Raw genomic sequence first — 56,376 nt, forward strand, 5'->3', positions numbered from 1 at the left:
CGGGCCATCTTCAACGCCGCGACGGACGCAGGCACCAGCCAATTGATCAGCAGCCTCGCCACCTCGAACCTGGCGCTGACCTATCTGGATGTGAACGGCGCGGTGGTGGCGAACCCCGCCGACACGGTCAGCGCCAACGGCTTTCGCGCTATCCGTTACGTCCAGTTGAGCGTGGAGAACTTTGTTTTCAATCTGTTCATTCCTGGGTTTGGCGTGCCCATTACCTTGCCCACATTCAGGGCGACCTTGCCACGCGAAAGCCTTGGGCGTCATTCCGATTCCGGGGAGATCACACCATGCTGAATACCAGGGAAACTCCACTGTCGACCGTCACCGGCAAAGCCGGGCTGCGGTTACTGATCAGCAGCCGTGACGCTTCGTCCCTGCGCGACTTGCAATGCGTCTGCCAGCGCATGCCTTGCCTGGAAGTGAGCACGCGCCTGGTGAGCAACGGCCATGTCGATCCGCTCTATGGCCTGGAGCGAATGCCCGATCTGCTGTTGTTGCGGGTCAGTCACTTGTGGCGCGAAGAGCTGGCGGCGTTGCTGCAGCGGCCTGCCCATGAGCGTCCACCGATGCTGGTGTGCGGTCTGATGGGCGAGCAGGAAGGCATGCGGCTGGCAATGCAGGCCGGTGCCCGGGACGTGCTGCCCGAGCCTTTCGCCGAGACGGAACTGGTGGCCGCCCTGAATCGTCTGGTTGCGGAGGTCCGCGTCGGCCACGGCGCCGAAGGCAAGCTGGTCGCCGTGATCGGCGCCAAGGGTGGTTCCGGTGCAACGCTGGTGGCCTGCAACCTGGCCCAGCAACTCAGCGCCCAGGCAGGTACCACTCTGCTGCTGGATATGGACCTGCAATTTGGCAGCGTGACCCACTATCTGGATGTGGCCCAGTCCCATAGCCATCTGCAAGTGCTGCAACAGGTCGAGGACCTGGACAGTATCGCCCTGCGGGGTTTTTGCAGCCACTTCAGTCCGACCTTGCACGTGCTGGGTGGCCGTAGCGGCGAGTTGTGCCTGCCACAGGACGCCCAGCCGGAACAACTCGACGCCTTGTTGCAATTGGCCCGTGCCAGCTATGACTGGGTGGTAGTGGACCTGCCGCGTCAGATCGACCACCTCACCGGCTCTGTGCTGGAGCAGGTCGACCGGGTCTACGTGGTGGTTCAACAAAGCGTCAGCCATCTGCGCGATGCCAGCGCCCTGGTGCGGATTCTTCGCGAGGACCTGGGCGTGCGCGGGGACCAGTTGCAGGTGGTGGTCAACCGCTATGACAAGGCGGCTGCGGTCAGCCTCAAGGATGTCGCAGAAGCCCTGCGGTGCACCAACCTGTCGAAATTACCCAATGACTTCAACCTGGTCAGCCAGAGTCAGAACACTGGCGTGCCGTTGGGGCTGCATGCGCCGAGGGCGGCCATCACCGTTGCCCTGCGCGATTTGACCGAAGACCTGGTCGGTCACCAGATGGCCGCAGACAAAGGCCTGCTCAAACGTGCCTTCAACCGTTTTTTCGGGGGATGACCCATGATCAGCGACTTCCGCAACCGCTTGCGTAAACAGTCCGGTAAACCCGCCATTGAACTGGCTGGCGACAGCCTGCCGGATCCGACAGAGCAATTGATGGCCTGGGAGCATGCCATCCCCGACGTGCTCTACGAAACCCGTAGTCAGGTCACCCCGGTGGAAGCCCAATGGCGGGAAAAAATCTACCAGCAACTGCTCAAGGTCATGGACCTGTCCTTGCTCGACTCCCTCGAGCAGGCCGAAGCGGCGAGGCAGATACGCGATATCTGCCAGCGTTTGCTCGATGAGCATTCGGCGCCGGTAAGCTCCGCCAGCCGTCAGTTGATCATCAAGCAGATCACCGACGAAGTGCTCGGGCTGGGGCCTTTGGAGCCGTTGCTGGCCGACCATAGCGTGTCCGACATCCTGGTCAACGGTTTCGCCTCGGTCTATGTCGAACGCTTCGGCAAGCTGCAAAGAACCGACGTGCGCTTTCGCGACGACCAGCATCTGCTGAACATCATTGACCGCATCGTCTCCAGCCTGGGCCGGCGTATCGACGAGTCGTCCCCCCTGGTGGACGCCCGGCTCAAGGACGGCTCGCGGGTCAACGCAATCATCCCGCCACTGGCCATCGACGGTCCGAGCATGTCGATCCGTCGCTTTGCCGTGGACCTGCTCAACACCGACAGCCTGATCCAGGTGGGCACCATGACCCCGGCCATTGCCTTGTTGCTCAAGGCGATTGTCCGTGGGCGTTTGAACGTGCTGATTTCCGGCGGCACCGGCAGTGGCAAGACCACCATGCTCAACGTGCTGTCCAGTTTCATCCCTCACAACGAACGCATCGTTACCATCGAGGACTCGGCCGAACTGCAATTGCAGCAACCTCACGTGGTGCGCCTGGAAACCCGTCCTTCGAACATTGAGGGGCGCGGCGAGGTCAGCCAGCGGGAACTGGTGCGCAACAGCCTGCGGATGCGTCCGGACCGCATTGTCATCGGCGAGGTGCGCGGCGCCGAAGCGCTGGACATGCTCACCGCCATGAACACCGGCCACGATGGCTCGCTGACCACAATCCACGCCAATACCGCGCGCGATGCCTTGGGACGAATCGAGAACATGGTGTCGATGACCGGCGCGACTTTTCCGATCAAAGCCATGCGTCAACAAATTGCCTCTGCCATCGATGTGGTGATCCAGCTGGAGCGTCAAGAAGACGGCAAACGTCGTGTGGTGAGCATGCAAGAGATCAACGGCATGGAAGGGGAGATCATCACCATGACCGAAATTTTCTCTTTCACGCGCCAAGGCATCGGGGAAAACGGCGAGGTGCTGGGGGATTATCGGCCCAGCGGCATGATCCCGGCCTTTCGCGACGTGTTGGCCAGGCGCGGCATCGAGTTGCCGCTGACCCTGTTCCGCCCTGAGTGGATGGAGGCTCGGACGTCATGAACAACATCCCCAGTGAGTTCATCCTGATTTTTCTCGCCATGGTGTTCATCGCCGTCTTCCTCCTGTCCCAGGGCGTGGTGGTGCCGGTGTTCGGCGAGGCCGGCAAAATGCGCAAGCGCATCCGTGGGCGCCTGCATGTGCTGGAGAAAGCCAACCATCTGCCCAACATGCAGACCGTGTTGCGGCAGAAGTACCTGACGCGCTTGTCGCCCCTGGAAGCCCGGCTTGAACAATTACCGTTCATGGCCAACCTGACCCAGTTGATCGAGCAGGCCGGCCACGAATACCGGGCCTACCGGGTAATGGCGCTCGGCCTGGCCCTGGGCGTAGCGGCCGGTGCCGTGGTGTTGATGTTCTGGCCGGTGTGGTGGATGGCGCTGCTGGCGGCCTTTGCGGTGACCTGGCTGCCGGTGCTGAAGATCATGCGTGATCGTAGCAAGCGCTTCGCCGCCTTCGAGGAAGGCTTGCCGGATGCGCTGGACGCCATGTGCCGGGCCTTGCGCGCCGGGCACCCGTTCAACGAAACCCTGCGCCTGGTTGCCGAGGAGCACAGGGGGCCGGTCGCCCAGGAGTTCGGCATGACCTTCGCCGACATCAACTATGGCAACGATGTGCGCCGGGCCATGCTCGGGCTGTTGGAGCGCATGCCGAGCATGACGGTGATGATGCTGGTGACCTCCATACTTATCCACCGCGAAACCGGCGGCAATCTGACCGAAGTGCTGGAGCGCCTGAGCCGCTTGATCCGCGGGCGCTTCCGCTTCCAGCGCAAGATCCGGACCTTGTCGGCGGAAGGGCGCATGTCGGCCTGGGTGCTGGTGGCGATCCCTTTCGTGCTGGCGATCGCCATTGTGCTCACCAGCCCCAGCTACATGCCGGTGCTGATCAACGACCCTATAGGCCACAAGCTGATCATGTTCGCGTTCGGCGCCATGTTGCTGGGGATTCTCTGGATCCGAAAAATCATCCGGATCCAGGTTTAAGCGCCCTTGCGGCGAGAGGTATCAGTCATGGATTTTCTGCTCGGGTTGTTCAGTCGGTTTACGGGAAACGAGGAGGCGGCACGGCTGTTGTTCATCGCCGTGATCGGTCTCAGTACGGTACTGGCGGTCGTCGCCATGATCTTGCTGATGCTCGGCCTGCAGGACCCGGTGCAACGGCGTCTGGCGCTGATCAAGCGGGGATATTCCGGCAGCACGCAAGGGCAGGAGGCGCCAGGTAACCTGCAACTCTTGCTGGAGCGGGTCGGCCAGCGGTTCGCAGCGACTGACCCGGCCCAGGCCAGCGCCACCCTGACCCTGCTCACACACGCCGGCTACCGTTCCGCATCGGCGGTGCAGATGTACTGGGCCGTGCGCCTGATGCTGCCGTTGCTGCTGCTTGGCGTTACGTTACTGCTGCTGCCGCTGATCAAGGTGTCCTTGATTGTCGGTTTGCTGGTGGCGACCTTGATGGCGGGTATCGGATGGTTGCTGCCGGCGCTGTACGTCGGCAAGCGCAAGCAGGCGCGACAAGCGCGGCTGCGGGCGGCATTTCCCGATGCGCTGGACCTGATGGTGGTGTGCGTCGAGTCAGGCCTGGCCCTGCCCACCACCATAGAACGGGTGGCCGAAGAGATGTCGGTCAGCCAGGTTGAGCTGGCCGAAGAGCTGGCCCTGGTGAACGCGCAGATCCGCGCGGGTATCACCAGCACCGACGCTCTCAAGCAACTGGCCCTGCGCACCGGCCTGGATGATATCCAGGGCCTGGTCAGCCTGTTGGCCCAGAGCATCCGCTTCGGCACCAGCGTGGCCGATACCCTGCGTATCTACGCCGATGAGTTTCGTGATCGGCGCACCCAGGCGGCCGAGGAGATGGGGGCCAAAATCGGCACCAAACTGATCTTTCCGCTGATCTTCTGCCTCTGGCCAAGCTTCTTCCTGGTCGCCATCGGCCCCGCCATGATTGGCGTGTTCAGGGCCTTTGGAAATATGTAGAGGGACATACGGTCCCGGTTGTACAAGCCTGTGGCGAGGGAGCCTGCTCCCGCTCGAGCAGCGCTGCAGCCCCGGTTTGCGGCTGCTGCGCAGCCCAGCGGGAGCAAGCTCCCTCGCCACTCAGTCAGGCACACAAGGGTTATGATCGTTCCCACGCTCTGCGTGGGAATGCATCCCGTGACGCTCTGCGTCACCTTCCAGAAGCGGAACGCGGAGCGTCCCTGGCGACATTCCCACGCAGAAGCGTGGGAACGATCGAAGTCCATACCCAACCGAACTCCAACGCCCGTGGCGAGAGGGTTGATCCCCGTTGGGCCGCTTAGCGGTCCTGAAACCGGGGATTGGCGTCTCACCCATTGGCCGGACCCGCGCAAGACTCAGTTCGCATGGGCGGTTGTTTCCTGAAGGGCTGCGCAGTCCCGCGGGGATAGGGCCCCGCGCCACAAACAGGCGCGTTCAGCTTTATGCAAGGCAGAGCAAAAGATCGCAGCCTTCGAAAAGGCCTACACCGGATCGGATGTAGGCATTGTCGAAGGCTGCGATCTTTTGTTTTCCACTGTGTTTCAGTTGCTGCTGGTGATTTCCCCACCCGAGTCCTGTTCGAAGAATTCCGGGATCGGGTAATTGAAGCTATTGAGCCAGCGCTGCATGGCCAATTCCCGTTCGGTGGCCGAGGCGGTTTGCAGGTGGGTTGAGGCCACCACCCCGCGAATCTGCAGCTGCATCCAGCTCTCCGTGCCCTGTTGCGCAGCCGAAGAGGGGCCGGGTTCAATGGCCCAGGCGGTGGCGGACAGGCAAGTCATGCACACGATCAACAGTTGTCTGGTTTTCATCTCTTGGACTCCTCGTAAGGCGCTACTTGACCGCATCGGATGAGGCGTCGGCCACATCGCTCAAGCGGTTCGCGGGGGATATCGCCCCGGCAGGGGCCGAGCCTCTGATTTTTTCCGCCCGGGCTTGAGCATCTGCCACTTGTTTGGGGTTCAGATTGGCCATGTTTGCCAGTTCGGCTGCCTGCTTCCAGTTGTCCTGGTAAATCAGCAGCGTCACCATGTTGAAGGCGGCCAGCGAGTCTGACTGTCTGAGCTCCATGGCGGTCATGAACTCGAAGCGGGCTTCAGGGATTCGTCGCTGATTGAGATAGACAACTCCCAGGTCATTGCGGATTTTTCCTTCGGTGGGGGACATTTTCACAGCGCGCTCAAGGTGTTCGGTGGCGCCAGCATGATCATGCCTGGCGGCAGCCAACTGGCCGAGGCCGTGCTCGCCATCAGCGGCCAGGCAAGTGCCGAGCAGGCTCTGGTACAACGGCTCTGCCTCGTTACGTCCCATCAGGCGCAGCACTCGCGCCTTGCGCAGGCGGACCTGGACCAGATCCTCCGGCAGACCTTCGAGGTTCGCCAGGCTGGCATACAAACGTCCGTCATTGGCCATGTCATCGGCCAGGTTCAGCGCCAGTTCCTGATCGGAGCCTGGCTTGATGCAACTGGTCGGACGTGAAGCCACGCCGTTGGTGGCGCAGCCGACCAGCAGCACCGTTGCGGCTATCGCGATCACAGCTTTCATTGAATGTCCCCTCGTATCAGGTTGAACACGTGGACGCTTGCACCTCAGGCCCCGGCTCATTGGGACAGCCCGTTACGGTTGTCGAACTCGCCGTTTTCAAGGAAGTACATGCGGTAGAAGTTCGGGTCGTAATTGCGCAGCTGTTCGCCCGGCAACGTCGGCAGTTGTGCGTCGGCGGCCAACGGTTGGACCAAGTGCGGCGTGACGATCATCAGCAGCTCGCGTTCTTCGCGATTGATGGAGTTATCGCGAAAGAACGCACCGAGAATCGGAACATCGCCCAACCCCGGTAATTTGTTCACCTGAGAGGCATTACGCGTGCTGATCAGGCCGCTGATGACAAAGCTTTCGCCATCGGCCAGGGCAATACTGGTATCGGTACGGCGTACGGTGAGCGCCGGAACCAGCGTGCCAGCGATGTTCACCGCGTTGGTGAAATCCAGTTCACTGACTTCCGGTGCCACCTTGAGCATGATGCGGTTGGTTCCGACGACGGTGGGCGTCAAGGTCAGACGGATACCGAATTCCTTGTACTCGATGGACACGTTGTCGCTGCCGGCACTGGGCACCGGGATCGGCACTTCGCCGCCGGCCAGGAAGCTCGCGCTCTGCCCGCTCAGGGCCACCAGGCTCGGCCGCGCCAGGGTGTAGGCAAAGCCACTGCCTTCCAGCGCATTGATCATCAGCAGGGTTTGTCCGGTGGCAAAGGACAGGTTGAACATGTCGTTGTTGACCGGCAATGAAGGCCGCACCACGCCACCGATGGTGGGCAGGGTTCTCGGCGCGCCGAACAGGAAGTTGCCACGGCTGCCGAAAATAGAGGTTGAAGCTTCCTTGAGCTTGGTCCGACTGACTTCGACGAAACGGATGTCAGTCTGCACCTGGGCAAGCAGCATGGGGTCTTCGGAGGGTACGCTCGCGGCGCTGGTCAGTGCCGAGGTGGCTCTGCCTTTGACGAAGATCATGCTCTGGCGGGGGATTTTTGAGCAGGCCGTCCAGACCATCAGGCTGGTGGCCCCGGGCGCCAGGCCCGTAAGGATGAAGGCATCGCTGCCGCTGGGTTGCACGTCGGCAATTTTCGGGTCGCCCACTGCCAGCTTCGTTACGGGGGCCAGGATACGCAATTCGTTCTGAAGCCCTTGGCCAACCTCGAAGGTCGCCGGCAAATTGTCCAACTGAGCACAATTTGCCGTTGCGGCCTGGGCCGCTTCCAGGCCAAGGCCCATCCAGAACAGACCATGGATCAAGTGCTTTAAAGCGGGCGGGGTACGATAGCTCATGAAGTGATCCTCGACAGAGAGGCCGTCCCTAGGCTTAACAAATGCCTCGGATCACTTAAGGGGCCCGGGCTGCCCCTTGTATTGCACCAGACCATTGAGCGGCGGTGGTGAGCGCCTCGTCGCTACAAGCGAGCGAGCGCATCCCACCGGCCTGACTGAATGGCAGGCAGCTTTCGAAAAAACTGTATGAGCCCCGCGATACCGGGGTGACGAGCAGGGTGACCGGTGTTGATCGGGTCGCCCTAGGGGTGATTTATTCACCGCCGTGCCCGCTTCTTTTTGAAGGTAGTTCATGCATGGCAAAGCGCCACGCCATAAACAAAAAAAACGACTAAAAAGTGACGGGAGGGAAATTCCCGGCAAAGTCGCCGTCAATAATTTGTCTTCTGTGCGATTTCGGGACGTATTTACAGCGAAAGGATCAACCGCCCGGCAAACAGAATCAGGATGACGCCCATGGTCCGTTCGAACCAATGACCCATGCGCATGAACACTTCCCGTACCCGGGCGCTGGAAAAAAACAACGCGACGACGACAAACCACAGGGCATTCACCAGGCACATCCAGACCCCGTACAACGCCTGGATCTGCAGCGGTGTGGTGGTGCTGATCAGGGTGGTGAAGATGGCCAGGAAAAACAGCGTGGCTTTCGGGTTGGTGGCGTTGGTCAGAAACCCCGTGACAAACGCTTTGAATGGCGTTTGCCGAGCAGCGTTTTGAGCGATGGGGTGTTCACCTTCAAGCGTGGATTTGGGTCTGCTGCGCAGCAGGCTGACGCCCAGGTAAAGAATGTAGGCACCGCCCACCACCTTGGCGACCATCAGCAACCAGGGGAAGGTGTGCATCAGCGCACCCACCCCGAGCAAGGTGTAGATCACATGCACCGAGATACCGGCGCCTATGCCCAACGCTGTGCAGATCCCGATCCAGCGGCCAAAACGGACGCTTTGGCGGATCGTCACGGCGAAATCAGGGCCGGGTGCGACCACCGCAAGAAAATGAACGGTGGCCAGGGCCAGGAATTCGCCAAGGTAGCTCGATAGCATTTCAACTCCGAACGGTCAGGGGCGAGGCATCGCGGCGCTAACCGATTAAAAAGAGAAAAGGCTCAGGTGCGGATATTCCATACCCGCATCGGAATGTGTGCGGGATTATAAGTTGTGTGTAAATTGATGATAATCCGTTCAAATTTCACAGGGCTTTTGCTCCATGAGCACAAATCAATCACTGGCTTTGCTCGCCGAAATGGCCATTTTCGTCAAGGTCGTGGAGACCGGCAGTTTCTCCGAAGCGGCCAGGCAATCAGGCGTGTCACCGTCGGCTGTCAGCCGAAGCATCTCGCGTCTGGAAAAAGCCTTGGCGACCCGATTGCTGCAACGCACCACCCGCAAGCTGCGCTTGAGCGATGGCGGGGAAGAAGTGTTCAAGCGTTGTCGGGAAATGGTCGCCGCCGCCCGATCGGTGATGGAAATCAGTGGCCAGTTCGCCCATGAAGCCGAGGGGCGGATCCGGGTCAGCGTGCCCAAGGCGGTGGGGCGCTTTGTCATTCATCCCCACATAGCCGAGTTCTTGCGTCGTTACCCCAAGGTCGATGTGGAGTTACTGCTGGAGGATCGACAGGTCGATCTGATCGACGATCACGTTGACCTGGCGCTGCGGATCACCGACCAGCCGCCGGTCGGGCTGGTGGGACGTCAGTTGTTGACCATTGACCACCTGCTCTGCGCCACGCCGCGCTACCTGGCCGAGCACGGCATCCCCGAGCATCCCCACGACCTGCTGGAGCACAGCTGCATCTACCTGGGAGAAACCCCACACGACGCTCGCTGGAAATTCAGGAAAGGCACCAGGTCCGTCCACGTGGGCGTGCGTGGACGTTATGCCGCCAATCATACGGGCGTGCGGCTGGAGGCTGTCTTGCAGCACATTGGCATCGGCAGCTTGCCGTACTTCACCGCCCATCATGCGCTGGAGCAAGGCTTGATCGTGCAGGTGCTGGCGGATTGGACGTTCCTGGCCTCTTACCAGGGTGGTTTGTGGCTGCTGCATTCGCCCACCCGTTACCTGCCGCCGAAGTTGCGGGTGTTCATTGATTATCTGGTGGAGTGCCTGGAGAAGGAGCCCACTTTGAACAAGGCGGGCCACAAAAAAGGCCCGCCGGATTAACCGTGCGGGCCTTTGCATGACTGATCGCAATCAGTGCTTGCTGTCCTGATCCGACATCGCCAGCAATTGCTTTTCCTGGTTCCAGTCGAAGGGTTCGTCATTTTGCTCGGCTTCGAAACGACGTTCTTCCAGAGCCTGGTACAAGGCGATTTCTTCATCGGGCATGTAATGCAGGCAGTCACCGGCGAAGTACCACAGCAGGTCACGAGGCACCAGGTGGGCGATCTGTGGATAACGGACGATGACCTGGCACATCAGGTCCTGGCCCAGGTACTGGCTTTCGATCGGATCAACGGGCAACTGCGCGCGCAATTCGTCGAAGCGCTCCAGAAACAGGGCATGGCTTTCTTCGGGAACCTGGTCTGCCTCACCCACGGCGACCAGGATGCTGCGCAAGTGGTCAAGCAAGACAAGGTGATCGGCAACGACGTTGGACACGAGATAAGTCCTCAAGAGCAAAACGGGCGCAGGAGTATAAAGCGCTTGCGCCCGTTTTTACATGGCACAGAGCACAGGGTCGACAGGATCAGCGGACCTTGTCCTCGGCGAGCGTGAGTTCCTCCTTGTCGAAATCATCCACGTCGATCACTTTACGTCGGGCCGCTTCGGCCTCGCGCAGGGTCTGGGCTTCGCCGGCCTGTAGCACGCCGGCTTCAAGGGCTGCGTCGATGACCTGTTCGCCTGGAGCGGGGTTGAGCTGACCCTGTTTGAGCGCGCCGTGCAGTTTCTTGTGCAGCGGGTGGGCGGCAGCCAGCAGGTCGCAAGCATGCTGCAGCGCACCCACCGGATCGTCGACCGATTGCGGGCGATAGCAACCCAGCAGCAACTCCTCGAGGGTCGGGTCGCCCTTGACCCGGCCGATCACTGCAGCCACTTCAGCGTCCAGCCTGTCGCTCGGACCTTTGTGGCGACGACCGAAGGGGAATACCAGCACGCGTAACAGGCCACCCAGCACCCGGTTCGGGAAGTTGTCCAGCAGTTCGTCCAGGGCCCGCTCCGCCTGGCCCAGGCTTTCTTCCATGGCCCAGGTGAACAGCGGTTCCATATGGTCCGGCGAGTCCAGGTCGTGGTAGCGCTTGAGCGCGGCGGAGGCGAGGTAGAGGTTGCTCAATACATCCCCAAGGCGCGCCGACAAGCGTTCGCGACGTTTGAGTTCACCGCCCAGCAGCATCATGCTCAGGTCCGCCAGCAGGGCGAATGCCGCCGCCTGCCGGTTGAGGGCGCGGAAATAACCCTGGCTCAAGGCGTTGCCGGGGGCTCTTTCGAAACGCCCCAGGCCCAGGTTCAGCACCAGGGTGCTGGCGGCGTTGCTGATGGCAAAACCGATGTGTTTGAGTAGCAACCCGTCGAATTCGATCAGCGCCTGGTCTTTGTCTTCACGCGTGGCCAAGGCCATTTCCTTGAGCACGAACGGATGGCAGCGAATCGCACCCTGGCCGAAGATCATCAGGTTACGTGACAGGATATTCGCGCCTTCGACCGTGATGAAGATCGGTGCACCTTGCCAACTACGCCCCAGGTAGTTGTTGGGCCCCATGATGATGCCCTTGCCGCCGTGTACGTCCATGGCGTGGCTGATGCATTCGCGACCGCGCTCGGTCAGGTGGTATTTGAGGATGGCCGACAGCACCGAAGGTTTTTCTCCCAGGTCCACCGCGTTGGCGGTCAGCATACGGGCGGCGTCCATCATCCAGGCGTTGCCACCGATACGGGCCATGGCCTCCTGAATACCTTCAAAGGCCGACAATGGCACGTTGAACTGCTCGCGTACCTGGGTGTACTGGCCGGTCACCAGGCTGGTGAACTTCGCCGCCCCGGTGCCCACAGCCGGCAGGGAAATCGACCGACCGACCGACAGGCAGTTCATCAGCATCATCCAGCCCTTGCCGAGCATGGGCTGGCCGCCGATGAGAAAGTCCAGCGGGATGAACACGTCCTTGCCCCAGTTCGGTCCGTTCATGAAAGCGGCGCCAAGGGGCAGGTGACGACGGCCGATATTGACGCCAGGAGTGTCGGTGGGAATCAGGGCGAGGCTGATGCCCAGGTCTTCTTCATCCCCCAGCAGGTGATCGGGGTCATAGGCCTTGAAGGCCAGGCCGAGGAGGGTGGCCACCGGTCCCAAGGTGATGTAGCGCTTTTCCCAGTTCAGGCGCAGGCCCAGGGTTTCCTGACCTTCCCATTCGCCCTTGCAGATGATGCCGGTGTCGGGCATCGCCCCGGCGTCGGAGCCCGCCAGCGGCCCGGTCAGGGCGAAGCAGGGGATGTCGTCGCCGCGGGCCAACCGTGGCAGGTAGTGGTTGCGTTGTTCGTCGGTACCGTAGTGCAGCAGCAATTCGGCTGGGCCGAGGGAGTTGGGGACCATCACGGTGGAAGCCAGATCGCCGCTACGGGTGGCCAGTTTCATCGCCACCTGGGAGTGGGCATAGGCGGAGAAGCCCTTGCCTCCATATTCCTTGGGAATGATCAGCGCGAAAAAGCCGTGCTCCTTGATGTGTGCCCAGGCGGCGGGTGGCAGGTCCATGGCCTGACCGATCTGCCAGTCGCTGACCATGGCGCAGAGTTCTTCGGTGGGGCCGTCGAGGAAAGCCTGTTCCTCCTCGGTCAGTTGCACCTTGGGATAGGCCAGCAGCGTGTCCCAGTCCGGCCGGCCACTGAACAGTTCACCGTCCCACCACACCGTACCGGCGTCGATGGCGTCGCGCTCGGTTTCTGACATGGGGGGCAGGGTCTTCTGGAACCAGTTGAACATCGGCGCGCTGAAATACTTGCGGCGCAGGTCCGGCAGCAGCAGTGGAGCCGCGACGGCGGCGAGCGCGATCCAGAAGATCAGCATCAGCCAACCGGGAGCGGGGCTGAACAGGCTCATGGCCAGCAGGTAGGCTGCGATGATGCCCAGCGCGGGCAGCGGGGCGGTACGCCGATGCGCCAGCCAGGCTTTCCCGACAACCAGAACCAGTATCCACAACAACAGCATATGTAATCCTCCGTGAACCAGGGCAAAACCGACCCTCAGAGCTTAGACGGCATCTGCAAAACCGGCGGTCGGCGCGATGTGATTGATTTCGTGGGAAACCCTGGATGCATTGCGCCAGTCTGGTTGGCAACATCCGTGGGAAATCGTTCGTTAACAAAGTGAGAAAGCGCCATTGTTTGGCGTAAACGCCGTTATTACCGAGGGTGGGCTTTGGATAGACTCGAAGCAAGCCCTATAGGCGCTGCCGAAGGTGCGGGCCGCGTTCGGACGATCTCTTGATCTGTCTATCTTTCTCTCAGGGCTCGATGGTCCGGGAAAGATCGCCGCCTCGTTGCACTCGGCAGCTCCTACGGACGCAGGCGTTTTCCGTGAGGTCCTGACCATGCAGCAATACCTGAACCCCAGCCGCTTCATCGACAGCGATCACCCTGCGGTCATCGAGTTCGCCGAAACTCATCGCGGCACTAATCGCGACCCGCAAGCACAAGCAATCAGCCTGTATTACGCGGTGCGCGAGGCCGTGCGCTACAACCCCTATACCTTCAGCCGCGATCCGCAGACCCTGCGTGGCAGTTACGCACTGGCCTGCGGTGAAAGCTATTGTGTGCCCAAGGCGACCTTGCTGGCCGCTTGCGCCCGCCATTGTGGTATCCCGGCGCGCATCGGCCTGGCGGATGTGCGTAATCACTTGTCCACTGCACGCCTGCTGGAGTTGCTCAAGAGTGACGTGTTCGCCATGCACGGTTATACCGAGTTCTATCTGAACGAGCGCTGGGTCAAGGCCACGCCGGCCTTCAATCAAGGCTTGTGTGAGTTGTTCGATGTGGCACCCCTGGAATTCGATGGCCGCGAGGACAGCGTTTTCCACCCGTTCAATCGACAGGGCGCCAAGCTGATGGAGTACGTCACCGACCACGGCCAATTCGCCGATGTGCCCGAAGCGTTCTTCTTCGAGCACCTGGAAAAATGCTACCCGCACCTGTTCGGCGAGCAACTGCCGCCCCTGCTTGGCGACATGCAGGGCGATTTGAGTCGCGGCTGATCCGGCGTATGCTGCTGCGGCATTTATCCATCGGAGCAAGCCGTGATGCTGAAGATCTGGGGTCGGAAAAACTCATCGAATGTGCGCAAGGCGCTGTGGTGCGCCGAGGAGCTGGGGCTGGCCTACGAGGCCATCGACGCAGGGGGTGCGTTCGGCGTGGTGGACACGCCCGAGTATCGCGCCAAGAACCCCAACGGCCGTGTCCCGATGATCGAAGATGACGGTTTCGTGCTCTGGGAGTCCAACACCATCGTGCGTTATCTGGCGTCTCGCCATGCTCCGGGTTCTGCCTGGTATCCGGCAGATCCCCAGGCTCGCGCCAGGGCTGAAAAATGGATGGACTGGACCACCTCCTCGTTTGCCGATCCGTTTCGCACCGTGTTCTGGGGCGTCTTGCGCACTCCCGCCGAGCAGCAGGACTGGGCGGCCATCCATGCGGCGATCAAGGTCTGCGATGGTTTGTTGGCGATGGCGGACCAGACGTTGAGCGAGCAACCCTACCTCTCCGGGGATGAAATCGGCATGGGCGATATTCCCTTGGGCAGTTTCATTTATGCCTGGTTCGAGATGCCCATCGAGCGGGCTGCGCTGCCTCATCTACAGGCCTGGTACGCCCGGCTGCAGCAGCGTCCGGCGTATCGCAAGGCGGTCATGACCGCGTTGACTTAATACTTACTATCGACACGCTTGACTGTACTTGTGCGGCGACGCCACGCACCATTGCCTTCGTGCGCCGTGGTTGTATTGCTCGCCGTGCGCCCTTATCTAATTGTTTCTTCCCCTTCTTGGTGCGTAATCCGATATGAGTTCCGCTCTGTCCATCCGGCAGCTAACCAAAACCTACGGCAACGGTTTCCAGGCCTTGAGTGGTATCGATCTGGACGTCGCCGAAGGTGATTTTTTCGCCTTGCTCGGCCCCAATGGAGCCGGCAAATCCACCACCATCGGCATTCTTTCAACCCTGGTGAACAAAACCAGCGGTACGGTGAATATCTTCGGTCATGATCTGGACCGTGAGCCCGCCGCTCTCAAGCGCTGCATCGGCGTGGTGCCCCAGGAGTTCAATTTCAACCAGTTCGAAAAGACCTTCGACATCGTCGTGACCCAGGCGGGTTACTACGGTATCCCGCCGAAGATCGCCAATGAGCGCGCCGAGAAATATCTGACTCAACTGGGTTTGTGGGACAAGCGTGATGTGCCGTCCCGTTCATTGTCCGGCGGCATGAAGCGGCGCCTGATGATTGCCCGTGCCCTGGTCCATGAGCCGCGCCTGCTGATTCTCGACGAGCCGACCGCGGGCGTCGACATCGAGTTGCGTCGGTCGATGTGGACCTTTCTGACCGAGCTGAACCAGAAAGGCATCACCATCATCCTCACCACCCATTACCTGGAAGAGGCCGAGCAGCTGTGCCGCAACATCGGCATCATCGACCACGGCACCATCGTCGAGAACACCAGCATGCGACAGTTGCTCAGCCAACTGCATGTGGAGACGTTCCTGCTGGACCTGAAGAACGATCTGAAGGCCGCGCCGCAACTGATCGGCTATCCGGCCCGGCTGGTGGACCACCACACGCTGGAAGTCCAGGTGGATAAAACCGTCGGTATTACCGGCTTGTTCTCCCAACTGGCGCTGCAAAACATTGAAGTGCAGAGCCTGCGCAACAAAACCAATCGCCTCGAGGAGTTGTTCGTGTCTCTGGTGGAGAAAAATCTGGCGAAGGTGGCTGTATGAGTTCCGAACTGCGACCCAACCTCATCGCCCTCAATACCATCGTTTATCGCGAAGTCCGACGCTTCATGCGGATCTGGCCGCAGACCCTGCTGCCGCCGGCCATCACCATGGTTTTGTACTTCGTGATTTTCGGCAACCTGATCGGTCGGCAGATCGGCGACATGGGGGGCTTCACGTACATGGACTACATCGTACCGGGGCTGATCATGATGTCGGTGATCACCAACTCCTACGGTAACGTGGTCTCGAGTTTCTTCGGCAGCAAATTCCAGCGCTCGATCGAGGAACTGATGGTCTCGCCGGTTTCGCCCCATACGATCCTGATCGGCTACACCCTGGGCGGTGTATTGCGCGGGTTGGCGGTGGGCTTGATCGTGACCTTGCTGTCACTGTTCTTCACCGATCTGCAAGTGCACCATTTGGGCGTGACGATATTGGTGGTGGTGTTCACCGCCACGATCTTTTCGCTGCTGGGGTTCATCAATGCCGTGTTTGCGCGCAACTTCGATGACATTTCCATCATCCCGACGTTCGTGCTCACGCCACTGACTTACCTGGGCGGAGTGTTCTACTCGATTTCCCTGCTGCCACCGTTCTGGCAGACCGTGTCCCTGGCCAACCCGGTGCTGCACATGGTCAACGCGTTCCGCTACGGCATCCTTGGGGTGTCGGACATCCGGATCAGCGTCGCGATCACCTTCATGCTGGTGGCAACCGTGGTGCTCTATGTGGGATGTGCACGGCTGTTGGTCAGTGGGCGAGGGATGCGTACTTAGAACTCGGCAGGCGTGCTGACTGGTATACCGCTATCGCGAGCAGGCTCGCTCTTACATCGAAATGCAAAAGGCCTCCATTCACTGGAGGCCTTTTTGCATTTCACATCCGGCTTTTCTTGCGCCGTTTCCATTGCCGCGCCACCCACCAGCGCCAATAGATCATGGTCATGAAATAGGCGAGGGCGCCGAGCACCAGACCCGTCACCACCGACCCCAGCAAAAACGGCTGCCACAAGGTAGACAACTGGGTGGTGATCCATTCCCAGGTCAGTTCATCCGGTAACGTGCGGGCAGGCACATCCATCAACCAGGCCCCGGTCTGGTAGGTGCAGAAAAACACGGCGGGCATGGTGATGGGGTTGGTCAGCCAGACCAGGCTCACCGCAATCGGTATGTTGCCGCGTACGGTGATGGCCAGTGCCGCGGCCAGCAGCATCTGCAAAGGAATCGGCAAAAAGGCAGCGAACAGACCAACGGCCATGGCGCGTGCCACGGAGTGTCGGTTGAGGTGCCAAAGGTTGGGGTCGTGCAGCAAGGAACCGAGAAAACGTAAGGACTTATGTTCCCGAATACTCGCTGGGTCAGGCATGTAACGTTTGAAAAGGCGCCGGGGCATAAGGCTTCTCGGTCGGTTCAAAGCGGTGAGGCCGCAAGTATGTCCGCATTCTACGGCTGACTGATTCAGACTTTGTGACAATTGTTAACGCGCACCGTGCCGTAGACCGACTATGCCTGAAGAGAAGACTCTCAAGGACAGGCTTATGCGCACAGGGATGGTCGCGCTTGCACTCGGGCTGCTGACCCCGGTTTTTTGCCCGGCGCTGCCGCCGCTGTGGCTGATTGCGGTCATGCTTGTGCTGGCGCTGATGGTTTTGCCGTTTCGAACTCATCCGCTGGGTTTTTTCCTGATCGGGCTGGCTTGGGCGTGTCTGTCGGCGCAACTGGCCCTGGACGATCGGTTGCCCGCCGCGCTGGATGGAGAAACCCGCTGGGTCGAAGGGCGCGTCGTCGGTTTACCGCAATATAACGAAGGTGTGGTGCGCTTTGAACTGGCCGATGCCCATTCCCGCCGCACACGGCTGCCGTCGTCGATGCGCCTGGCCTGGTTCGGTGGACCGCCTGTGAGCAGCGGCGAACGTTGGCGATTGGCGGTAAAGCTCAAACGCCCCACCGGGCTACTGAACCCCAATGGCTTCGATTACCAGGCCTGGCTGTTGAGCCGCGGCATCGGCGCGACTGGCACGGTCAAGGACGGTCATCTCCGGCAACCTGCCCAAGGTGCCTGGCGCGACGGCGTGCGTCAGGCGCTGGCGCAAGTCGACGCCCAGGGCCGCTCCGGGGCGCTGGCGGCATTGGTCCTGGGGGACGGAGCTGGGCTGAGTCGTGATGACTGGCAGGTACTGCAAGACACCGGTACGGTCCATCTGCTGGTGATCTCCGGGCAGCACATCGGCCTGCTTGCCGCACTGGTGTACCTGCTGGTGGCAGGTGCGGCGCGCTATGGCATGTGGCCGGTGCGTCTGCCGTGGCTACCTTGGGCCTGCGCTCTGGCCTTTATCGCAGCCTTGGGTTACGGCTTGCTCGCCGGCTTCGAGGTGCCGGTGCGGCGCGCTTGCGCGATGATCGGCCTGGTGCTGCTGTGGCGTTTGCGTTACCGGCATCCGGACCCCTGGTGGGCGTGGCTGCTGGCTTTCAATGGGGTGCTGGTGTTCGATCCATTGGCCAGCCTGCGGCCAGGGTTCTGGCTGTCGTTCGCCGCGGTGGCGATCCTGATGTTTACTTTCGGCGCACGCTTGGGGCCCTGGCGCTGGTGGCAAACCTGGACCCGTGCCCAATGGCTGGTGGCAGTCGGACTGTGCCCGATCCTGTTGATATTGGGTTTGCCGATCAGCCTCAGCGGGCCTCTGGTGAACCTGGTGGCGGTGCCTTGGGTCAGCCTACTGGTGTTGCCGCCGGCGCTGCTCGGTACGGCGTTGTTGCCGATGCCGTTCGTGGGTGAAGGGCTGCTTTGGATCGCCGGCGGGTTGCTCGATCTGCTCTTCAAGGGGCTGGCGCTGGTGGCCGGGCGAATACCCGCATGGGTGCCTGCGGCTATCCCCCTGTGGGTGTGGTGCATGGCCGCTCTGGGGGCTTTGTTACTGTTGCTGCCCAAAGGCGTGCCACTGCGGGTACTGGGATGGCCCATGGTGCTGCTGGTGGTTTTCCCTCCGAGGGAGGATGTGCCTCCGGGGCAGGCCGAAATCTGGCAACTGGACGTGGGTCAAGGGTTGGCGGTGCTGGTACGCACCCGTCATCATGCCTTGCTTTACGACGCGGGGCCGCGCTTTGGCGAGGCCGACGCGGGTGAGCGCGTGGTGCTGCCGACCCTGCGCAAGCTGGGCGTCGCCGGGTTGGACCTGATGCTGCTCAGCCATGCCGACGCCGATCACGCCGGCGGCGCCCAAGCGGTGCGCAATGGCTTGCCAACGGTCCGGGTGGTCAGTGGCGACCCCGCCGCGTTGCCTGCCGCTTTGCAGGCAGAGGCGTGCGACAGTGGCGCGCGCTGGGAGTGGGACGGGGTCAGGTTCGAGCTGTGGCAATGGTCATCTGCCCTTGAAAGCAACCAGAGATCCTGCGTTCTGCTGGTCGAGGCTGGCGATGAGCGGTTGTTGCTCACCGGAGACATCGATAGCCATGCCGAGCGCGCGTTGCTCGACGGGCCCCTGGCCGTGCCGGTCCAGTGGCTGGCGGCGCCCCATCACGGTAGCCGCAGTTCATCGTCGATGTTGCTGTTGTCACGGCTCAAACCCCATTCGGTGTTGATCTCCCGAGGGCAGGGCAATGCATTCGGCCATCCTCATCCGCGAGTGCTGGCTCGTTATCGCCGCTTGGGCATGGCGATCTACGACAGTGCCGAACAGGGTGCCATTCGTCTGCAACTGGGGGCCTTCGAAGCTCCGCGCCTTCAGGCCGGCCAACGGCGCTACTGGCGCGACCCGCCATCTGCGGGACCATGGCCGTAACCTTGACCCGGGTCATCCTCGACGACGGTGTTATCGGCGGGGCGGGCCTGCAAGGCGAGTCTGTATGATAAAGTGGCGCACTTTTTCGAGGGGGCTGTCACTGTGTGGGAATTGGTCAAATCCGGCGGCTGGATGATGTTGCCGATCATTCTGAGTTCCATCGTGGCGCTGGGAATCGTTGCCGAACGCCTGTGGACCCTGCGGGCCAGCCGCGTGACCCCGGAGCATTTGCTCGGGCAGGTCTGGGTCTGGATCAAGGACAAGAAACTGAACAAGGACCGGCTCAAGGAGCTGCGGGCCAGTTCACCGCTGGGTGAAATCCTCGCCGCGGGGCTGGCAAATTCCAAGCATGGTCGCGAGATCATGAAGGAATGCATCGAAGAAGCCGCCGCCCGGGTCATCCATGAGCTGGAGCGCTACATCAATGCCCTGGGCACAATTGCCGCCATGGCCCCGTTGCTGGGCCTGTTGGGCACGGTGCTGGGCATGATCGATATTTTCAGTTCGTTCACCGGCGCCGGCATGACCGCCAATGCCTCGGTGCTGGCAGGGGGGATTTCCAAGGCCTTGATCACCACGGCCGCCGGGTTGATGGTGGGGATTCCTTCGGTGTTTTTCCATCGCTTCCTGCAACGGCGCATCGATGAGTTGGTGGTGGGCATGGAGCAGGAGGCCATCAAGTTGGTCGAGGTGGTGCAAGGCGACCGTGACGTGGACCTGGCCGAGGGCAAGAAGTGAAATTCCGCCGCAAACCACGGGAAACCGTCGAGATCAACCTTGCGTCGCTGATTGACGTGGTGTTCATCCTGCTGCTGTTTTTCGTCGTGACCACCACCTTCACCCGGGAAACCCAGCTCAAGGTGGAACTGCCGGAAGCGGTCAGCGGCTCGCCTGCCGAAGACCAGCAACTCAAGAACCTGGAAGTCACGATCAGTGCCGAAGGGACGTTTTCGGTGAACAATCAGTTGCTGCCCAAGAGCGACCTGGCGAGTCTGATCGATGCGCTGCAGAAGGAGTCCGGCGGCGACACCAGTTTGCCGCTGTCCATCAGCGCCGACGGCAAGACCCCACATCAATCCGTCATCACCGCCATGGACGCGGCCGGCAAGCTCGGCTTCAGCCATCTGCGCATGACCACCGTCGAGGCGGCGCCGGCACCCTGATGGCCATGTCTGATCGATTGCTCGCCGCCTGGTACGAAGGTCACCCGGCCCTGACGCTGTTGCGACCACTGGAGTGGTTGTACCGTCGGGTGGTGATGGGCAAACGCGAGCGTTTTCTGGCGGGCGAAGGTGAGATTTACCAACCGCCCGTGCCGCTGGTGGTCGTGGGGAACATCACGGTTGGCGGCACCGGCAAGACCCCATTGATCCTGTGGATGATTGAGCATTGCCAGCGCCGTGGCCTGCGGGTCGGCGTGGTGAGCCGGGGTTATGGCGCCAAACCACCCCATTTGCCCTGGCGAGTCGAAGCCGGGCAGGGCGCCGACATCGCCGGTGATGAGCCACTGCTGATTGTCCAGCGCAGCGGCGTGCCATTGATGATCGATCCGGATCGCAGCCGGGCGGTCCAGGCGCTGCTGGAGACTCAACCGCTGGACCTGATCCTGTCCGACGACGGCATGCAACATTACCGCCTGGCTCGGGATCTTGAACTGGTGCTGATCGACAACGCCCGCGGCCTGGGCAATCGACGTTGTCTGCCTGCCGGTCCGCTGCGTGAACCCGTGGAGCGTCTGCAATCGGTCGATGCCGTGCTATTCAACGGCGCCAGCGCCGACCGCGAAGACGGCTTTGCCTTCGAGCTGCGACCCACAGCTCTGGTGAACCTGGCCAGCGGCGAACGGCGTCCACTGGACCATTTCCCGCCCGGCCAGGCCCTGCATGCCGTGGCCGGGATCGGCAATCCCCGGCGTTTCTTCAACACCCTCGAAACGCTACACTGGCGACCTATACCGCACGGGTTTGTCGACCACGCCCAATACAGCGCCCAGGCATTGAATTTCACGCCATCGTTGCCGGTGGTCATGACGGAAAAGGACGCGGTCAAATGCCGTGCCTTCGCCGAGCCCCACTGGTGGTACCTGGCGGTGGATGCCGCGCCGTCGCCAGCCTTCGCGGACTGGTTCGATACCCAGTTGATGCGCCTGTTGCCGGATCGGCTTTTGCCTTAAACCATTTATCCAGGGAAATGTTCATGGACACCAAACTGCTCGACATTCTGGCCTGCCCGGTCTGCAAAGGCCCCCTCAAGCTCAGCGCCGACAAAACCGAGCTGATCAGCAAAGGCGCCGGCCTGGCCTATCCGATTCGCGATGGCATTCCGGTGATGCTCGAAAGCGAGGCCCGTACCCTGACCACCGACGAGCGCCTGGATAAATGACCGCAGCCTTTACCGTTGTCATTCCGTCGCGCTTTGCCTCAACGCGCCTGCCCGGCAAACCGTTGCTGTTGATCGCCGGCAAGCCGATGATCCAGCACGTATGGGAGCAGGCCTGCAAAAGCAGCGCCCAGCGCGTGGTAGTGGCGACCGACGATGCGCGCATCGTGGAGGCCTGCAAGGGCTTTGGCGCCGAAGTGGTACTGACTCGCGAGGATCACAACTCCGGAACCGATCGTCTGGCGGAAGTCGCCGCCAAGCTGGGCCTGGAACCCGACGCCATCGTGGTCAATGTGCAGGGCGATGAACCGTTGATCCCGTCCAGTGTGATCGATCAGGTTGCTAACAATCTGGCAGCCCATCCCGAAGCGCGCATGGCCACCCTGGCCGAGCCGATCGAGGATCTGCAAACCCTGTTCAACCCCAATGTGGTCAAGGTCGTCAGCGATCTCAATGGCCTGGCGTTGACCTTCAGCCGCGCCACCTTGCCCTGGGCCCGTGATGCATTCGCGCAAAGTCGGGACGTCATGCCTGACGGCGTGCCGTACCGCCGCCACATCGGCATCTACGCTTACCGCGCCGGTTTCCTCCAGGATTTCGTCGCCTGGGGCCCGTGCTGGCTGGAAAACACCGAATCCCTGGAGCAACTGCGTGCCCTGTGGCACGGCGTGCGAATCCATGTCGCCGATGCGCTGATTGCTCCGCCGACCGGCGTCGACACCGTGGAAGACCTCGAGCGCGTTCGTCGCCTGCTGGAGGCCTGATGCGGGTTCTGTTTGTCTGCCTCGGCAACATCTGCCGATCACCCACCGCCGAAGGCATCCTGCGGCACAAGCTGCGCGAGGCCGGGCTGGCCGAGCAGGTGGAAGTCGCCTCCGCCGGCACCGGTGACTGGCACGTCGGCAAGGCCCCGGACAAGCGCAGCCAGGCTGCGGCCCTACGACGCGGCTATGACCTGTCGGCCCAGCGTGCCCGCCAGGTCAGCCGGGCCGATTTCGCCACTTATGACCTGATCCTGGCGATGGACGGCAGCAACCTGCGCAATCTGAAAGCCCTGCAACCGAGCAATGGCAGGGCCGAACTGGATCTGTTCCTGCGCCGCTACGAGGCTGAACTCGATGACGTGCCGGACCCGTACTACGACGGCGAACAGGGTTTCGAGCAAGTGCTGGACCTGATCGAGCGTGCCACGGACCGCCTGGTGATCGAATTGAAGGGGCGGCTATGACCTTGCAGGTGCGGGCCGGCGTCAGCCTCAAGCCGTTCAACAGCTTTGGCGTGGACGTCACCGCCCGGTTATTCGCCGAAGCCCACAGCGACGCCGATGTCCGCCAGGCGCTGGCCTATGCCAGCGCCAATGACGTGCCGTTGCTGGTGATCGGTGGCGGCAGCAACCTGCTGCTGACCGGTGATATCGACGCGCTGGTGTTGCGCATGGCCAGCCAAGGGATTCGTCTGCTCAGCGATGATGGCGAGCGGGTGCTGATCGAAGCCGAAGCAGGCGAACCGTGGCACCCCTTCGTCCAGTACACGCTGGCGCAAGGCTGGTCGGGGCTGGAGAACCTCAGCCTGATCCCCGGTACGGTGGGGGCCGCACCGATGCAAAACATCGGTGCCTACGGTGTGGAGATCAAGGATGTGTTCGCCGGCCTTACCGCCCTGGATCGGCAAACCGGCGAGCTGCACGATTTCACCCTCGAAGAATGCCGTTTCGCCTACCGCGACAGCCTGTTCAAGCAGCAAGCGGGTCGTTGGCTGATCCTGCGGGTGCGCTTTGCCCTCAGTCGCGCCGCGCATCTGCACCTGGAGTACGGCCCGGTCCGCCAGCGGTTGACCGAACTGGGCATCGAACAGGCGACTCCCTCGGATGTCAGCCGGGCCATCTGCAGCATCCGCAGTGAAAAGCTCCCTGACCCGGCCGTGCTGGGCAATGCCGGCAGTTTCTTCAAGAACCCGCTGGTGCCGGCTTCGCACGTCGCGCAACTCAAGCTTCAATACCCGGATCTGGTGGCTTATCCACAACCCCAAGGGCAGATGAAAATTGCCGCCGGTTGGTTGATCGAGCGGGCCGGCTGGAAGGGCTTTCGCGAAGGCGACGCCGGGGTGCATAAGTTGCAGGCGTTGGTGCTGGTCAACTACGGCTGCGCCACCGGTCCACAATTGCTGGATCTGGCCCTGCGTATCCAGAAAGACATTGCCGAGCGTTTTCAGGTCAATCTGGAAATGGAGCCCAATCGGTACTGAACCTGGCTTTCACCGAGCGCCCTGCACAACCTCGCACAAGGATCATTTGTGCAGGATTGTGCAGGGCGTTTTGCTTAATCCTGGGTTAATTTAGTGAGCTAACGATGCGACCATCGCATCATTGAAGGCCCAGTGCAGACGCCTGCGTGTTTGCACAAGAGAGCCCGATTAGCCTGAGTCAGTCTGCGCCAACCGAACCGTTGTCCAAACGGCAGATTGCTCGACCCCATAATTCGATCACCGTGCGGGCGTGCTCATGATTACCTTGAAACTCAATGGAAAAGATCACCAACTGGATGTGACCGAGGACATGCCGCTGCTGTGGGCTATCCGGGATGTGGCCGGTTACAACGGCACCAAGTTCGGCTGCGGCATGGGCCTGTGTGGCGCCTGTACCATTCACATCGACGGCGCCCCGGCGCGCAGTTGCATCACCCCGATTGGTTCGGTGAAAGGCCAGAACGTCACCACCATCGATGCCCTTCATGTCGACCCGGTCGGGCAAATTGTCCAGAAGGCCTGGCTCGATACCGCCGTGGCCCAGTGCGGCTACTGTCAGGGCGGGCAGATCATGTCCGCGACCGCCTTGCTCAAGACCAATCCCAACCCGAGCGATGAGCAGATCGAAGAGGCCATGGTCGGCAACATCTGCCGCTGCGGCACTTATAACCGGATCAAGACTGCGATCCGCCAGGCTTCCACCCACCTGAAGGAGGCCAAGGCATGAGCCGCTTGCCCAATGATTTTGTGCTGAGCAACCTCAGCCGCCGTGGTTTCCTCAAAGGCGCGAGCGCCACGGGTGTGTTGGTGCTGGCCGCCAGTTGGGGCCTGCCGGACGCCTTTGCCGAGGACAAGAAGTTCGGCGGCGAGGGCATGCCCAATGGTGTGATCGACGACCCGAAGGTGTACGTGAGCATCGCCACCGATGGCAGCGTGACGGTGATCTGCAACCGTTCGGAAATGGGCCAGGGTGTGCGCACCAGCCTGACCATGGTGGTGGCCGATGAACTGGACGCTGACTGGGCGCAGGTCAAGGTGCGGCAGGCACCGGCGGATGAGGTGCGCTTCGGCAACCAGGACACCGATGGCTCGCGCAGTATGCGCCACTGGTACGAACCAATGCGTCGTTGCGGGGCCGCTGCCCGGACCATGCTGGAGCTGGCCGCCGCTGCCCAGTGGAATGTCCCGGCGAGTGAGTGTCGTGCTCAATTGCACAAAGTCGTGCACCAGCCTTCCGGTCGGGAACTGGGGTATGGCGCGTTGGCCGCCGCGGCCAGTGCCTTGCCAGTTCCCGCCCGTGACAGCCTGCGCCTCAAGCAACCTTCGGAGTTTCGCTACATCGGTAAGGAGTCGAGCCGGGCCATCGATGGCGAAGACGTCGTCAACGGGCGTGCCGTGTTCGGCGCCGATGTACATTTCGATGGCATGCTCTATGCCGTCGTGGCTCGCCCGCCAGTCTATGGTGGCAAGGTCAAGCGCGTGGACAGCAGCGCGGCGCTGAAAGTACCGGGCGTGGTCAAGGTGCTGCAGATCGAAGGACGTCCGTTGCCCTCCGAGTTCCAGCCTCTGGGCGGCGTGGCGGTAGTGGCGAAAAACACCTGGGCGGCGATCAAGGGCCGCGAGGCGCTGAAAATCGAGTGGGATGACGGCCCGAATGCAGGCTATGACTCCGTCGCCTATCGCAAGGAACTGGAAGCTGCGGCCCTCAAGCCCGGGAAAGTCTTGCGCAACACTGGCGATCTGGACGACGCGCTGGCCAAGGCTGACGCAACCCTGGAGGCGTCCTATTACCTGCCGCACCTGTCGCAGTCGCCGATGGAGCCGATGGTCGCCGTCGCCCGGTTCAAGGATGGCCAGTGCGAAGCCTGGGCACCGAGCCAGGCGCCGCAGGTCACCCGTGAACGCGTCGCCGAACGATTGGGGATCCCTTTCGACAAGGTTATCGTGCACATCACGCTGCTGGGCGGTGGTTTCGGGCGCAAGTCCAAGCCCGATTTCGTCCTCGAGGCGGCCGTGTTGGCCAAGGAGTTTCCAGGCCAGGCGGTGCGGGTGCAATGGACCCGCGAAGATGACATCCATCATTCGTATTTCCACACCGTATCGGCCGAATACCTCAAGGCTGGCCTGAACCAGGACGGGATGCCGTCCGGCTGGCTGCATCGCACCGTAGCCCCGAGCATTACCGCACTGTTTGCACCGGGCATGACCCACGAAGCGCCGTTCGAAGTGGGCATGGGCGTGACCAACATGGCTTACGCAATTCCCAACATGCGCCTGGAGAACCCCGAAGCGGTGGCCCATACGAGGGTTGGCTGGTACCGCTCGGTGTCGAATATTCCCCACGGTTTTGCGATTCAGAGTTTCATCGACGAATTGGCCCACAAGGCCGGCCAGGATCCACTGGCGTATCACGTCAAATTGCTTGGCCCGGACCGTAAGATCGATCCGCGCACCTTGAATGAAGAATGGAACTACGGCGAATCCCCCGAGCTTTATCCCATCGATACGGCGCGGATCCGCACCGTGCTGGAAACCGCCGCCAAGGCCGCCGGGTGGGGCCGCAAACTGCCCAAGGGCCGTGGCCTGGGGCTGGCGGTGCACTACAGCTTCGTCACCTATGTGGCGGCAGCGCTGGAGGTGGAGGTCAAGGACGATGGTACGTTGATCGTGCACAAGGCCGATATTGCCGTGGACTGCGGCCCGCAGATCAACCCCGAGCGTATCCGTTCCCAGTTCGAAGGCGCCTGCGTCATGGGCCTGGGCAATGCGGTGGTGGGGGAGATCAGCTTCAAGGACGGCAAGGTCCAGCAAGACAACTTCCACATGTACGAAGTGGCGCGCATGTCCTTGGCTCCCAAGGAGGTCGCGGTGCACTTGGTCACGCCGCCGGGCGAGGTGCCGTTGGGCGGTGTGGGTGAACCGGGTGTGCCGCCGATTGCGCCGGCGCTGTGCAACGCGATTTTCGCCGCCACCGGCAAGCGCATCCGCGAGCTGCCCGTGCGTTATCAGTTGCAGGGCTGGCAGCAGGCCAAAACCTGATGGACAGCGTTGATCTGAACGTCCTGCGCAGCGTGCTTGAGTGGCGCCGCGCCGGGCAGCGGGTGGTGTTGTTCACCGTGGTCCAGACTTGGGGCACGGCGCCGAGGCCGCCGGGGGCGATGCTGGCCCTGCGTGAAGACGGCGTGGTGATTGGCTCGGTATCGGGCGGTTGTGTCGAGGATGACCTGATCGCCCGGCTGCACGACGGGCGTATTCCGGCGGACGGTCCGCCGGTGCAGCTCATCACCTATGGCGTGACTCGTGAGGAGGCGGCGCGCTTCGGCCTGCCGTGCGGCGGTACCTTGCGCCTGACCGAAGAACGGGTCGGCGATCCGCAATGGGTCGCGCAACTGCTGGAGCGCTGCGATGGCCATGAGATTGTCGCCCGTGAGCTGACCGTCGGCACAGGCGAAGTGCTGCTGACGCCGGCCAGCAAAACCGAAGCGCTGGTATTCGACGGTCAAGTCCTGCGGGCCATCTACGGCCCGCGCTGGCGGCTGCTGTTGATCGGCGCGGGGCAACTGTCGCGTTATGTGGCAGAAATGGCCCGGTTGCTGGATTTCGAGGTGTTGATCTGCGATCCGCGCAAGGAATTTGTCTACGGTTGGGAAGAGCAGCATGGCCGCTTCGTTTCCGGCATGCCTGACGAAGCGGTGTTGAGCATCCAGACCGACGAGCGTACCGCCATTGTCGCCCTGACCCATGATCCACGATTGGACGATATGGCGCTGCTCACGGCCCTGGATTCCAAGGCGTTTTATGTCGGGGCCCTGGGCTCTCGGGTGAACAGCCAGAAGCGCCGGGATAACCTGGCTCAGCTAGGCTTGTCTGCACAGGCTATCGAACGGCTGCATGGGCCGATCGGTTTGCACATCGGCAGCCATACGCCGGCGGAAATTGCCTTGTCTTTGCTGGCTGAAATCGTGGCGATCAAGAATGGCGTCGAGTTGCGTCAGAAAAAGCCGCTGTAATCGACGGGCGAGGAGACGGGATGACTGAATCGATTGGTGTGATCATTCTCGCGGCAGGATCGGGCAGCCGTTTCCGTCAGGTTGCAGGCCAGGACAAAGATAAGCTGCTGGCCGATTGCACGGGGCGTGACGGCGCCGTCCGATCGGTCATCGAGCAGGTGCTGGTGAACTTGCCGCCTTCTCTGGAAAAACGCGTGCTGGTGACCCGTGAGGACCGTCCACAGGCTATTCGCATGGCCCAGGCTTACGGGTGCGATTTTGTACAACTGGACTCGCCTGGGCTGGGTGACAGTATCGCTGCGGGTGTCCAGGCTTGCCCGGACCTAGATGGCTGGTTGATCGTGCTCGGTGATATGCCGTTCATCCTGCCGTCAAGCATCGAGCAGGTAGTGGCGCAGATCAGCGAAGAGGGCATCAGTGTGCCGGTCCTGGCGGGTGAGTATGGGCATCCCGTGGGGTTCGGTCGTGCGTTTGGCCCGCAATTGATGGCATTGACCGCTGATCGCGGCGCCAAGGGGTTGTTTACCGGGGCGCGGGTGGTCGAGGTGGCAGTGGACGATCCTGGGGTGGTTTGGGATGTGGACGTGCCTGAAGCGCTGATCTTTAAGTAACAGCCGACGCGGATTCCTGTGGGGCAGGCAACATTGATACAAGCCGGGCCCGCGCTATCGCGAGCAGGCTCGCTCCCACACTGAATTTCGATGGTCGCCAGATTTATGCCCGCCGCCAATCTCCTGTGGGAGCGAGCCTGCTCGCGATAGCGCTGCGTCAGCTTGCATCAAGGGTGGACGCCGGGCCATGTTCGCCAGCAAGCCCGCTCCACACCATCCAGCTTCCAACACTCATGTAACTAAGTCTGAAGACATAAAAAAGCCCCGCCTGGCGTCAACCAGGCGGGGCTTTTTACTGGGCGGTGGAATCAGGCGTGAGGTTTAGGCTCGTGCTCTTTTTCCAGGGCTTCAGTGTGGCGAGGTGCGACTTCTTCAGCGGAGTGCTGAGGTTCGTCGATCACCGGCGCCGATTCAGCGGGAGCGGGTTCGCTGGTGGTTTCAGCGACCGGGGCAGGGGCTGCCTCGATTGCTTGCTCCACGGGTGCTGGCTCAGCGGCAGGCGCTTGAGCAGCGGCAGCGGCAGCTTGTTCGGCTTCCTTCTGCAGACGCTCGGCTTCACGCTTGCGACGACGCACTTCACGCGGATCGTTCGGAGCACGACCGTTGGGGGTCAGGGCGCTGGCAGGGGCAGGCGCCTCCACCTCTACCGGGGCTGGAGCTTCGGCAACCACAGGCGCTTGAACCGCTGGAGCTGGCTCGACCACGACCGGCTCGGCTGCTTTCACGGCTTCTGCTGCCGGCTCGGCTTCGACGACGGCTGGCTCGGCGTGCCAGTTGAACGCGGTCTGTTCTTCGCGAACCGGCTCCGGCGCTTTTTCCTCGATCACAGCTTCGATCACAGGTTCAGCGGCAACCATAGGTTGCTCGATGACAGGTGCAGGCTCGGAAACTGCTTCTGCCTGAGGCTCGGCTTCACGAACCGGGGCGAGTTCCACTTCTGGCGAAGCGGTGGTTTCTACCGGGGTAGTGGCTTCGACCACAGGCGCTTCAACCGGGGCGTTTTCCACCACGGCGGTAGCGCGTTCGGCCTGTTCGTGAGCCTCGGCTTCAGCGGGGGCGCTGATCGAGCTGCTGGCAACCGCGGCGGTGACGGCCAGGCCGGCAGCCAGGTCGGCAGCGCTTGGCGCTTCGGCGTTCTCGGCGGATTCGGAGGCTTCCGAACCTTCGATCACATTGCCGTTGGCGTCGCGTTGACGCTCACGACGGTTGCTGCGGCGACGCTGCCCACGGGAGCGGCGGCGTGGACGATCGCCTTCGGCGTTGTCCTGACCGTCTTCCTGCAGTTGCTCTTCGCTGTTCAGTACTTCCTCTTCGCTGGCAACGGCAGCCTGCTCGGCGCGTGGTTGACGCTCTTCACGTGGCGGACGCGGTGCGCGCTCTTCGCGAGGCTGACGGGCCGGACGCTCTTCAGCGGTGGCGGCAGCAGCGGCGGGAGCGGCATCCAGCGGTTCGCGCAGCTCGCGAACACGTTCTTCACGCTCGCCACGTGGCTTGCGATCTTCACGAGGCGCGCGGGGTTGGCGCTCTTCACGCGGCGGACGCGGCGCGCGTTCTTCGCGGGCTACGGCTGGCACTTCCTCACGGGCTTCGCGAGGCTGGCGTTCTTCACGTGGCTCACGTGGTGCGCGCTCTTCACGCGGTGCACGCTCTTCACGGGGTTTGCGCTCCTCGTCACGACGACCGTTGCGGTTGCGGGTCTGCTGACGACCATTGCGACGTTCTTCGTTGCGGGCTGGACGCTCGGTAGCCGCTGGCTTGGCGACAACGGTCGGCGCAGCCGGCTCTTCCTTGGTGGCGAACAGGCTGACCAGGGATTTCACAAGGCCTTTGAACAGGCTTGGTTCAGGTGCGGCGGCAGGTGCCGGTGCCGGCGCGGCTGCTTCGGTCGGAACCGGTGCATTGGCGCGGGCTGGAGCCGTCTTGACCGCAGCTTCCTGGCGAACCAGGGTGCGAGTGGCAGCAGCCGGCTGCACTTCTTCCACTTCGGCAGCGGCAGCAGCGATTTCGTAGCTGGACTGATTGGTGTGGGCTTCCGGGCTGTCATCACGCAGGCGCTGCACTTCGAAGTGCGGCGTCTCGAGGTGATCGTTCGGCAGGATGACGATACGGGCGCGGGTGCGCAGTTCGATCTTGGTGATCGAGTTGCGTTTTTCGTTGAGCAGGAACGCAGCCACCGGGATCGGCACCTGGGCGCGAACTTCGGCGGTGCGGTCTTTCAGGGCTTCTTCTTCGATCAGGCGCAGGATCGCCAGGGACAGCGACTCGACGTCACGGATGATGCCGGTGCCGTTGCAGCGCGGGCAGACGATGCCGCTGCTCTCGCCCAAGGAAGGACGCAGGCGCTGACGGGACATTTCCAGCAGGCCGAAGCGCGAGATGCGACCGACCTGTACGCGGGCGCGGTCGGCTTCCAGGCACTCACGGACCTTCTCTTCCACGGCGCGCTGGTTCTTGGCCGGGGTCATGTCGATGAAGTCGATGACGATCAGGCCGCCGATGTCGCGCAGGCGCAACTGACGGGCGATTTCTTCGGCGGCTTCAAGGTTGGTCTGCAGGGCGGTTTCTTCGATGTCGCTGCCTTTGGTGGCGCGCGCCGAGTTGATGTCGATGGACACCAGGGCTTCGGTCGGATCGATGACGATGGAGCCGCCGGACGGCAGTTCTACGACGCGCTGGAACGCGGTCTCGATCTGGCTTTCGATCTGGAAACGGTTGAACAGCGGAACGCTGTCTTCGTAGAGTTTGATCTTGCTGGCGTACTGCGGCATGACCTGGCGGATGAAGGTCAGGGCTTCGTCCTGGGCTTCAACGCTGTCGATCAACACTTCGCCGATGTCCTGGCGCAGGTAATCGCGGATCGCGCGGATGATGACATTGCTTTCCTGATAGATCAGGAACGGCGCGGAGCGATCCAGCGAGGCTTCTTTGATGGCGGTCCACAGTTGCAGCAGGTAGTCGAGGTCCCACTGCATTTCTTCGCTGCTGCGGCCAAGGCCGGCGGTGCGAACGATCAGGCCCATGTCGGCTGGGGCAACCAGGCCGTTGAGGGCTTCGCGCAGTTCATTGCGCTCTTCGCCTTCGATGCGGCGGGAGATACCACCGGCGCGAGGGTTGTTCGGCATCAGGACCAGGTAACGGCCCGCCAGGCTGATGAAGGTGGTCAGGGCTGCGCCCTTGTTGCCACGCTCTTCTTTTTCGACCTGGACGATGACTTCCTGGCCTTCGCTCAGGACGTCCTTGATGTTGACGCGGCCTTCAGGGGCCTTCTTGAAGTATTCGCGGGAGATTTCTTTGAGGGGCAGGAAGCCGTGGCGCTCGGAGCCGAAATCGACAAAGGCAGCCTCAAGGCTTGGTTCGATGCGAGTAATCCGGCCTTTATAGATGTTGGCCTTCTTCTGCTCGCGTGCACCGGATTCGATATCCAGGTCGTAGAGGCGCTGGCCGTCTACCAGTGCAACACGCAACTCTTCGGGTTGAGTTGCGTTAATCAGCATTCTTTTCATGTAGTACCGTCGGTTTCCGGGCTGCCGGAAACGGCGTTCGGCACACACGACTTCTCACGGTCGGTGTCAGGTGCGTCATGGAAGTGGCCGGGCCATTCCAGTGTCCAGCGAGTTCGACCCAATGATGGCGAAGTCGCGACGGACGCGTCCTGCTTGCTGGCTGTTCAAGCACTCAGTCAGGAGGAGGAATCAACCGGCGCCTGTGGACGAGATGAAGCGTCTAAATATAAGCCTAGTGCTACACAGTCCGACGGTTGTACATCTCCACCCTACACGTATCCCTGATAATCGGGTGCTGCCGCGCGCAGAATCCGCAGCGGGTTGGCATTTACCGTGAGCTCCGAAAGGGGAGGTCACGCATCATGGCTAATTTAGGCGTTGTTTCCGAAGCTCTCGCTCGGGGTCGTCTACCGGTGACTGCACTTTGTGAACTGGCCGTGAATGTGGCGCGCAAGGCGAGTCAAAACTCTGCTTTGCCGCGTATTTCAGGCCTCATGTCACCTGCGCTCGTTACACCTGCAAACTCTGCCGTTATCTAGCAAAAGCCCCGTAGGACGGCCTCTCGTCCTCGTGAATTGCGTTGGTCAGGGCCGGTTTTTGACCGTTAGTCCGCTGTCCGGCCGCTTTTGGCGGCGTTCGCGACTATAGCAGCAATGATTAAGTGCTTCAATTCCATAAAAAATTGTTATCATCGCCGCCATGACGACTACTGCCCCTTCGACCCCTGGCGTTCAACTGCTCGAGGTCTCGCCGGAATATGCCGGCCAACGAATCGATAACTTCCTTCTAGCCCGACTCAAAGGCGTGCCCAAGACCTTGATCTATCGCATTTTGCGCAAGGGTGAAGTGCGGGTGAACAAAGGACGGATCAAGCCCGAATACAAGCTTCAGGCGGGCGATATCGTGCGCGTGCCGCCGGTTCGCGTGCCCGAGCGCGATGAGCCCGTGCCCCTGGCCCAAGGCCTGTTGCAGCGCCTGGAAGCCTCGATCGTCTTCGAAGACAAGGCGCTGATCGTGCTCAACAAGCCTGCGGGCATTGCGGTTCACGGCGGCAGCGGCCTGAATTTCGGCGTGATCGAGGCCTTTCGTCAGTTGCGTCCCGACGCCAAGGAGCTGGAGTTGGTCCATCGCCTGGATCGCGACACCTCCGGCCTGCTGATGATCGCCAAGAAACGCAGCATGTTGCGGCATTTGCATGAGCAATTGCGCGGCGATGGCGTCGACAAGCGCTACATGGCGCTGGTGCGGGGACGTTGGGATACCTCCATCAAGCAAGTTCGGGCGCCGTTGCTCAAGAGCAACCTGCGTTCCGGCGAGCGCATGGTGGAAGTCAACGAAGAAGGCAAGGAGGCCCTGACAGTGTTCAAGGTCCTGCGCCGCTTCGGTGATTTCGCCACCATGGTCGAGGCCAAGCCGGTGACTGGCCGCACCCATCAGATTCGCGTCCATACGCTACATGCCGGGCATTGCATCGCTGGGGACAGCAAGTACGGCGATGACGACTTCACCCGGGAAATCCGTGATCTGGGTGGCAAACGCCTGTTTCTCCATGCCTACATGTTGACCGTGCCGTTGCCCGATGGTGGTGAGCTGAAATTGCAGGCTCCGGTGGATGAAATGTGGGCCAAGACCGTGGAGCGGTTGAGTGCATCCTGAATACAAGCTGCTGATCTTCGATTGGGATGGCACTCTGGCGAACTCCATCGGTCGGATCGTGGAGGCAATGCATGCCGCCTCTGATCGTGCGGGTTTTGCCAGGTGTGATGATTTTGCCGTGAAGGGCATCATCGGCCTAGGCTTGCCGGAAGCGATCCGCAGTCTGTACCCGGAGATCAGTGACCCTGAGCTGCTGGTTTTTCGCCAGTATTACGCTGATCACTACATTGCGCTGGAGGCTGAGCCTTCGCCGTTGTTTGACGGTGTGGTAGACACTCTTGAAACCTTGAGGGGCGAGGGGTATCGCTTGGCTGTCGCCACCGGCAAGGCGCGTCGCGGGCTGGATCGGGTGCTGAAATCCCATGGCTGGGACGATTATTTCGATATCACCCGGGCTGCGGACGAAACGGCCAGTAAGCCGCATCCGCTGATGCTCGAGCAAATCCTGGCTCACTGCGGCATGCAGCCGGAACAGGCGTTGATGGTGGGGGATTCCTCGTTCGACCTGCAGATGGCGCGCAACGCCGGCATGGGGTCGGTTGCGGTGAGTTACGGCGCGCAGACGATCGCGGCGCTGCAAGCCTTCGAACCGCAGTTGGCGATCGATCATTTTCCTGAGTTGCACGCCTGGCTGAGCCGGCGGGCCAATTAAGTTTTTGCTGGGGATACTTGCATGACCGACGAATGGAAGGCACCGGCCAAGGCGAGCGCCGAGAACGGTGACGACAAAAGCTGGAAGCTGTTGGAGAAGACCTTGCTGGCCGGTGTGCAGGAGCAGCGTCGTTCCCGCCGCTGGGGCATTTTCTTCAAGCTGCTGACGTTCGTTTATCTCTTTGTCGCGCTATTGCTGTTCACGCCCCTGTTCGACATGGAAAAAAGCGCCGTGCGGGGTTCTGCGTACACCGCATTGATCGACATCGAAGGCATGATTGCCCATAAGGAGCCTGCCAGCGCGGACAACATCGTCGGTAGCCTGCGGGCTGCTTTCGAAGATCCCAAGGTCAAGGGTGTGATCTTGCGCATCAACAGTCCGGGTGGCAGCCCTGTGCAGTCGGGTTATGTCTATGACGAGATCGTCCGGTTGCGCGCGTTGCACCCGAACACCAAGGTCTACGCGGTCATTTCCGATCTGGGGGCTTCCGGTGCGTACTATATTGCCAGCGCGGCCGATCAGATCTATGCCGACAAGGCGAGCCTGGTGGGCTCCATTGGCGTGACGGCGGCCGGCTATGGTTTTGTCGGGACGATGGAGAAACTGGGCGTGGAGCGCCGGGTGTACACCTCCGGCGAGCATAAGTCGTTCCTTGATCCGTTCCAGCCGCAAAAACCTGAAGAAACCGCGTTTTGGCAGGGTGTGCTCGACACGACCCATAAGCAATTCATTGCCAGCGTCAAAAAAGGCCGGGGTGAGCGCCTCAAAGACAAGGAGCATCCCGAGCTGTTCTCTGGGCTGGTCTGGTCTGGGGAGCAGGCCTTGCCGCTGGGCTTGATCGATGGCCTGGGCAGCGCCAGTTCGGTGGCGCGGGACGTGATTGGCGAAAAAGAGCTGGTGGATTTCACCATCGAAGAGTCGCCGTTTGATCGCTTCTCGAAGAAGCTGGGAGCGAGCATTGCCGAGCATCTGGCGATGTGGATGGGGTTCCAGGGGCCGGCATTGCGCTAATTCGTTGGTTTGCGCGATCCCCTTTGGCTTGGCTGTGGGGGCAAAGTTTGCTCGCGATGAGCGATAACCCGGCTGGTCTGCATCATCGCAGCGCCTGCATCGCCGCGGGCAAGCCTTGCTCCCACAAATAAATGCCCTCGCTACACGTTGTATGTTGGCTTAGGGAACCTGCACGCCCTCGGCCAGCAACATATCCACAAGGCGAATCAGTGGCAGGCCAACCAGGCTGGTGGCGTCTGGCCCTTCCGTGCTCTGGAACAGGCTCACGCCAAGCCCTTCGGCCTTGAAGCTGCCCGCGCAGTCATAAGGTTGCTCGGCCAGCAGGTAGCGTTCGATGCGTGCAGGGTCCAGCGTGCGCATGTGGACGGTAAACGGAACGCAATCGACCTGGCAGGCGCCGGTCTGGCTGTTAAGTACCGCCAGGCCGGTCAGAAAGCTGACCCGGGCGCCGCTGGCGGCCAGCAGTTGTTCGCGGGCGTTCTCGAATGTATGGGGCTTGCCCAGGATGCGCTCGCCGAGCACGGCCACCTGGTCCGAACCGATGATCAGATGCGCCGGATGGCTGCTCGCCAGGGCCTGGGCTTTTTCCCGGGCCAGGCGTTTTACCAGGTCGAGTGCCGCCTCGTCAGGCCGGCGGCTTTCGTCGATGTCCGGTGAACTGCAGACGAACGGTAGCCCCAGACGGGCAAGCAATTGCCGGCGATACACTGAGCTTGAGGCGAGTAATAAAGGCAGCATGGGCATCTCCAAAAGGCAGGGGCGAATTCTAGCGAGGCGCGCAAGTGACGGACAGGGCTGAATTTCCTTTGACATGGCCGGGTGCATCCCTATAATGCTGCGCCTATGTTGAATGACCCGATTCCACCTCACGTTGACCCGCGCAAATTGGCTGACCGTGGCACCACCCTTCAAGGTGAACTGCTGCTGGCCGATTTGAAGAGACTCTGCGACCCGCTTTCCGACGATGTCGGTACGGTCCAGGCCAAATTCGTTTTTGAACGAGATGAACGTAAATCTGTGGTAATCCACAGCTTTATCGACACTGAAGTCAAAATGGTTTGCCAGCGTTGTCTTGAGCTGGTCACCCTGCCGATCCACAGCGAATGCAGTTATGCCGTGGTGAAGGAGGGTGCGAATACCCAGTCGTTACCGAAAGGTTATGACGTGCTGGAACTGGGCGAAGATCCATTGGATCTGCAGTCACTGATCGAGGAGGAGCTTCTGCTCGCCTTGCCCATTGTGCCTGCTCATCATCCGGAAGAATGCCAGCAGCCGGCGGGAGCAGATGAGCCCGAACCGAGCGAGGACGAGGTAACGCGGTCCAACCCGTTCAGTGTATTGGCGCAGTTAAAGCGTGACCCAAACGTTTAGGAGTTAATCAATTATGGCTGTTCAGCAGAACAAAAAATCCCGCTCTGCCCGTGACATGCGCCGTTCGCACGACGCTCTCGAGGCTAGCACCCTGTCTGTAGAAAAAACCACCGGTGAAGTTCACCTGCGTCACCACGTATCGCCAGAAGGCGTATACCGTGGTCGTAAAGTGATCGACAAGGGCGCTGACGAGTAATCCTTGTCCGCTCAAGTCATCGCGATTGACGCAATGGGCGGGGACTTCGGTCCCCGCAGCATTGTTCAGGCCAGCCTTGCTTGTCTGAATGCTACACCCTCGTTGCACCTGACCCTCGTCGGTCAACCCTCCCTTCTAGAAGAAATGCTCAACGGCCAATCGGCTGTGGATCGTTCGCGCCTGACGATCGCACCTGCGTCCGAAGTCATCACCATGGACGAAAAACCTGCCCAGGTCCTGCGTGGCAAGCCTGACGCCTCGATGCGTGTAGCCCTTGAGCTGCTGCGCGATGGCAAGGTCCAGGCGTGTGTCAGTGCAGGCAATACCGGTGCACTGATGGCGCTGTCGCGTTACGTGCTCAAGACCTTGCCGGGCATCGACCGGCCGGCGATGGTTGCGGCCATCCCCACCCAGCGTGGTTTTTGCCAGCTCCTTGATCTGGGCGCCAACGTCGATTGCAGTGCCGAGCATCTACTGCAATTTGCAGTGATGGGCTCGGTAGCGGCTGAAACCCTGGGTATCGTGCGCCCTCGTGTAGCGCTGCTGAACATCGGTACCGAAGACATCAAGGGTAACCAGCAAGTCAAGCTGGCAGCCACGTTGTTGCAGGCTGCGCGAGGTATCAATTACATCGGCTTCGTTGAGGGCGATGGATTGTACCGGGGTGAGGCGGACGTGGTGGTGTGTGACGGTTTTGTCGGCAATATTTTGCTCAAGTCCAGCGAAGGCCTGGCGACCATGATCGGGGCGCGTATCGAGAAGCTGTTCAGGCAGAACCTGGCCTCGCGGATGGTCGGTGCCCTGGCGTTGCCGTTGATGCGTCGGTTGCAGGCGGACCTGGCACCGGCGCGGCATAACGGTGCAAGTTTTCTCGGGCTGCAGGGCATTGTGATCAAGAGTCATGGTTCGGCGGGCGTGCAGGGGTTTCAAAGTGCGATCAATCGCGCGCTGATCGAAATCCAGGAAAACCTGCCGGAGCGTCTTCATGGGCGCCTCGAAGATTTGTTAACTTAGGCGTTTTCGTCTGACAATGCTTAAATGTGACCGGTCGGTTCAAGCCGCCATCCAACTGTCAGTTTCCTAGCGCCCCCTGGGGCGTCAATTTTTGACGACAAGATCATTAGGGGCTTTGTTTTCATGTCTGCTTCTCTCGCATTCGTCTTTCCTGGGCAGGGTTCGCAGTCCCTCGGCATGCTTTCCGAGCTGGGCGCGCAATACCCGTTGATCCTCGAAACATTCAAAGAAGCTTCCGATGCTCTGGGCTATGACCTGTGGGCACTGACCCAGCAAGGGCCGGAAGAGCAACTCAATCAAACCGACAAAACCCAGCCGGCCATCCTGACCGCCTCGATCGCACTCTGGCGCCTCTGGCTGGCCGAGGGCGGTGCGCGTCCGGCGTTCGTTGCCGGACACAGCCTGGGCGAATACAGCGCTCTGGTGGCTGCTGGCAGTCTGAGCCTGGGTGACGCGGTGAAGCTCGTGGAGCGTCGTGGCCAGTTGATGCAGGAGGCCGTTCCGGCCGGGCAGGGCGGCATGGCTGCGATTCTCGGCCTGGAAGATGCCGATGTGCTGGCAGCCTGCGCCGAAGCCGCGCAAGGCGAAGTGGTCAGCGCTGTGAACTTCAATTCACCTGGCCAGGTGGTGATTGCCGGTGCCAAGGCTGCTGTAGAACGCGCCATTGAAGGGTGCAAGAGCCGTGGTGCCAAGCGTGCCATGCCGTTGCCCGTCAGCGTGCCGTCGCACTGCGAACTGATGCGTCCGGCCGCTGAGCGTTTTGCCGAGTCTATCGCTGCCATTGACTGGCAGGCGCCACAGATTCCAGTGGTACAGAACGTCAGTGCCGATGTGGCTGCGGATCTTGAGACCCTCAAGCGTGATCTGCTGGAGCAACTCTACAAACCGGTTCGCTGGGTCGAATCGGTGCAGACCCTGGCGGCCAAGGGCGCGACCGAACTGGTCGAGTGCGGTCCTGGTAAAGTGCTGGCCGGTCTGAACAAACGCTGCGCCGAAGGCGTATCGACTTCCAATCTCAATACCCCAGATGCTTTCGCTGCCGCCCGTGCAGCGCAGGCCTGAACAGGAGAAGCTTGCATGAGTCTGCAAGGTAAAGTTGCACTGGTGACCGGTGCAAGCCGTGGCATCGGCCAGGCCATTGCCCTGGAACTGGGTCGTCAAGGCGCCATCGTTGTTGGTACCGCGACTTCCGCTTCGGGCGCCGAGCGCATCGCCGCTACCCTGAAGGAAAACGACATCCAAGGCACCGGTCTTGAACTGAACGTCACCAGCGATGAATCCGTTGCGGCGGTGCTGGCAAACATTCAGGAACAGTTCGGTGCGCCGGCAATCCTGGTCAATAATGCCGGCATCACCCGCGATAACCTGATGATGCGCATGAAAGATGACGAATGGTTCGACGTGATCGATACCAACCTGAACAGCCTGTACCGGCTGTCCAAGGGCGTTCTGCGTGGCATGACCAAGGCTCGCTGGGGTCGAATTATCAGTATCGGTTCGGTTGTGGGTGCCATGGGCAACGCAGGCCAAGTAAACTATGCTGCGGCCAAAGCCGGTCTGGAAGGTTTCAGTCGTGCGCTGGCGCGTGAAGTGGGTTCGCGCTCGATTACGGTAAACTCGGTAGCCCCGGGTTTCATCGATACCGACATGACCCGTGAACTGCCGCAAGCGCAACGTGAAGCCTTGTTGACACAAATTCCGCTGGGTCGTCTGGGGCAAGCTCAAGAAATCGCGTCCGTGGTCGCTTTTCTTGCGTCGGATGGTGCGGCATACGTGACTGGGGCTACAATCCCGGTAAACGGCGGGATGTACATGAGTTAAATGTGACGGATTGCTTCAAAAAAATGTCATACGAGCTGTCTAAAATCCGTTATAAAGCTGCAATCTATTTATAGGCGGCGGGCTGCTGGGTTTGAGGAGTGAAGCTTTCGGTTGAAAAACCGAAAAGTCTTTCTATACACTTACCCACCGGCCAGCTGCCTGAATTTGTCCATTAGGAGTGAAAACAAGGTATGAGCACCATCGAAGAGCGCGTCAAGAAAATCGTTGCCGAGCAACTGGGCGTCAAAGAAGAAGAAGTGAAGAACGAAGCTGCCTTCGTTGAAGACCTGGGTGCCGACTCCCTTGACACCGTTGAGCTGGTGATGGCTCTGGAAGAGGAATTCGAGACCGAAATCCCTGACGAAGAAGCTGAAAAAATCACTACTGTTCAGCTGGCTATCGACTACATCAATAAGCATCAGGCTTAATTATTTTTAGTCGTCGCTAGCTGTCATGGAAAAACCGCACTGCCATCATGGCGTGCGGTTTTTTCTTTAGGCCTGATGCAAAGTCGTCATTAGAATAAAGGAGAGTGCTGTGTCGCGTAGACGCGTCGTAGTCACCGGTATGGGTATGTTGTCGCCACTGGGCACGGATGTGCCGAGCAGTTGGCAGGGCATTCTGGCTGGCCGTAGTGGCATTGGTCTGATCGAACACACCGACCTTTCTGCCTATTCCACCCGTTTTGGCGGCTCGGTAAAGGGTTTCAATGTCGAGGAGTACCTGTCGGTCAAAGAGGCCCGCAAGCTCGACCTGTTCATTCAATACGGCCTGGCAGCCGGATTCCAGGCCGTACGTAATGCCGGTCTTGAAGTCACCGATGCCAACCGTGAACGTATCGGCGTGGCCATGGGGTCGGGTATTGGCGGCTTGACCAATATCGAAGAAACCAGCCGTACGCTGCACGAGTCGGGGCCGCGACGGATTTCTCCGTTCTTTGTGCCGGGCTCGATCATCAATATGATTTCCGGTTTCCTGTCCATCCACCTGGGTGTGCAGGGGCCTAACTACGCTATTGCTACGGCGTGTACCACGGGCACCCACTGCATTGGCATGGCCGCGCGCAACATCATGTACGACGAGGCCGACGTGATGATTGCCGGCGGCGCCGAGATGGCGGCCTGCGGGCTGGGCATGGGTGGCTTCGGCGCATCCCGTGCGCTGTCGACCCGCAACGACGAACCGAGCCGCGCCAGTCGGCCGTGGGACAAGGGCCGAGACGGCTTCGTATTGTCCGACGGTTCCGGTGCGCTGGTACTCGAAGAGCTGGAGCATGCCAAGGCGCGCGGCGCGACCATTTATGCCGAGCTGATTGGCTTTGGCACCAGTGGCGATGCCTACCACATGACCTCGCCACCCGCCGACGGTGCCGGTGCTGCCCGCTGCATCACCAACGCACTGCGTGACGCGAAGGTCAACGCCGAGCAGGTGCAGTACATCAATGCCCATGGCACTTCGACCCCGGCGGGCGATCTTGCCGAGGCCCAGGCCATCAAGACCGTGTTCGGTGAGCACGCCTACAAACTGGCGGTCAGCTCGACCAAGTCCATGACCGGCCACCTGCTGGGTGCCGCGGGCGCGGTGGAAGCGATCTTCAGCGTACTGGCGATCAACAGCCAGGTCGCGCCACCGACCATCAACCTTGACGAGCCGGACGAAGGCTGCGATCTGGACTTCGTGCCACACACGGCGCGTGGCATGGACATCGATGTAGTGCTGTCCAACTCCTTCGGCTTTGGCGGTACCAACGGCTCGCTGGTGTTCCGCCGGTTCGCTGGTTGATGGAAAGCTGGGTCGACGGTCAGCCTGCCGACGTTCTGTCGCTCAAGGACCGCGGCCTGGCTTACGGCGATGGGTTGTTTGAAACCATCGCTGTGCGCAATGGCAAACCGGTGTTGCCTGAGCGTCACCTGCAGCGTCTGGCGCTAGGTTGTCAGCGGTTGACGCTCCAGGTTGACATGGGGGCGTTGGAGGCTGAGTTGCGCGCCTACGCGCAATGCCTGGGTGACGGCGTACTTAAGTTGATCGTGACCCGCGGTGATGGTCTTCGCGGTTATGGCGCTGATCCCTCGGCGCCGTCCCGGCGCATCCTGCAGGGCAGTCCGCCGGCCGCCTATCCTCCAGTGCATGCCGAGCAGGGCGTTCGCCTGTTTCCCTGTGCCACCCGTCTGTCCGAGCAACCCTTGCTGGCCGGTCTCAAGCACCTCAATCGTCTTGAACAAGTGATGGCCCGCGCCGAATGGCGCGATGCCGAGCACGCCGAAGGCTTGATGCTGGACACGTCCGGGCGAGTGATCGAAGGCGTCTTCAGTAACCTCTTTCTGGTGCGCGATGGTGAATTGGTCACGGCGGACCTGAGCCGTTGTGGCGTGGCTGGCGTGATGCGGGCCGAATTATTGTATCAAGCCGAGTCTCAAGGCATCGCCACGCACATCACCGACATCCGCCTCGAACAGCTGCACCAGGCCGACGAAGTCTTCGTCTGCAATAGCGTTTATGGCGTATGGCCGGTACGTGCATGCGGTTCGGCGCGCTGGTCGACCGGGCCGCTCACCCGTAAACTGCAGACCCTTGCCCGCACGCTATTGGATGTTTGATTCGTGAGACGTAAATTCTTGCTTCTGCTGGAAACCGGACTGGTTCTGGCGGTGCTGCTGTTGGGCACTTGCGCCTGGAAAATTCATTCGGCGTTGCAACAACCGCTGAACATCACCCAGGAAGAACTGCTGGACGTCCCCAACGGGACCACCCCCACCGGAACCCTCAAGCGCCTCGAAGCGGACGGCCTGATCAAGGACGCTTTCTGGTTGCGCGTCTATTGGCGCTTCAATCTGGCCGGTCAACCGTTGCATTCCGGTGAGTACCGGATGGTGCCGGGAATGACAATGGAAAGCCTGATCGAGGTCTGGAAGCGCGGGGAAGTGGTGCAGTACAGCGTCACCCTGGTGGAGGGGTGGAATTTTCGCCAGGTTCGTGCGGCGCTGGCCAAGGATGAAAAACTCCAGCAGACCCTGGCCGGTCTGAGTGACAGCGAAGTGATGGACCGCCTGGGTCATTCCGGGATATTCCCCGAGGGACGGTTCTTCCCGGACACCTATCGTTTCGTGCGTGGCACATCGGACGCTGACCTGCTGAAAATTGCCTACGACCGGCTCGAAGACGTGCTTGCCAAAGAGTGGGCGCAACGCGCCGCCGATTTACCTTACTCCCAGCCCTATCAGGCGCTGATCATGGCATCCCTGGTGGAAAAGGAAACCGGCGTGCCTGAGGAGCGTGGGCAGATCGCCGGTGTGTTCGTGCGCCGTATGCGCCTGGGCATGCTGTTGCAAACCGACCCTACCGTGATCTACGGGCTGGGCGAGCGCTACAACGGCAAACTCACCCGTGCTCACTTGCGGGAAGAAAACCCCTACAACACCTATCTGATTCCTGGCCTGCCGCCGACACCGATTGCGATGGTGGGGCGCGAGGCGATTCACGCCGCGTTGAACCCAGTTGCCGGCAACAGCCTTTACTTCGTCGCCCGTGGTGATGGTAGCCACGTGTTCTCCGATGACCTGGATGCGCACAATAACGCCGTGCGCGAATATCAGCTCAAGCGCCGAGCCGATTATCGCTCCAGTCCGGCCCCGACTGTGCCGGATGAGGAGCCTATCGACGAACCGAATGCCAGCGAGCCGCCGCGCTCGCAATGACTTTGTTTAAGGATCGCCCGTGACTGGCTTGTTTATAACGCTGGAAGGCCCTGAAGGCGCCGGCAAGAGCACCAACCGCGAATACCTGGCCGAACGCCTGCGAGCCGCCGGCATTGAGGTGGTGTTGACCCGCGAGCCCGGAGGTACACCGCTGGCCGAGCGGATTCGCGAGGTGCTGCTGGCGCCGATCGAAGAAGTCATGAACCCTGACACCGAGCTGTTGCTGGTGTTCGCCGCCCGGGCACAACACTTGGCCGAAGTGATTCGCCCGGCGCTGGCCCGTGGCGCGGTGGTGCTCTGCGATCGTTTTACCGATTCGACCTATGCCTATCAGGGCGGTGGAAGGGGCTTGTCCCTGGAGCGCATCGCCGCGCTGGAAACCTTCGTCCAGGGTGACCTGCGGCCGGACCTGACCCTGGTGTTCGATCTACCGGTGGAAATCGGCCTGGCCCGCGCCAGCGCCCGGGGCCGGCTGGATCGTTTCGAATTGGAAGGCCAGGCGTTCTTCAACGCGGTGCGCAATGCCTTTTTGAGTCGGGCCAAGGCCGATCCGGCGCGTTATCTGTTGATTGATGCCGCTCAGCCGTTGGCGCAAGTCCAGCAGGCGCTGGACGGTTTGTTGCCGTGTTTGTTGGAGCGTGCCCGTGGCTGAAGCCTATCCCTGGCAGGACGGACTCTGGCAGCAACTGGCCGGAAGGGCACAGCATGCCCATGCCTATCTGCTGCACGGCCCGGTCGGTATCGGTAAGCGGGCGTTGGCCGAGCGTCTGATGGCTAGCCTGCTTTGCCAGCGCCCGGGTATCTCGAACGCGTGCGGTGAGTGCAAGTCCTGCCTGTTGCTCAAGGCCGGCAGTCATCCTGACAATTACGTGTTGGAACCGGAGGAGGCGGACAAGGCGATCAAGGTCGACCAGGTCCGGGATCTGGTCAGCTTCGTGGTCCAGACCTCGCAGATGGGCGGGCGCAAGGTGGTGCTGATCGAGCCGGTGGAATCGATGAACATCAATGCCGCCAACGCCTTGCTCAAGAGCCTTGAAGAGCCTTCCGGCGATACCGTGCTATTGCTGGTCAGTCACCAGCCGAGCCGCTTGCTGGCAACCATCAAAAGCCGTTGCGTACAGCAGGCCTGTCCGTTGCCCAGTGAGGCGATGAGCTTGAAGTGGTTGGCCGAGGCCTTGCCTGACAGCAGCGACGAAGAACGCGTCGAGTTGCTGACCCTTGCCGCCGGCTCGCCGTTGGCGGCCGTCAGCCTTCAGGCCCAGGGTGTGCGTGAACAACGGGCGCTGGTGGTGGATGGGGTGAAGAAGCTGCTCAAACAGCAACAGTCTCCCACGCAACTGGCTGAAGGCTGGAACTCCATCCCGCTGCTTCTGCTGTTCGACTGGTTCTGTGACTGGTCGAGTCTGATCCTGCGCTACCAGCTCACCGAGGACGAAACCGGGCTGGGACTGGCGGACATGCGCAAGGTGATTCAGTACCTGGCGCAAAAAAGCAGCCAGGATAAAATCTTGAACATTCAGGACTGGATTCTTGCCCAACGTCAGAAGGTGCTGAGCAAGGCGAACCTCAATCGGGTGCTGTTGCTCGAGGCGCTGTTGGTGCAATGGGCGAGTTTGCCTGGCCGAAACTGACAGACACTGCCTAAACTCAGCTCAATCGCAGCGGAGATCAGCATGAACGAACCTGTCAGTCCCGGGCCACGCAACGGCATCCTGTCCCTGACCATCAAGGACAAGTCGGTGCTCTACGCCGCCTACATGCCCTTCATCAAGAACGGCGGCCTGTTCATCCCCACCAACAAGAATTATCGCTTGGGCGATGAGGTGTTCATGCTCTTGAGCCTGATGGACGAAGCGGAGAAGATTCCGGTTGCCGGCAAGGTGATCTGGATGACGCCCAAAGGCGCCCAGGGTAACCGGGCTGCCGGTGTCGGTGTGCAGTTCAACGACGGCGACCACTCAGCCCGTAATCAGATCGAAACACACCTGGCCGGAACCCTGAAATCCGACCGTCCCACCCATACGATGTAGCCCGGCCCTTTATGCTTGTAGATTCCCATTGTCACCTTGATCGTCTCGACCTCGCCGCCCACGACGGCTCCCTGGATGCTGCACTGGATGCCGCCCGCCAGCGTGGTGTGGGTCACTTCCTGTGCATCGGCGTCAGCGCCGACAATGCCGCCGACGTCAAAGCCCTGGCCGAACGCTATGCAGATGTCGATTGTTCAGTCGGCATCCATCCTCTGGACGTCCAGCCCGACGCTACGCCTGCCCTGGATTGGCTGTTGCGCGAGCTCGACCATCCACGGGTGGTCGCCATTGGCGAAACCGGCCTGGACTATCACTACGAACCACAAGCCGCCGAGGTCCAGCAGGCTTCGTTCCGGCTGCATCTGGAGGCTGCGCAACAGACTGGCAAACCGGTGATCATCCACACCCGCGGCGCCCGGGCCGATACCCTGGCCTTGTTGCGTGACGCCGCGTTGCCCCAGGCGGGGGTGCTGCATTGTTTCACCGAAGACTGGGACATGGCCAAGACCGCGCTGGACATGGGCTATTACATTTCCTTGTCCGGCATTGTCACGTTTCGCAATGCCGACGCGCTGCGGGATGTGGCCAGCAAAGTGCCGGCAGATCGCCTGTTGGTGGAAACCGACTCACCGTACCTTGCGCCGATTCCGTATCGTGGCAAGCCGAACCTTCCGCAATACGTGCGGGAAGTGGCGGAGTTCCTGGCGATGTTGCGGGGCGAGTCCTACGAGCGATTTGCCGAGCAGACTACGGAGAACTTCAAGCGGCTGTTTCCGCTGGCCCATGTCCGCGCGGTGTCTGCCTGAGTTTCAGGCAAAAAAAACCCGGGTTCTGGGGGGTGAATCCGGGTTAAGACCATTAGGAGTAAAACAAAGGCACGCGGTCCGTTGGTACCTTTACCGGCGCGTCACTTGGGGGAGATGTCGCGCCGACAGTTCAAGTATTGATCAGTATGCTGACGCGTCCAGTTTAGCCGGGCTGGTTTTTAAACAAATTTGGAATACGCTCGCTTCGGATAAGTTCTCACTGCCGTCAAAGCCAGTCGTTACGGTGCGGCGAAGCGAATGACAGGAAGCTGGAGCTGCACGGTTTTGTGAAGAACTGTGGTTGGGAACGGATGATCCGTGCATTTTTGCGTAAGTTAGGCATAATACTCGGCTTCGAATTTTGACCCTTCAGACCTTTTTCTTATGCACAAAGAACCCCGTAAGGTCCGTGAGTTTCGTCGCCGCGAGCAGGAAATTCTCGACACCGCGCTCAAGTTGTTCCTCGACCAGGGTGAAGACAGCGTCACCGTCGAGATGATTGCGGATGCCGTGGGTATCGGCAAAGGCACGATTTATAAACATTTCAAATCCAAGGCGGAGATCTACCTGCGCCTGATGCTTGATTACGAGCGCGATTTGAATGAGCTGCTGCATTCGGCCGATGTGGACAAGGACAAGGAGGCCCTGTCCCGGGCCTACTTCGAATTCCGCATGCGCGATCCGCAGCGTTATCGCTTGTTCGACCGCCTGGAAGAGAAGGTGGTCAAGGGTAACCAAGTGCCGGAGATGGTCGAGGAACTGCACAAGATCCGCGCCTCGAACTTCGAGCGCCTGACCCTGCTGATCAAAGGCCGGATCAGTGAAGGTAAGCTCGAAGACGTGCCGCCCTATTTCCACTACTGCGCCGCCTGGGCGTTGGTGCACGGTGCGGTGGCGCTGTATCACTCGCCGTTCTGGAGCAACGTGCTGGAAGACCAGGAAGGCTTCTTCCAGTTCCTGATGGACATAGGCGTTCGCATGGGCAACAAGCGCAAGCGTGACACCGACGTTCCGAGCAGCTAAGTCATTCAGCTGCCTGATTGCGCCATGTCCGCTTACATGGCGCAGTGTCCCAGGAATATACTCAGGCTTGGGCCTTGCGAAAACTTGAGTTCTGGGTCAAGTTTCGTAAGTCCGATTCTTCTTTCGCCGGAGTGATCCATGATCGTTGACCGTCAAGGCAGGCGTTTCCGCAATTTGCGAATCAGCCTGACTTCAGCCTGCAATTACGCCTGTACCTACTGCGTGCCCAACGGCAAGCGGCTGGTGGCTGCGCAGGATGAACTGTCGGCCGAGGCCATGGCGCGCGGTGTGGCCTACCTGATCGAAGCTGCCGGTATCGAGCGGCTGCGCATCACCGGCGGCGAGCCGCTGGTCAGCCCCAAGCTTGAAAGCTTCATGATGGCGGTGGGGCAGATGGGCCTGGAGGACATCAGCCTGACCACCAATGGTCAGTTACTGGCCAAAAAGCTGCCTTTGCTGGTAGATGCCGGCATTCGCCGCATCAACGTTTCCCTCGATACCCTGGACCCAGGGGCGTTTCGCAGTATCGCCCGCGGTGGCGATCTGGCAACCGTGCTCGACGGGATGGATCAGGCCCGTGCTGCGGGAATGAAGATCAAGGTCAACATGGTGCCGTTGCGCGGGCAGAACCTGGATCAGGTGATGCCACTGCTCGAGTACTGCCTGGAGCGCGGCTATGAGCTGCGCTTCATCGAGCTGATGCGCATGGGGCACCTGGCCAGCGACTCCAATGCGTTCCTGCAGCAATTCGTCAGCCTTCAGCAGTTGCTGAGCCTGATCGGCGACCAGTACGAGTACCTGCAAGCCGACGCTCCAGTGGATGCCACCGCAGTGCGCTATGAAATTCCGGGCCTAGGGCATTTTGGCGTGATCGCTAACGAAAGCGTGCCGTTCTGTCGTACCTGCTCACGGTTGCGGCTGTCCTCCACGGGTTGGCTGCATGGCTGCCTGTCGTCGAGTAACCGACACTTTGTCGGCGATCTGCTGGACAAACCCCGTCATCAGGCCTTGCCGGCTCTGCAGCGCTTGCTGGTCAAGGCGTTGGGGGATAAGCAGGAAGTGGCGTTCTCTGGCGGCGCAACCATCATGAAAATCATCGGCGGTTGACGAATGCTATCGCGGGCAAGCTTTGCTCCCAGGTGAACACCGTACCTGTGGGAGCAAGGCTTGCCCGCGATAGCAATTTCCCCTTCACTTGGATGTGTCTGACACCCCCATTTCGATGAGCTGGCGCAAAAGCTGCATCCAATGGCCATTCGCCGGTTTTCCGTCACCGGTTTTTGGAGGGTAGGATGCGTAGCCTGGTTTTGCTGCTGGCCGTTTTGGCGCTCGGTGGCTGCATGAATGTCAGCGACATGGGGGAGGGCGTTCGCTACCACATGAGCGACGCCGGTTTGCTGGACCACAGCGACAGCCGGCGTGTGAATAACCTGCGCATCCAGCCGGATTCGTTCATCTACATTGCTCAGGGTGCCTTCGCGCCTCCCGGCAGTGCCTACCCGCGGCCCAATGTCGTCGCCGAAGAGGCCTTCAACGGTTTCATCGAGTATTTCCCCATGGTGCGTCGTGCCCGGGTTCCCGAGGGCCTGGACCAAGCCATGGGCGAAGCCCGAGCCGCCGGTGCTCACTACTTGCTGTATACGCGGTTCGCCAAGGCCGACAACCGTATCGGCAACACCGACGAATGGCTGGATGAAGAGGCCGTGGACCGTTTGGGTGTCGACACCAGCGTCATTCAAATCATGTTGATCGAGACCAGTACCCAGTATTTGATTGATACTGCACGCATCAAGAGTCGTGGCGGTTTACTGACGTTGCACGACAAACAGCCAGAAGACCTGATCGCTCCCCCTTTGCGCGAGTATGCCCGCAGCCTGTTGGGAGTGAGCGACCAGTAACATTCAAGGAGTCACCATGAGCGGACCGCAAAAAGCCAATGACCTGCTGGGGCAGATCCCCAAGACCAAAGGTTTGCCGCCAGTCCACTTGTGGAATCCTGACTTCTGCGGCGATATCGACATGCGCATCGCCCGTGATGGCACCTGGTATTACCTGGGTACGCCAATCGGGCGCAAGCCGATGGTCAAGCTGTTCTCCACTATCATCCGCCGCGACGGCGATGATTACTTCCTGATCACTCCTGTGGAAAAAGTTGGCATCAAGGTCGACGATGCACCGTTTGTGGCGGTGACCCTGGAGGTTGAAGGGCAGGGTGAGCAGCAGCGACTGCGCTTCACCACCAACGTCGAGGAAACCACTGAGGCCGGCGGCGAACATCCGATGCGGGTGGTGATCGATCCGCAAACCCAGGAACCCGCGCCCTACGTGCACGTACGCAGCAACCTCGAAGCGCTGATCCATCGCAATGTGTTCTACCAGTTGGTGGAGCTGGCGGTCAGTCGCGAGATCGACGGGCAGAGGTGGTTGGGGGTATGGAGTGGTGGGGTATTTTTCCCGATAGGCCTGGAACCCTGATCCCTGTGGGAGCGAGCCTGCTCGCAGTATGGCCAACCTTGTCTTAACTGATCCACCGCTATCGCGAGCAGGCTCGCTCCCACCCGGGTGAAGCCGTAAAATTCAAATTGACACCCAATCATATGATGATTAGTTTGGGCCTCTATAGAAAGTGGCCCCGGGGTGTTCATGTCCAGCAGTTTTCACGCATCGACCGTCGATTGGCTGGGGGGCTGGATAGCCGCCGGTCAGGTCAAGCCTGGGCAGACCATCAAGGTTGAGGCCGACCTCGGCCAGCAATTGGGCGTCAGCCGCACGGTGATCCGCGAAGCGATCAAGACCCTGGTGGCCAAAGGCATGCTGGAAGTCGGCCCGAAAGTCGGGACACGGGTGCTGCCGGTGCGTCGCTGGAATCTGTTCGACCCGCAGGTGGTCGGTTGGCTGTCGCGCAGTGGGCTGCCGGAAAATTTCGTCGATGACCTGCTGGACCTGCGGCGTACCATCGAACCGATGGCGGTGCGCTGGGCGTGTGAGCGCGCGACGGCCGATCAGGTGCAGGCGATCCGCCTGGCCTACCATGCCCTGGAGCGGGCGGTGGACAGCGGGGCCGATTACAACCGTGCCGACCAGTTCTTCCATGAGTGCATCCTCGCTGCCAGCCACAATCAATTTATTGAGCAAATGGTCCCGGCCCTGGGCGCGCTGCTGGCGGTGTCGTTCGAGGTGTCCGCCGCCGACCCGGATGAGCTGCGCCGCACGTTGCCGATCCACAAGGATATTGCCGAAGCCATCGCTGCCCGTGACGCGGCGCGGGGCGTCTGGGCCTGCATGACCTTGATCGATAACGCTGACCTGGCGATCAAGCGTTTTTACCCTAACGTCATGGCCGGGCGGACAGAGATCGCCGGGCAAGCGGGAAACAGGAGTGTTCAATGATGTGGGCGGCTGTGACGGAACACCGGGCGATATTGGGAGAGGGCCCCTTCTGGGACGAGCCGACCCAAGCACTGTATTGGGTCGACATTGCTGGTAAACAGGCGCTGCGGCTGATCGGCGCGAATGTGCAAATCTGGCAGATGCCCGAGCATGTGTCCGCTTTCATTCCGACACAAAGCGGCGACGCCTTGGTGACCCTGAGCAGCGGTGTCTATCGACTCGATCTGGATTCGCCGGGACTGGAACCGAACCTGAAATTGCTGTGCATGGCCGATCCCCGGCCAGGGAATCGCGCCAACGAGGCCCGTTGCGATGCCCTGGGCCAGCTCTGGCTCGGCACCATGCAGAACAACATCGGCGAAAACGCAGAAGACCTGCCCATTGAAGGACGATTCGGGGGCCTGTTTCGCATTGGCGCCGATGGCCGGGTCATGCCGCTGCTGCGTGATCGGGGCATTCCCAACACTCTGTTATGGAGTCCTGACGGCACTACGGTGTATTTCGGCGAAAGTCTCGACGGCACGCTTTACCGACATTTCATTTATCCCGACGGCAGCCTGGCCCCCGCCGAGGTCTGGTTTGGCCCTCACCCGCGTGGCGGCCCCGACGGCTCGGCAATGGATGCCAGGGGCTATGTCTGGAATGCTCGCTGGGACGGTAGCTGCCTGCTGCGACTGAACCCGCAAGGTCAGGTTGATCGGGTGATCGAGCTGCCCGTCAGTCGTCCCACCAGCTGTGTGTTTGGTGGTGAGGACCTCAAGACACTGTACATCACCAGTGCGGCGAGCCCACTTAACCATCCACTCGACGGCGCGGTGTTGTCGATGCGAGTCGATGTACCCGGTGTGGCTTGTACGCGGTTTGCGGGCTGAATCCCAAAATATGGGATGTAAATATATATATTGAGATTATTTGGCGAGCGGGTTTATAGTCGGTCCCATCAGCGACACGCACTCACACTAAAAAAACAAGACAGGTGAAGTGATGCAACGATCTTCCTCCGTACCGCCCGACGGCGTACGCGATTCCAAAAGCCTTTCGACCGGTCATCTCTGGATGTCCGGTTTTTGTCGTGCTTGCGGACAGGAGTCTTGAGTCATGGCCCACACCCTGTCCTTGTTACCGATGCCCGAACCCCCGAAAGGCGAACGCCTGAAAAACAAAGTTGTGCTGCTGACCGGGGCTGCCCAAGGCATTGGCGAGGCGATCGTCGCCGCGTTCGCCTCGCAGCAGGCACGCTTGGTCATCAGTGATATCCAGGCCGAGAAGGTTGAGACAGTCGCAGCCCTCTGGCGTGAACGCGGGGCGGATGTGCAGGCACTCAAAGCCGATGTATCCAACCAGCAGGACCTGCATGCCATGGCCCGTCGTGCCGTCGAGCTGCACGGTCGCATCGACGTTCTGGTGAACTGCGCGGGCGTGAACGTATTTCGTGACCCGCTGGAAATGACCGAGCAAGATTGGCGGCGTTGTTTCGCCATCGACCTGGATGGCGCCTGGTACGGTTGCAAGGCTGTGTTGCCGCAGATGCTTGAGCAGGGCGGGGGCAGCATCATCAATATCGCCTCGACTCATTCATCCCACATCATTCCCGGCTGTTTCCCTTACCCGGTGGCCAAGCACGGACTGCTCGGCCTGACCCGCGCATTGGGTATCGAATACGCGCCCAAAGGTGTGCGGGTGAATGCCATTGCGCCGGGTTACATCGAAACCCAATTGAATATCGACTACTGGAACGGCTTCGCCGATCCACATGCCGAACGCCAGCGTGCGCTGGATCTGCACCCGCCACGCCGAATCGGCCAGCCGATCGAAGTGGCAATGACGGCGGTGTTCCTGGCCAGCGATGAAGCACCTTTCATCAACGCCTCGTGCATCACCATCGATGGCGGACGTTCGGTCATGTACCACGACTGAATATTTCGGGATTTCAGTCGGAAACTTCGCCTGTAATCCAATCATCATACGATATGACTATTTGGACCTATGCTGTACAGCAACATGTTTGACCGCCCAGCCTGCGCATTTCCACTGATGTTGGAGCAGGGCCCTGGACGTTTTGGCTTTCAATAAAAAAAACAAGGAGACAGCTATGAATCATCGTCGTGGGATCCGTTCCCTGTGCCGTGCCGCCCTGGCGGTTACTGCCGTCAGCCTCAGCAGCACCTTGCTGGCGGCCGAAGAAGTGAAGATCGGTTTTCTGGTCAAGCAGGCCGAAGAACCCTGGTTCCAGACCGAATGGGCGTTCGCCGAAAAGGCTGGTAAGGACCGGGGCTTCACGGTGATCAAGATCGCCGTGCCCGACGGCGAGAAGACCCTCTCGGCCATCGACAGCCTCGCCGCTAATGGCGCCAAGGGCTTCGTGATCTGCCCACCGGACGTGGCTCTCGGCCCGGCCATCGTGGCCAAGGCCAAACTCAATGACATGAAAGTGATTGCTGTGGATGACCGTTTCGTCGGCTCCGATGGCAAGTTCATGGAAGACGTGCCGTACCTGGGCATGGCCGCGTTCGAAGTGGGCCAGAAGCAAGGCGACGCGATGGCCGCTGAGGCGAAAAAGCGCGGTTGGGACTGGAAAGACACCTATGCCGTGATCAACACCTACAACGAGCTGGATACGGGCAAGAAACGTACCGACGGTTCGGTCGACGCCCTGAAGAAGGCCGGCTTTCCAGACGATCACATCCTTTATACCGCGCTGAAAACCCTCGACGTGCCGGGCAGCATGGACGCCACCAACTCGGCCCTGGTGAAACTGCCCAGCGGGGCGAAAAACCTGATCATCGGCGGCATGAACGACAACACAGTGCTGGGCGGCGTGCGCGCCACCGAAAGCGCCGGGTTCAACGCGGCCAATGTGATCGGGATCGGCATCAACGGCACCGACGCCATCGGCGAACTGAAAAAACCCAACAGCGGTTTCTTCGGTTCGATGCTGCCAAGCCCGCACATCGAAGGCTACAAGACCGCCGAAATGATGTACGAGTGGATCACCACCGGCAAAGAGCCACCMAAGTACACCGCCATGGACGAGGTGACGCTGATCACTCGGGAGAACTTCAAGCAAGAACTGGAGAAGATCGGCCTGTGGAACTGATGGTCGGTTGATTCAAAAGCGGCCCTGGCCTGACGAGTGCCGGGGTCGCTTGATCTCTGTGAGTTCGAGGTGGTTATGCAAGCGCAAACAGCGACACAGCAACACAACATGGGCGGCAGCTTGCGGTTCAACGGGATTGGTAAATCCTTTCCCGGCGTGCAGGCGCTGGCCAATATCAGTTTCGTTGCTCATCCGGGACAGGTCCATGCTTTGATGGGCGAGAACGGCGCGGGCAAGTCCACGTTGCTGAAGATCCTCGGCGGTGCCTACATCCCCAGCAGCGGCGACCTGCAGATCGGCGAGCAGACGATGGCTTTCAAAGGTACCGCCGACAGCATTGCCAGCGGCGTGGCGGTGATCCACCAGGAGCTGCACCTGGTGCCGGAAATGACCGTTGCCGAAAATCTGTTCCTGGGGCATTTGCCGGCCCGTTTCGGCCTGGTCAATCGTGGGCAATTGCGCCAGCAGGCGTTGGCGTTGCTCAAAGGCCTGGCCGACGAAATCGACCCCCAGGAAAAAGTCGGTCGCCTGTCCCTCGGCCAGCGCCAACTGGTGGAAATCGCCAAGGCCTTGTCCCGTGGCGCCCATGTCATTGCCTTCGATGAACCCACCAGCAGCCTCTCGGCGCGGGAAATCGACCGCCTGATGGCGATCATCACCCGCCTGCGGGACGAGGGCAAAGTGGTGCTGTATGTCAGCCACCGCATGGAAGAGGTGTTCCGCATCTGTAACGCGGTCACGGTGTTCAAGGACGGCCGTTATGTGCATACCTTCGAGAACATGAGCGAGCTGACCCACGATCAGTTGGTCACCTGCATGGTCGGTCGCGACATCCAGGACATCTACGATTACCGTCCCCGCGAGCGCGGCGATGTGGCGTTGCAGGTCGAGGGGCTGCTCGGCCCGGGCCTGCGTGAGCCGGTGAGTTTCCAGGTGCATAAAGGTGAAATCCTCGGCTTGTTTGGGCTGGTGGGTGCCGGCCGTACCGAGTTGCTGCGGTTGCTCAGTGGGCTGGAACGCCAAACTGACGGGCGCCTGGTTCTGCATGACCAGCAGTTGAAACTGCGTTCACCCCGGGATGCCATTGCCGCGGGCGTGTTGCTCTGCCCGGAGGATCGCAAGAAGGAAGGCATCATCCCGTTGGGCAGCGTCGGCGAGAACATCAACATCAGCGCTCGCGGCGCCCATTCCACCCTGGGGTGCCTGTTGCGGGGCGACTGGGAACGGGGTAACGCCGACAAGCAGATCAAGGCGCTGAAAGTGAAGACGCCATCGGCGGGTCAGAAAATCATGTACCTGTCTGGCGGAAATCAGCAGAAAGCGATTCTCGGTCGCTGGCTGTCGATGCCGATGAAAGTCCTGTTGCTGGACGAGCCCACGCGCGGTATCGACATCGGCGCCAAGGCCGAGATTTATCAGATCATCCACAACCTGGCGGCCGATGGCATTGCGGTGATTGTGGTGTCCAGCGATCTGATGGAAGTGATGGGCATATCCGACCGAATCCTGGTGCTCTGCGAAGGGGTTATGCGCGGCGAGCTGCCGCGTGACCAGGCCAACGAATCCAACCTGCTGCAACTGGCGCTGCCACGCCAGCGCGTTGCCGACGCGGCGAACTGAGAGGTAAACATGACCATTCAAAACAATGCACTGCCAACGGCACGCAAACCCCTGGATCTGCGGCGCTTCCTGGACGACTGGGTCATGCTGCTGGCGGCTGTCGCAATCTTTGTGCTCTGCACCCTGATGATCGACAACTTCCTGTCCCCCCTGAACATGCGAGGCCTGGGCCTGGCGATTTCCACCACGGGCATCGCGGCCTGCACCATGTTGTATTGCCTGGCTTCCGGGCACTTCGACTTGTCGGTGGGCTCGGTGATTGCCTGTGCCGGTGTGGTCGCGGCGGTGGTGATGCGTGACACCAACAGCGTGTTCCTCGGCGTCAGTGCGGCGCTGGTGATGGGGCTGATCGTCGGGCTGATCAATGGCATCGTCATTGCCAAGCTACGGGTCAATGCGTTGATCACGACGCTGGCGACCATGCAGATCGTCCGGGGCCTGGCCTACATCTTTGCCAATGGCAAGGCGGTGGGCGTGTCCCAGGAATCGTTCTTCGTGTTCGGTAACGGCCAGATGTTCGGCGTGCCGGTGCCGATCCTGATCACCATTGTCTGCTTTCTGTTTTTCGGCTGGTTGTTGAACTACACCACCTACGGGCGCAACACCATGGCCATTGGTGGCAACCAGGAGGCGGCGTTGTTGGCAGGGGTGAACGTTGATCGGACCAAGATCATCATCTTCGCCGTGCATGGTGTGATCGGTGCCTTGGCGGGTGTGATCCTGGCCTCACGCATGACCTCGGGCCAACCGATGATCGGCCAGGGCTTTGAACTGAC

At 60.9% G+C, this 56,376-nt stretch carries 57 protein-coding genes (2 of these 57 running past the window's edge); 48 read left to right on the forward strand and 9 right to left on the reverse strand.

Annotated features, from left to right (window positions below):
- The 5 genes in view from CRX69_RS11045 to CRX69_RS11065 are tightly spaced (at most 27 nt apart) and all read left to right on the forward strand, a layout consistent with a single transcriptional unit that may run on beyond the window.
- Positions 1-303: the 3' portion of a TadE family protein gene (locus tag CRX69_RS11045; protein WP_107322005.1), read on the forward strand. It extends 192 nt beyond the left edge of the window; only the last 303 of its 495 coding nucleotides appear in the window; its start codon lies beyond the left edge, outside the window; its stop codon occupies positions 301-303.
- Positions 297-1,517, forward strand: a complete 1,221-nt coding sequence (locus CRX69_RS11050; protein ID WP_047228164.1) for an AAA family ATPase — start codon at positions 297-299, stop codon at positions 1,515-1,517. Before CRX69_RS11045 ends, CRX69_RS11050 begins: the two co-directional genes overlap by 7 nt.
- A 3-nt stretch (positions 1,518-1,520) precedes the next feature.
- Entirely contained in the window at positions 1,521-2,954 is a 1,434-nt protein-coding gene (locus CRX69_RS11055) for a TadA family conjugal transfer-associated ATPase (protein WP_047228165.1), read from the forward strand.
- On the forward strand, positions 2,951-3,937 hold the full coding sequence (locus CRX69_RS11060) for a type II secretion system F family protein (RefSeq protein WP_047228166.1): 987 nt from the start codon (positions 2,951-2,953) through the stop codon (positions 3,935-3,937). Before CRX69_RS11055 ends, CRX69_RS11060 begins: the two co-directional genes overlap by 4 nt.
- A gap of 27 nt (positions 3,938-3,964) precedes the next feature.
- On the forward strand, positions 3,965-4,930 hold the full coding sequence (locus CRX69_RS11065) for a type II secretion system F family protein (protein WP_047228167.1): 966 nt from the start codon (positions 3,965-3,967) through the stop codon (positions 4,928-4,930).
- A 563-nt stretch (positions 4,931-5,493) separates the two neighbouring features.
- On the opposite strand, the gene CRX69_RS11075 is transcribed toward CRX69_RS11065, so the two are convergent.
- The 4 genes from CRX69_RS11075 to CRX69_RS11090 all read right to left on the reverse strand — a co-directional run bounded on the left by CRX69_RS11075 (position 5,494) and on the right by CRX69_RS11090 (position 8,822).
- Positions 5,494-5,763 carry a DUF3613 domain-containing protein gene (locus CRX69_RS11075; protein ID WP_047228168.1) on the reverse strand — a complete coding sequence of 90 codons (270 nt, stop codon included), beginning with the start codon at positions 5,761-5,763 and terminating at the stop codon, positions 5,494-5,496.
- Positions 5,764-5,785: 22 nt separating this feature from the next.
- Positions 5,786-6,496 (reverse strand): tetratricopeptide repeat protein, encoded by a 711-nt coding sequence (locus tag CRX69_RS11080; protein WP_107322007.1) that lies wholly within the window; start codon positions 6,494-6,496, stop codon positions 5,786-5,788.
- A 56-nt stretch (positions 6,497-6,552) separates the two neighbouring features.
- Complete coding sequence (locus CRX69_RS11085; RefSeq protein WP_047228170.1) at positions 6,553-7,776, reverse strand: type II and III secretion system protein family protein; 1,224 nt, start codon at positions 7,774-7,776, stop codon at positions 6,553-6,555.
- Between the two features lie 407 nt (positions 7,777-8,183).
- On the reverse strand, positions 8,184-8,822 hold the full coding sequence (locus CRX69_RS11090) for a LysE family translocator (protein ID WP_047228171.1): 639 nt from the start codon (positions 8,820-8,822) through the stop codon (positions 8,184-8,186).
- Between the two features lie 163 nt (positions 8,823-8,985).
- Here CRX69_RS11090 and CRX69_RS11095 point away from each other — a divergent pair, with 163 nt between their 5' ends.
- Complete coding sequence (locus tag CRX69_RS11095; protein ID WP_047228172.1) at positions 8,986-9,942, forward strand: LysR family transcriptional regulator; 957 nt, start codon at positions 8,986-8,988, stop codon at positions 9,940-9,942.
- A gap of 30 nt (positions 9,943-9,972) precedes the next feature.
- On the opposite strand, the gene CRX69_RS11100 is transcribed toward CRX69_RS11095, so the two are convergent.
- Complete coding sequence (locus tag CRX69_RS11100; RefSeq protein ID WP_047228173.1) at positions 9,973-10,380, reverse strand: PA2817 family protein; 408 nt, start codon at positions 10,378-10,380, stop codon at positions 9,973-9,975.
- Between the two features lie 88 nt (positions 10,381-10,468).
- Positions 10,469-12,916 (reverse strand): acyl-CoA dehydrogenase, encoded by a 2,448-nt coding sequence (locus CRX69_RS11105; RefSeq protein WP_107322008.1) that lies wholly within the window; start codon positions 12,914-12,916, stop codon positions 10,469-10,471.
- A gap of 382 nt (positions 12,917-13,298) precedes the next feature.
- Here CRX69_RS11105 and CRX69_RS11110 point away from each other — a divergent pair, with 382 nt between their 5' ends.
- From CRX69_RS11110 to CRX69_RS11125, 4 genes are all read left to right on the forward strand, one after another.
- The gene (locus CRX69_RS11110) at positions 13,299-13,958 is read left to right on the forward strand and encodes a transglutaminase-like domain-containing protein (protein WP_107322009.1); all 660 of its coding nucleotides are present in this window, start codon (positions 13,299-13,301) and stop codon (positions 13,956-13,958) included.
- A gap of 45 nt (positions 13,959-14,003) precedes the next feature.
- A complete protein-coding gene (locus CRX69_RS11115; protein ID WP_047228176.1) occupies positions 14,004-14,627 on the forward strand; it encodes a glutathione S-transferase family protein in 624 nt (207 codons plus the stop codon).
- Between the two features lie 133 nt (positions 14,628-14,760).
- Complete coding sequence (locus CRX69_RS11120) at positions 14,761-15,693, forward strand: ABC transporter ATP-binding protein (protein WP_047228177.1); 933 nt, start codon at positions 14,761-14,763, stop codon at positions 15,691-15,693.
- Entirely contained in the window at positions 15,690-16,469 is a 780-nt protein-coding gene (locus CRX69_RS11125) for an ABC transporter permease (protein ID WP_047228178.1), read from the forward strand. Before CRX69_RS11120 ends, CRX69_RS11125 begins: the two co-directional genes overlap by 4 nt.
- Positions 16,470-16,569: 100 nt before the next feature.
- On the opposite strand, the gene CRX69_RS11130 is transcribed toward CRX69_RS11125, so the two are convergent.
- A complete protein-coding gene (locus tag CRX69_RS11130) occupies positions 16,570-17,085 on the reverse strand; it encodes a DUF2062 domain-containing protein (protein ID WP_047228179.1) in 516 nt (171 codons plus the stop codon).
- Positions 17,086-17,230: 145 nt separating this feature from the next.
- Here CRX69_RS11130 and CRX69_RS11135 point away from each other — a divergent pair, with 145 nt between their 5' ends.
- The 12 genes from CRX69_RS11135 (at position 17,231) to CRX69_RS11190 (ending at position 28,715) form a co-directional block, all read left to right on the forward strand.
- Positions 17,231-19,471, forward strand: a complete 2,241-nt coding sequence (locus CRX69_RS11135) for a DNA internalization-related competence protein ComEC/Rec2 (protein ID WP_107322010.1) — start codon at positions 17,231-17,233, stop codon at positions 19,469-19,471.
- Positions 19,472-19,573: 102 nt separating this feature from the next.
- Complete coding sequence (locus tag CRX69_RS11140) at positions 19,574-20,209, forward strand: MotA/TolQ/ExbB proton channel family protein (protein ID WP_177513903.1); 636 nt, start codon at positions 19,574-19,576, stop codon at positions 20,207-20,209.
- On the forward strand, positions 20,206-20,634 hold the full coding sequence (locus CRX69_RS11145; protein ID WP_047228182.1) for an ExbD/TolR family protein: 429 nt from the start codon (positions 20,206-20,208) through the stop codon (positions 20,632-20,634). Before CRX69_RS11140 ends, CRX69_RS11145 begins: the two co-directional genes overlap by 4 nt.
- Positions 20,634-21,644 (forward strand): tetraacyldisaccharide 4'-kinase, encoded by a 1,011-nt coding sequence (gene lpxK / locus CRX69_RS11150; RefSeq protein ID WP_107322011.1) that lies wholly within the window; start codon positions 20,634-20,636, stop codon positions 21,642-21,644. Before CRX69_RS11145 ends, lpxK begins: the two co-directional genes overlap by 1 nt.
- 23 nt (positions 21,645-21,667) lie before the next feature.
- On the forward strand, positions 21,668-21,853 hold the full coding sequence (locus tag CRX69_RS11155) for a Trm112 family protein (RefSeq protein ID WP_003179363.1): 186 nt from the start codon (positions 21,668-21,670) through the stop codon (positions 21,851-21,853).
- Positions 21,850-22,614: a 3-deoxy-manno-octulosonate cytidylyltransferase gene (kdsB, locus tag CRX69_RS11160; protein WP_107322012.1), complete on the forward strand. Its 765-nt coding sequence runs from the start codon at positions 21,850-21,852 to the stop codon at positions 22,612-22,614. The genes CRX69_RS11155 and kdsB overlap by 4 nt, the downstream gene beginning before the upstream one ends.
- Positions 22,614-23,078 (forward strand): low molecular weight protein-tyrosine-phosphatase, encoded by a 465-nt coding sequence (locus tag CRX69_RS11165; protein WP_092400061.1) that lies wholly within the window; start codon positions 22,614-22,616, stop codon positions 23,076-23,078. The genes kdsB and CRX69_RS11165 overlap by 1 nt, the downstream gene beginning before the upstream one ends.
- The gene (gene murB, locus CRX69_RS11170) at positions 23,075-24,094 is read left to right on the forward strand and encodes a UDP-N-acetylmuramate dehydrogenase (RefSeq protein ID WP_047228186.1); all 1,020 of its coding nucleotides are present in this window, start codon (positions 23,075-23,077) and stop codon (positions 24,092-24,094) included. Before CRX69_RS11165 ends, murB begins: the two co-directional genes overlap by 4 nt.
- A gap of 256 nt (positions 24,095-24,350) precedes the next feature.
- Positions 24,351-24,821 (forward strand): (2Fe-2S)-binding protein, encoded by a 471-nt coding sequence (locus tag CRX69_RS11175; protein ID WP_047228187.1) that lies wholly within the window; start codon positions 24,351-24,353, stop codon positions 24,819-24,821.
- Positions 24,818-27,133 (forward strand): xanthine dehydrogenase family protein molybdopterin-binding subunit, encoded by a 2,316-nt coding sequence (locus CRX69_RS11180; RefSeq protein WP_107322013.1) that lies wholly within the window; start codon positions 24,818-24,820, stop codon positions 27,131-27,133. Before CRX69_RS11175 ends, CRX69_RS11180 begins: the two co-directional genes overlap by 4 nt.
- Entirely contained in the window at positions 27,133-28,104 is a 972-nt protein-coding gene (locus tag CRX69_RS11185; protein ID WP_107322014.1) for an XdhC family protein, read from the forward strand. The genes CRX69_RS11180 and CRX69_RS11185 overlap by 1 nt, the downstream gene beginning before the upstream one ends.
- 20 nt (positions 28,105-28,124) lie before the next feature.
- The gene (locus CRX69_RS11190) at positions 28,125-28,715 is read left to right on the forward strand and encodes a nucleotidyltransferase family protein (RefSeq protein WP_107322015.1); all 591 of its coding nucleotides are present in this window, start codon (positions 28,125-28,127) and stop codon (positions 28,713-28,715) included.
- Positions 28,716-29,023: 308 nt separating this feature from the next.
- Here CRX69_RS11190 and rne read toward each other — a convergent pair whose 3' ends face one another.
- A complete protein-coding gene (gene rne, locus CRX69_RS11195) occupies positions 29,024-32,218 on the reverse strand; it encodes a ribonuclease E (protein WP_107322016.1) in 3,195 nt (1,064 codons plus the stop codon).
- 699 nt (positions 32,219-32,917) lie between these two features.
- Between rne and rluC the strand changes: the two genes are divergently transcribed.
- Genes rluC through CRX69_RS11210 form a run of 3 tightly spaced genes read left to right on the forward strand, consistent with a single transcriptional unit; the run spans position 32,918 to position 35,537 of the window.
- Complete coding sequence (gene rluC / locus CRX69_RS11200) at positions 32,918-33,874, forward strand: 23S rRNA pseudouridine(955/2504/2580) synthase RluC (RefSeq protein WP_047228192.1); 957 nt, start codon at positions 32,918-32,920, stop codon at positions 33,872-33,874.
- A complete protein-coding gene (locus CRX69_RS11205) occupies positions 33,864-34,526 on the forward strand; it encodes an HAD-IA family hydrolase (RefSeq protein WP_047228193.1) in 663 nt (220 codons plus the stop codon). The genes rluC and CRX69_RS11205 overlap by 11 nt, the downstream gene beginning before the upstream one ends.
- A 21-nt stretch (positions 34,527-34,547) precedes the next feature.
- Complete coding sequence (locus CRX69_RS11210) at positions 34,548-35,537, forward strand: S49 family peptidase (protein ID WP_076383829.1); 990 nt, start codon at positions 34,548-34,550, stop codon at positions 35,535-35,537.
- A gap of 159 nt (positions 35,538-35,696) precedes the next feature.
- On the opposite strand, the gene CRX69_RS11215 is transcribed toward CRX69_RS11210, so the two are convergent.
- Positions 35,697-36,275, reverse strand: coding sequence for a Maf family protein (locus CRX69_RS11215; protein WP_107322017.1), 579 nt, complete (start codon positions 36,273-36,275; stop codon positions 35,697-35,699).
- Positions 36,276-36,380: 105 nt separating this feature from the next.
- Between CRX69_RS11215 and CRX69_RS11220 the strand changes: the two genes are divergently transcribed.
- The 23 genes from CRX69_RS11220 to araH all read left to right on the forward strand — a co-directional run.
- Positions 36,381-36,908, forward strand: a complete 528-nt coding sequence (locus tag CRX69_RS11220; protein WP_003204262.1) for a YceD family protein — start codon at positions 36,381-36,383, stop codon at positions 36,906-36,908.
- 13 nt (positions 36,909-36,921) lie between these two features.
- Positions 36,922-37,104: a 50S ribosomal protein L32 gene (gene rpmF / locus CRX69_RS11225; RefSeq protein WP_003179396.1), complete on the forward strand. Its 183-nt coding sequence runs from the start codon at positions 36,922-36,924 to the stop codon at positions 37,102-37,104.
- A 3-nt stretch (positions 37,105-37,107) separates the two neighbouring features.
- On the forward strand, positions 37,108-38,118 hold the full coding sequence (gene plsX / locus CRX69_RS11230; protein ID WP_076383831.1) for a phosphate acyltransferase PlsX: 1,011 nt from the start codon (positions 37,108-37,110) through the stop codon (positions 38,116-38,118).
- Between the two features lie 123 nt (positions 38,119-38,241).
- Positions 38,242-39,180: an ACP S-malonyltransferase gene (gene fabD / locus CRX69_RS11235; RefSeq protein ID WP_107322018.1), complete on the forward strand. Its 939-nt coding sequence runs from the start codon at positions 38,242-38,244 to the stop codon at positions 39,178-39,180.
- A 15-nt stretch (positions 39,181-39,195) separates the two neighbouring features.
- The gene (fabG, locus tag CRX69_RS11240) at positions 39,196-39,939 is read left to right on the forward strand and encodes a 3-oxoacyl-ACP reductase FabG (protein ID WP_107322019.1); all 744 of its coding nucleotides are present in this window, start codon (positions 39,196-39,198) and stop codon (positions 39,937-39,939) included.
- A 191-nt stretch (positions 39,940-40,130) separates the two neighbouring features.
- Positions 40,131-40,367, forward strand: a complete 237-nt coding sequence (acpP, locus tag CRX69_RS11245; protein WP_047228199.1) for an acyl carrier protein — start codon at positions 40,131-40,133, stop codon at positions 40,365-40,367.
- 109 nt (positions 40,368-40,476) lie between these two features.
- Positions 40,477-41,721: a beta-ketoacyl-ACP synthase II gene (fabF, locus tag CRX69_RS11250; RefSeq protein ID WP_047228200.1), complete on the forward strand. Its 1,245-nt coding sequence runs from the start codon at positions 40,477-40,479 to the stop codon at positions 41,719-41,721.
- Positions 41,721-42,536, forward strand: a complete 816-nt coding sequence (pabC, locus tag CRX69_RS11255) for an aminodeoxychorismate lyase (RefSeq protein WP_047228201.1) — start codon at positions 41,721-41,723, stop codon at positions 42,534-42,536. The genes fabF and pabC overlap by 1 nt, the downstream gene beginning before the upstream one ends.
- 3 nt (positions 42,537-42,539) lie before the next feature.
- Positions 42,540-43,634, forward strand: a complete 1,095-nt coding sequence (gene mltG / locus CRX69_RS11260) for an endolytic transglycosylase MltG (protein WP_076383833.1) — start codon at positions 42,540-42,542, stop codon at positions 43,632-43,634.
- Positions 43,635-43,653: 19 nt separating this feature from the next.
- Positions 43,654-44,286 carry a dTMP kinase gene (gene tmk / locus CRX69_RS11265; protein ID WP_107322020.1) on the forward strand — a complete coding sequence of 211 codons (633 nt, stop codon included), beginning with the start codon at positions 43,654-43,656 and terminating at the stop codon, positions 44,284-44,286.
- A complete protein-coding gene (locus CRX69_RS11270; protein ID WP_107322021.1) occupies positions 44,279-45,265 on the forward strand; it encodes a DNA polymerase III subunit delta' in 987 nt (328 codons plus the stop codon). The genes tmk and CRX69_RS11270 overlap by 8 nt, the downstream gene beginning before the upstream one ends.
- 42 nt (positions 45,266-45,307) lie before the next feature.
- On the forward strand, positions 45,308-45,664 hold the full coding sequence (locus tag CRX69_RS11275; RefSeq protein WP_047228204.1) for a PilZ domain-containing protein: 357 nt from the start codon (positions 45,308-45,310) through the stop codon (positions 45,662-45,664).
- 11 nt (positions 45,665-45,675) lie between these two features.
- Complete coding sequence (locus tag CRX69_RS11280) at positions 45,676-46,470, forward strand: TatD family hydrolase (protein ID WP_047228205.1); 795 nt, start codon at positions 45,676-45,678, stop codon at positions 46,468-46,470.
- Between the two features lie 384 nt (positions 46,471-46,854).
- Positions 46,855-47,493 carry a TetR/AcrR family transcriptional regulator gene (locus CRX69_RS11285; protein ID WP_003204240.1) on the forward strand — a complete coding sequence of 213 codons (639 nt, stop codon included), beginning with the start codon at positions 46,855-46,857 and terminating at the stop codon, positions 47,491-47,493.
- 138 nt (positions 47,494-47,631) lie between these two features.
- A complete protein-coding gene (locus tag CRX69_RS11290; RefSeq protein ID WP_107322022.1) occupies positions 47,632-48,600 on the forward strand; it encodes a GTP 3',8-cyclase MoaA in 969 nt (322 codons plus the stop codon).
- 185 nt (positions 48,601-48,785) lie between these two features.
- Positions 48,786-49,391: a DUF4823 domain-containing protein gene (locus CRX69_RS11295; RefSeq protein WP_047228207.1), complete on the forward strand. Its 606-nt coding sequence runs from the start codon at positions 48,786-48,788 to the stop codon at positions 49,389-49,391.
- A 16-nt stretch (positions 49,392-49,407) separates the two neighbouring features.
- Complete coding sequence (locus CRX69_RS11300) at positions 49,408-49,968, forward strand: DUF1285 domain-containing protein (RefSeq protein ID WP_047228208.1); 561 nt, start codon at positions 49,408-49,410, stop codon at positions 49,966-49,968.
- 168 nt (positions 49,969-50,136) lie between these two features.
- Positions 50,137-50,883 (forward strand): FadR/GntR family transcriptional regulator, encoded by a 747-nt coding sequence (locus CRX69_RS11305; protein ID WP_047228209.1) that lies wholly within the window; start codon positions 50,137-50,139, stop codon positions 50,881-50,883.
- On the forward strand, positions 50,880-51,755 hold the full coding sequence (locus tag CRX69_RS11310; protein WP_107322023.1) for an SMP-30/gluconolactonase/LRE family protein: 876 nt from the start codon (positions 50,880-50,882) through the stop codon (positions 51,753-51,755). Before CRX69_RS11305 ends, CRX69_RS11310 begins: the two co-directional genes overlap by 4 nt.
- Before the next feature lie 226 nt (positions 51,756-51,981).
- Complete coding sequence (locus CRX69_RS11315) at positions 51,982-52,800, forward strand: SDR family oxidoreductase (protein ID WP_047228211.1); 819 nt, start codon at positions 51,982-51,984, stop codon at positions 52,798-52,800.
- A gap of 175 nt (positions 52,801-52,975) precedes the next feature.
- Positions 52,976-53,980, forward strand: coding sequence for a substrate-binding domain-containing protein (locus tag CRX69_RS11320; protein WP_047228212.1), 1,005 nt, complete (start codon positions 52,976-52,978; stop codon positions 53,978-53,980).
- A gap of 75 nt (positions 53,981-54,055) precedes the next feature.
- Positions 54,056-55,600: an L-arabinose ABC transporter ATP-binding protein AraG gene (gene araG, locus CRX69_RS11325; RefSeq protein WP_047228213.1), complete on the forward strand. Its 1,545-nt coding sequence runs from the start codon at positions 54,056-54,058 to the stop codon at positions 55,598-55,600.
- Between the two features lie 9 nt (positions 55,601-55,609).
- Positions 55,610-56,376, forward strand: the 5' portion of a protein-coding gene (araH, locus tag CRX69_RS11330; RefSeq protein WP_076383836.1) for an L-arabinose ABC transporter permease AraH. Its footprint extends 202 nt past the window's final position; 767 of the gene's 969 nt are visible here — the first part of the coding sequence; it begins with the start codon at positions 55,610-55,612; the stop codon falls past the right edge of the window.

The sequence above is a fragment of the Pseudomonas rhizophila genome, assembly GCF_003033885.1.
Lineage (GTDB): Bacteria > Pseudomonadota > Gammaproteobacteria > Pseudomonadales > Pseudomonadaceae > Aquipseudomonas > Aquipseudomonas rhizophila.

Excerpts from the sequence above, each read along its gene's own strand:
- CRX69_RS11050 (WP_047228164.1), top strand. The coding sequence starts at position 297 with ATGCTGAATACCAGGGAAACTCCACTGTCGACCGTCACCGGCAAAGCC.
- CRX69_RS11055 (WP_047228165.1), top strand. The coding sequence starts at position 1,521 with ATGATCAGCGACTTCCGCAACCGCTTGCGTAAACAGTCCGGTAAACCC.
- CRX69_RS11060 (WP_047228166.1), top strand. The coding sequence starts at position 2,951 with ATGAACAACATCCCCAGTGAGTTCATCCTGATTTTTCTCGCCATGGTG.
- CRX69_RS11065 (WP_047228167.1), top strand. The coding sequence starts at position 3,965 with ATGGATTTTCTGCTCGGGTTGTTCAGTCGGTTTACGGGAAACGAGGAG.
- CRX69_RS11075 (WP_047228168.1), bottom strand. The coding sequence starts at position 5,763 with ATGAAAACCAGACAACTGTTGATCGTGTGCATGACTTGCCTGTCCGCC.
- CRX69_RS11080 (WP_107322007.1), bottom strand. The coding sequence starts at position 6,496 with ATGAAAGCTGTGATCGCGATAGCCGCAACGGTGCTGCTGGTCGGCTGC.
- CRX69_RS11085 (WP_047228170.1), bottom strand. The coding sequence starts at position 7,776 with ATGAGCTATCGTACCCCGCCCGCTTTAAAGCACTTGATCCATGGTCTG.
- CRX69_RS11090 (WP_047228171.1), bottom strand. The coding sequence starts at position 8,822 with ATGCTATCGAGCTACCTTGGCGAATTCCTGGCCCTGGCCACCGTTCAT.
- CRX69_RS11095 (WP_047228172.1), top strand. The coding sequence starts at position 8,986 with ATGAGCACAAATCAATCACTGGCTTTGCTCGCCGAAATGGCCATTTTC.
- CRX69_RS11105 (WP_107322008.1), bottom strand. The coding sequence starts at position 12,916 with ATGCTGTTGTTGTGGATACTGGTTCTGGTTGTCGGGAAAGCCTGGCTG.
- CRX69_RS11110 (WP_107322009.1), top strand. The coding sequence starts at position 13,299 with ATGCAGCAATACCTGAACCCCAGCCGCTTCATCGACAGCGATCACCCT.
- CRX69_RS11115 (WP_047228176.1), top strand. The coding sequence starts at position 14,004 with ATGCTGAAGATCTGGGGTCGGAAAAACTCATCGAATGTGCGCAAGGCG.
- CRX69_RS11120 (WP_047228177.1), top strand. The coding sequence starts at position 14,761 with ATGAGTTCCGCTCTGTCCATCCGGCAGCTAACCAAAACCTACGGCAAC.
- CRX69_RS11125 (WP_047228178.1), top strand. The coding sequence starts at position 15,690 with ATGAGTTCCGAACTGCGACCCAACCTCATCGCCCTCAATACCATCGTT.
- CRX69_RS11130 (WP_047228179.1), bottom strand. The coding sequence starts at position 17,085 with ATGCCCCGGCGCCTTTTCAAACGTTACATGCCTGACCCAGCGAGTATT.
- CRX69_RS11135 (WP_107322010.1), top strand. The coding sequence starts at position 17,231 with ATGCGCACAGGGATGGTCGCGCTTGCACTCGGGCTGCTGACCCCGGTT.
- lpxK (WP_107322011.1), top strand. The coding sequence starts at position 20,634 with ATGGCCATGTCTGATCGATTGCTCGCCGCCTGGTACGAAGGTCACCCG.
- CRX69_RS11155 (WP_003179363.1), top strand. The coding sequence starts at position 21,668 with ATGGACACCAAACTGCTCGACATTCTGGCCTGCCCGGTCTGCAAAGGC.
- kdsB (WP_107322012.1), top strand. The coding sequence starts at position 21,850 with ATGACCGCAGCCTTTACCGTTGTCATTCCGTCGCGCTTTGCCTCAACG.
- CRX69_RS11165 (WP_092400061.1), top strand. The coding sequence starts at position 22,614 with ATGCGGGTTCTGTTTGTCTGCCTCGGCAACATCTGCCGATCACCCACC.
- murB (WP_047228186.1), top strand. The coding sequence starts at position 23,075 with ATGACCTTGCAGGTGCGGGCCGGCGTCAGCCTCAAGCCGTTCAACAGC.
- CRX69_RS11175 (WP_047228187.1), top strand. The coding sequence starts at position 24,351 with ATGATTACCTTGAAACTCAATGGAAAAGATCACCAACTGGATGTGACC.
- CRX69_RS11180 (WP_107322013.1), top strand. The coding sequence starts at position 24,818 with ATGAGCCGCTTGCCCAATGATTTTGTGCTGAGCAACCTCAGCCGCCGT.
- CRX69_RS11185 (WP_107322014.1), top strand. The coding sequence starts at position 27,133 with ATGGACAGCGTTGATCTGAACGTCCTGCGCAGCGTGCTTGAGTGGCGC.
- CRX69_RS11190 (WP_107322015.1), top strand. The coding sequence starts at position 28,125 with ATGACTGAATCGATTGGTGTGATCATTCTCGCGGCAGGATCGGGCAGC.
- rne (WP_107322016.1), bottom strand. The coding sequence starts at position 32,218 with ATGAAAAGAATGCTGATTAACGCAACTCAACCCGAAGAGTTGCGTGTT.
- rluC (WP_047228192.1), top strand. The coding sequence starts at position 32,918 with ATGACGACTACTGCCCCTTCGACCCCTGGCGTTCAACTGCTCGAGGTC.
- CRX69_RS11210 (WP_076383829.1), top strand. The coding sequence starts at position 34,548 with ATGACCGACGAATGGAAGGCACCGGCCAAGGCGAGCGCCGAGAACGGT.
- CRX69_RS11215 (WP_107322017.1), bottom strand. The coding sequence starts at position 36,275 with ATGCTGCCTTTATTACTCGCCTCAAGCTCAGTGTATCGCCGGCAATTG.
- CRX69_RS11220 (WP_003204262.1), top strand. The coding sequence starts at position 36,381 with ATGTTGAATGACCCGATTCCACCTCACGTTGACCCGCGCAAATTGGCT.
- rpmF (WP_003179396.1), top strand. The coding sequence starts at position 36,922 with ATGGCTGTTCAGCAGAACAAAAAATCCCGCTCTGCCCGTGACATGCGC.
- fabD (WP_107322018.1), top strand. The coding sequence starts at position 38,242 with ATGTCTGCTTCTCTCGCATTCGTCTTTCCTGGGCAGGGTTCGCAGTCC.
- fabG (WP_107322019.1), top strand. The coding sequence starts at position 39,196 with ATGAGTCTGCAAGGTAAAGTTGCACTGGTGACCGGTGCAAGCCGTGGC.
- acpP (WP_047228199.1), top strand. The coding sequence starts at position 40,131 with ATGAGCACCATCGAAGAGCGCGTCAAGAAAATCGTTGCCGAGCAACTG.
- pabC (WP_047228201.1), top strand. The coding sequence starts at position 41,721 with ATGGAAAGCTGGGTCGACGGTCAGCCTGCCGACGTTCTGTCGCTCAAG.
- CRX69_RS11275 (WP_047228204.1), top strand. The coding sequence starts at position 45,308 with ATGAACGAACCTGTCAGTCCCGGGCCACGCAACGGCATCCTGTCCCTG.
- CRX69_RS11280 (WP_047228205.1), top strand. The coding sequence starts at position 45,676 with ATGCTTGTAGATTCCCATTGTCACCTTGATCGTCTCGACCTCGCCGCC.
- CRX69_RS11285 (WP_003204240.1), top strand. The coding sequence starts at position 46,855 with ATGCACAAAGAACCCCGTAAGGTCCGTGAGTTTCGTCGCCGCGAGCAG.
- CRX69_RS11290 (WP_107322022.1), top strand. The coding sequence starts at position 47,632 with ATGATCGTTGACCGTCAAGGCAGGCGTTTCCGCAATTTGCGAATCAGC.
- CRX69_RS11295 (WP_047228207.1), top strand. The coding sequence starts at position 48,786 with ATGCGTAGCCTGGTTTTGCTGCTGGCCGTTTTGGCGCTCGGTGGCTGC.
- CRX69_RS11300 (WP_047228208.1), top strand. The coding sequence starts at position 49,408 with ATGAGCGGACCGCAAAAAGCCAATGACCTGCTGGGGCAGATCCCCAAG.
- CRX69_RS11305 (WP_047228209.1), top strand. The coding sequence starts at position 50,137 with ATGTCCAGCAGTTTTCACGCATCGACCGTCGATTGGCTGGGGGGCTGG.
- CRX69_RS11310 (WP_107322023.1), top strand. The coding sequence starts at position 50,880 with ATGATGTGGGCGGCTGTGACGGAACACCGGGCGATATTGGGAGAGGGC.
- CRX69_RS11315 (WP_047228211.1), top strand. The coding sequence starts at position 51,982 with ATGGCCCACACCCTGTCCTTGTTACCGATGCCCGAACCCCCGAAAGGC.
- araG (WP_047228213.1), top strand. The coding sequence starts at position 54,056 with ATGCAAGCGCAAACAGCGACACAGCAACACAACATGGGCGGCAGCTTG.